We start from the raw sequence: 40,674 nt of genomic DNA, 5'->3' as shown, positions 1-40,674 counted from the left end.
TCCCTCACGTGGCGGCCTTGCTTGGCGGCTGGCGTTGGGCATTCCTGCTTTTGGTTCCTGGACCGTTGATCGGTGCCGCGGCGATGCTTGACCTGCGGCGACTACCTGTTTCCATAAGGATGGCCGGCGGAAAAAGGTGAACTTCATCCCTTCTAGACTAAATCCGTGAGGAGAGGTTGCTGCGTGAGGCATTTTCCGCGCGGCGAGAGGGTGTCGAATTGCCCTGACGCCGGATTTGTTGTCTAGATCGGTGGAGTTCACGACTGGTTGACAATCACCGGGCGCGCGGCTGCCAGCTTGCAAGAATAACCTCGGTTGCCAACTGTTGTCGCGGGCCGTTTGTGAGGACTGGTAGAGGGAGAGAAACCGACATCCAACCTTCTCCAGGAGAACATGCGTTCCGCCGGTAGCTCGACCCTTCGAACGCTTTCCGGCGTCTCCCTCAGCCAAAACCCACCGCCCGGGCGGATCATCGTTTCGGGAATGCGCAAACGTGAAATGACCAAAATCGCTAGCCCCACGGATTCATACCAGCTGAAGCACAGACTCTGCCTCTTGGAACGATTGGGATCGAGAAGTGTTCTAATGGCGACGGGACACGTCTCAAGGAATTCCAAAAACCATGAACTACAAACGACAGATAATCTCGGGGACCGCGCTTGGCTTGCTGATGGCGTCCTCGCCGATAGGCGCCTACCCGTTGCAAAAGAGCGCCGACCTTTCCAGGCAGGCGACACCGCTTATCCTAGCGCAGTCTGTTTGCCAGGAGGGTGAAAGCGCCGAGGCCTGTGCCGCTCGCCAAGCCAACGAGGCGCCAGCTTCCGAGCAGCCGGCACCACCGGCAGAATCCACTCCGGCACCCGCATTAGCGCCTGAGGCTGCACCCGCGCCTGCGCAGCAAGCCCCTGCCGAAGCTGCACCAGCGGCAGAGCCTACCCTCAGTCCGTCAGAACAGGCCCCAGCCCAGCCGGCTCCTCAGCCCCCAGAACAACCCAAAGCATCTACGACCGAGCAGCCTGCTACTACGCCTCCGGCTGCGACCGAGCCGGTTCCGCAGCCTCAAGCTCAACCGGAAGCGCCTGCTGCAACCGAGCAGCCTGCTACCACGCCTCCGCCCGCGAAGGAGCCAACTGCACCGCAAACCGAGGCTCCGGCAACGGGAGCTCCGGCTGCAACTGAGCAGCCCGCAAAGGCGGGTCAAGCACCCGCCGACGCGAGCGCCGCACCTGCGAACCCCGATGCAGCCCCTGTTTTGGATAGTCAGAAGGAATCTGCTCCGAGCAATGGACCAGCACCAGCAACGACGGGAGAGCAGACGGACCAACCGGCACCCTCAGATGCAGGTCCCCCTCCGACGTCGGACGCAGCAGCGACCGAGGCTGCCCAGCCTAAGAAGATTGAGTCCGTCAAGTCAGAAGAAGGCTCGCGGCGAGACCGCTCGCCCGAGGAGGAGGGGCGAAAGCGCGAGCGTCCGGAGGGAACCGACGTGGTCCGTGAGATCGGCGACCGGATTATTATCCAGTTCGGCGACCATATCACTGTTGAAAGTAACGACCGGCCGCGCATGACTCGCGGCGCCAAGGAGGTCTACTATGAAGACCTTCCCCGTGGCCGCACCCGCGAGACGATCGTGCGCGAGAACGGCAACCAAATTGTCACTGTGCGGGATCGATATGGCAACGTGATCCGGCGCTCCCGCATCACCGCGGATGGCCGCGAGTTCGTGATGGTCTATGTTGACGATGAATACTACCGCGACAACAACTGGCGGGATCCTGGCCTCGATCTGCCCCCAATCCGGCTCACGATTCCGGTGAATGAGTATGTCCTAGATGCGGCCGACGAAGACGACCCGCAGCGATACTACACGTTTCTGGACCAGCCTCCGGTCGAGCGCATCCAACGACTCTACTCCGTTGACGAAGTGAAGCGCTCGGCCCGTCTTCGTGACATTGTCCGCCGCGTGGACCTCGATACGCTGACTTTCGAGACCGGGTCAGCTGATATAGCTGAAGGCGAATTGGGAAAGCTGAAGGGTCTGGCCGAGGCCATGGAGAAACTATTGGGCGAGAATCCGGCTGAAACCTTTCTGATCGAAGGTCACACCGACGCTGTCGGCTCGGACGAAGCCAATCTCGCGCTATCGGACAGGCGCGCCGAATCCGTCGCGTCCGCCCTTACCAACAGCTTTGCAATTCCACCGGAAAACTTGGTAACGCAGGGTTACGGCGAGCAGTATCTGAAGGTGAAGACCGAAGAAGCCGCTCGTGAAAATCGGCGGGTTGGCATCCGCCGCATCACGCCACTAGTCGCGCCTGTAGCAAGCGCCAACTAACGCAATAACAGCCGGCGATTGGTCATCAATCGCCGGCTAGCGTCGGCTCCTACCTGCCAAGCGAAAGTTGTTGGAGATCAGTATTCGCCGAGAAAGAGAGCAAAGAGTGGCGATTCCTGCCTTTGAATCTAACGACACAATAAAGCTTCAGCAGCGTCGCGAAACGGGCTCTTTACCTGTGGAAGTCCGTCATTCAAAACCTCCCATTCGATTTTGTAGTTAGTCTGAGTGTGAACGACCTGTCCCCACAAGGCTTCTGCGGTCATCGGCCAATCCTCGGGATGGTCGAGGGAGCCAATCATTATCCACATGTCAGGAGCTTTGTCGTAGACGAACACGAGCGGGGAACCACATCCAGTACAAAATCCGCGTTGTGCCACTTCACTTGATCGAAAATAGGTGGGCGTTCCCTGTGTGAATTCTACGCCGTCGTCAAAACGAAGACCGGCCATATGCGGACCGCCATAGGCCTTTTGACAAATCCGACAATGGCAGAAGGCTCCTGCAGTAGGGGCCTTCATTGATCGGTATCGGATCGCCCCACAAAGACAGCCACCTTCGATCATACCGCCAATCCCATAGATCTGATGACACCGTTCGCTCAGTATACATCAAATCATACGACGAAGGTCTGCAATTAGCGCATCCCCTGCGTTCGCTGGTGCCAACGCCGGTCCGGCAGCCTTTGCCCGGAAGCAGTAGGTCAGCTTGTGGTGAGGGAACTACTAGCGGACCTTCAACCTCCGCGGTTGCTTCGGCAAGTTCAAGGCATCCTCAAGATCGACATCCAGAACCGTGTTCTATCGCCCGGTTAACTCGAAGGGAAACAATTAACGCAAGGCTTTCCAATCGAGCTTTCCTGTCGATGTACGGGGCAGAGATTTTCTATACTCGAAAATTCGTGGAATCTTGTACGACGATAAGTTCTCCTTGCACCATGCGGTCAATTTTGCAGAAGCATCCTCCTCAGGTCTGCCCGGCTTCAGCACGACCAGAGCCTTGACCGACTGTCCGCGCCGTTCGTCCTCGATGCCAATCACGCCCGCGTCGGCGACATCGGCATGCGACATCAGCACCTTCTCGATCTCGGCAGGCCAGACTTTGAACCCGGAGATGTTGATCATCCGTTTGCGGCGATCGGTGATGAAGAAGAAGCCGTCGGCATCCACATGGCCTATGTCGCCTGTCATAAAGAGCTTCTTCCCATTGCGATGCATATAGGTGGCCTCCGTTTCCGATGGCCGGCCGAAATATCCGCTGAACAGTTGCGGCGAGGCGATAGCAAGCTCTCCGTCGACGCCGGTCTTGCAAGGTTCTCCTGTGTCAAGTGAGACGATACTCGCTTCAACGCCCTCGAGCGGGAGGCCGATCGATCCCGGCTTCGGCGCAGCGCGCGGATTCATGTGCGTCGCCGCCATGGTTTCAGTCATGCCGAACCCCTCGATATAGTGCAGGCCGGTGACAGCATAGACCCGCTCGTGCAGGGAAACTGGCATGGCAGCGCCACCGCCACCCAGGAACTTCAGACTCGATAGGTCGAATCTTGCGATACTTGTCGCTTCGACAAAATCTTTCATCATGGTCGCGATGTTGCGCCAACACGTGACCTTGTGACGCTCGATCAACTTTGCGGCGATCTCCGGATCCCACCGCCCTGCAAGGACAAGCGCCGCGCCCGCTGCGATCGGCACGTTCATAGAGCTTTGCATGCCGGTGACGTGGTAAAGCGGAAGGCTTACCAGAGCGACATCATCCGACGTGATAGCGCTGGCCTTGCGTGTGCTTGCGATAGCGCGCTGGATCCCGCCATGCAGGTGTGCGCACCCTTTCGGATCGCCTGTGGTGCCCGAGGTATAGACGATCAGCGCAAGGTCATGACTTTGCACCCCTCGCTTTGCAGGCATCTCTCCGCAATCTGTGGCCCGCTCGAAGGATTCCCACTGCTGTCCGGCGGGGCCGACATTTAATCGGTTGGTTTCTGGGGCCCCAACAATCAATCCACCGCGCAGGCATTCAATCGGCCCCGCCACCAAGAGTGACGCCTGAGCGCCGTATGTGACCGCGAGTCCTGGCCTCGCATCAGCCAGGATCTGCTGCACTTCGCGCGCCGTCTTTCTCGGATTTATGGGAACGACGACGCCGCCGGCTCGCAGCACAGCATAATAGGAAACGATGAATTCCAGCTCGTTCTCGAGGATAAGCAGCACTAACTCGCCGCGCGCCAGCGACAATGTGGATTGCAGGAACGCGGCCACCGCATTTGCCAATTGATCGAGTTCTTCATAGGTAACGACACGATCGTCGATGAAGACGGCGGGCTTTGTGGGATATCGTTCGGCTGAAGCGCTGAGGTTGGTGTCAATGGGGTGGGCTGCGAAACTCATGAGGATCGACCCGTGCTCGTCTCTGTTCCACGTGACAGGTTGGCGGAGGATTCAGGAAATCAGTTCGCCTCCGTCCGCGATGATGACCTGCCCCGTTACATAGGCGCTGGCATCGGACGCCAGAAACAGAGCAACCCCGGCAATGTCTTCTGGCGTTCCTATCCGACGAAGTGGCGTGCGATTTTCGATTTTCTCCAGCCGTTCCGGATCTTCCCACAGTTCCCGCGCGAATTCCGTCTTGATGAGGCCGGGCGCTATGGAATTGACGCGAATACCTTTCGGACCCCACTCAACCGCCAAGTTGCGCGTCAGTTGGATCAGCGCAGCCTTCGAAACCCCATAGGCACCGATGCCCTCGGTACCGCGCAGGGCGGCAATGCTCGAAATCATTATCACCGATCCGCCTCCAGCGTTTGCGATATGAGGAAGCGCCGCCTTGCACAGCCAGAGATTGCCCTGCAGGTTGGTGGCAAAGATCTTTTCAAAAGCAGAGTCTTCAATGTCGGTGAGAGATCCGAAGAAGGGGTTGGAAGCCGCGCAGCCGACGACAATGTCCAGACGGCCGTACTGACTAATGGCTTTATTGACCAGTTGTTCGACCTGATCTCTTTTGCTCATGTTACAAGGTTGGGAAATCGCTTCGATCCCTTGCATCTTGAGGTGTCTGAGACCTGCCTCACAATTCTCCTTCTTGCGGCTTGAGATGACAATTTTGGCTCCGGCTTGCCCAAAAGCTTGGGCTATCGCCAAGCCGATGCCCCTTGTCGATCCGGTGATGATCGCCACCTTATTATTTGGAATCTCGAACATCGACCTTCCTGGTAAGCCGTCGAGCAGGATGCACGCGTGGAGGCATTCACGTCAAACATAAGCGGTCAATGTGATCGGCGAGATAGGCCGCGTCCTGGCCGACGAAGGGAAGAATGGCTGACCGCCACGTGTGCATCCAGTGCAGTCCGAGGAAATAGACTCCGGGGCAGGCGGTTATGCCGCGCTGTTGGATTGGAACGCCATTGGCATCGGTCACCGGCAGCTTCAACCAGTCGAAGCTATAGCCATACCCAGTTGCCCAAATGACGTTACCGATGTTTTCTTGGCGCAGGTTCAGTCTGCGGATGCCATCGACACGGGCAGGCGCCAGTGGCGCCGATGTCTCCTTTTGATGGAGTTCGGAAGTCATTGTGGCCGCCAGCGCATCCGCCACCTCGATGAAACCAGCATGGCTCTTGTCGGCTGCGGCCAGCAACTCGCCGGCGTCGCCAGCGAGCATCAGCATGCCATCGCTTATACCCAACACGCGTCCGACAAGCGTCGCACCCGCAAGGCCGAGGCTACGTGGGTCGAGGTCGTATCCCCCATCCACACCCGTTATGACGATGGGCGGAGGATATCTCCTGCCTGGAAAGGTGTCGATGTCCACATCGAAGCGGCCCAAGTTTTCGTACCACCAGATGACATCCTTGCCGCGATAACGCCGGGGCACGCGGGCATGGCGGCTGATCGCCAGAAATACCCGCCTGCCGCTGCGCAGAAGTTCGTCGGCAATCTGACAGCCGGAGTTGCCGCTGCCCACTACCAGTACGGGACCCGGCGGAAGACTTTCCGGACTGCGGTAGCGGATGGCGTCGATCTGATAAATGGATTTCGGCACAGCGCAGCTATAGTCTGGGATTAGGGGACGCTGGAACGGGCCGGTGGCGATGACAACATGCCGTGCCCGGACCTCGCCACATGAAGTTTCAAGGACATACTCGCCGGTGTTTTCATCAGGACTGAGTTTGGTAACGTCAACGCCAGTGCGGAGCGGGGCCGCGATTTCTGCCGCATAGTCGGCGACGAAGCGCAAGACTTCCGAATGATGAACAAACCCATCCGGGTCGGATCCCGCATAAGGCTTTCCTGGCAATCTTAGATATGAGTTCGGCAGTAGGTAGCGCAGCGAATCCCAGCGTTCGGTCCTCCATCGCTCGGCGATTCGCCGCCGCTCCAGCACGATGTGCTCGCGGCCACGTTGGCGTAAATGGTAGCTCATGGCTAACCCCGCCTGTCCGCCGCCGACGACGACAGTATCGTGTTTCTCCAGCATAGAGTTCGCTCACACGAATCGCAGCTTCTACTTTGGGCGCCGACCCCCCTTGGATTTGCCAGATGATCTCAGATTTCATGACGGAAGGTAATAGTTTTCCGCGCCGCTCTCAGTCACCGCCGATGTCTGCTTCGGTGAGCGCCGACATTGATCACACGAAGCTGTCACTCGAAGATGGACACGTTCGGGAAGCAGCGCTGCCAGGGGCCGGGCTGATGGGTAGTGGGCGAGCGCACCTGTTCCGGCTAGGCGCGTGGTAGCAGTTTCCGCATGATGAACGATGCATGGCCTTCTGCGCCGTGCGAGGCTGCCCTGCGATCGACTACTTCAAAACCATGCTTGCGGTAAAAGGCCATCGCGCGGTCGTTTCCCTCAAGTACTTCGAGGGCAATGCTGCGGATTCCCGATTGGGCGGCAATGACAGCGTGCAAAATATCAGAAGCCAGCCCAGTGCCATACTCGCTTTGATCGATGTGGAGCCGGCCAAGGATGACGTCGCCAGGTTCATCCGTCTCGGCCATCGCGTAGCCAGCGATTGAGCCGTCTGCCCGTTCTGCCACGAACGACATCTTGGTGGCGTCCGTCAGTTCCGCCGTGATCCGCTGTAGCGAGTGATATTCATCCGAAATCCGGGCCGTGGCTTCCGCGCCGATGATTGGCGAGTAGGTCCTGCGCCAAGACTCGCCCATGAGCCGCGATACCAACGGCACGTCCTGTACAGTCATGGCTCTGATTTGCGGCATAGACAACTTTCCAGGCCGGACCACTTATAGCCTAGCGTCAGCTACTGGCTGTGAGTGCGAGCCCACCGATCATTCACAATGCCTTCCTCATCCGCAACAGCGGCACGCCCGCTCCGCCTCTGTTGTCTACGACTTCTTCAACCGCCTCAAAGCCGCAGGCCCGATAGAGCGGTTCGCCGGCCATCGTTGCCATAAGCTCGACACTTGTGAAGCCCTCCCCGCGAGCGGCGTCCTCGCACAGCGTGAGAATTAGACGACCCACGCCTCGGCGGATGAAGCTGGGATGCGTATACATGGCACGCACACGCGCAGCGTCTTTCCTCGGGTCAAGCAGCGCTGCATCGCGCCCGGGTGAACGGTCGCCGCCGTAGAGGGTTGCGCGCCGACTCCATCCGCCGCACCCGGCCAAGACGCCATTTTGCTCCACAATGAAATATGTCCCATCATCAACGAGTTGCGTATCGAGCCCCATGATTGCTCGGCTCGAAGCGATCTGCTCCGCTGTGAGGAACGGCTTCTGAAGCTCGCCGATGGCTGCATTCATCAGTATACCCAGCGCCGGCATATCGGCACGTGTCGCCAACCGATGGTCTAGGCTGATCCTCGGCATTCTTCGGCAAGTCCCAGTGCAAACCGCTTTTGAAGTTAGCACACCATCGTCACAATGCTGGGAAAAACCTAAGGCATGGCCAGGGTCGATGCTTCGCCCTTCGCCGCCGCCTGATGCCCACATGAGTCCGCACCTTTTGACGGGATGCGACAGGCGACGGGGGCGCCGCGCCGGGGGAACTTGTGGTTCGGTATGATTGTGCCGAACTATTTCGACAATATCTGGCGACTTTCATCACTGTGATTGTTTCTACCCGAGAGGTGCAAGAGCAAGGCGCCGGAACCTGCGGAAAGAATTTCGGTCGCCATCAACTTTCATGCGGACAAGGGTTCCCTCGTAGCAATCGATAAGGAAGGCTGCGACATCGCTAGCATCAGGGTCCGGATCGACTTCGCCCGCGTCCTGGGCCTCTTCCAGCAATTCGCGCAGCTGTGCCTCCCAGCGGGAGAACACCCCTGCAAGCCTTGCCCTGAACTCCGGGCTGCGCGCCGCTGCGGTCTGGCTCAGGACCCCGAAAAGACATCCCCCGAGAGGCGCTTCGCTCATGTGGAGACGCTCGACCGCATCGAAATAGTTGCGAAGCCGTTGCAGGGGGCTATAGGAAGTGTCTTGGAAGATATCCGCGCGCATATTCACGTAATGACGCTCATAGGCGTCCAGAACCGAGCCGGCAAATTCTTCTTTACTCTTAAAGAAATAATAACCGCGCTGCGCGCTGTCATCCACTTCTTATCGGTGCTTGGCTTCTTCGTCGCGGCCGGACTCATGCCACTTGCGACCGTTACCACTCTTTACTCCACGTCGCCGCTGATCGGCGTGCTGCTCGCCGCTATCCTGCTTGGCGAACGCATCCGTAGGTTCCACTGGATTGCCATTCTGCTCGGTTTTGTAGGCGCGGTCATCGCTGCCAATCCTGCAGGCGATGTCAGTCCAGTTCCTTCTCTCATCGCTTTGGGAGCTGGCCTGCTGTGGGCGACTGCTGTGATCTTCACCCGGAAAGGTGGCGCGCGCGAAAGTTCGGACGTTCAACTTTTCGCCACTGGCATCGTCTTCATGCTGCTGAGCGCCCGGTTCACCAGATGGCAGATCCCTTCAACACTGTTCGACAGTGCACTCATGCTTGCTCTTGGCGTCCAAATCGATCTGGCGCAGCTGTGTTTCTTCGAAGCCTGCCGATTCGCGCCGGCATCGCTTGTGGGTCCGTTGGAATATTCTACTGTAATCTGGGCATGCCTTTTTGGCATCCTGATATTCTCAGAGTGGCCCTCACCGCCCATTGTCCTTGGCGGCCTTTTGGTCATCATCAGTGGCGTTGCTTTGGCCGTCAGCCTGCGAAAGGTCTCGGACGCAAAGTACGGGGCGGTGTCGACCGCCCAGACGAGCTTGCCGCCTCCGGTCCAAAGCCCATGAGGCGCCCATCACAGAAGCAGGGTTAAATGTTTGCCCACCGAACAGGCGCGCTGTCGGGATTTAGTGACGGAACCGGTAGACGCGTGCCAGTCTATTCGGCACGATCATCAACTCGTCCGCAGTTCGGAAACCCGCATCGCGGCCCATGCCAATCCAAGTAGCGGCCGTCTCGGCATAATCTGATGCGCGGCAGTGACTCTCAAAGGCGGCGAACTCCTCGTCAGAAACCTCCGCCCACTCCGGTCGTACCTGATGAAATCGCGCCAGCCAACCTTCGCGATCCTCGCCTTCAAGAAGCGTTGGCTCCCAGATCATGAAAAGACCGCCTGGTGACAGCAGGTCGCGGATTTTGCGCATAAGGGTGCCCTTATCCCGCGCAAGAAGATGGTGCAGTGACTGACCAATCCATACAACGTCAACCGGCCCTTCCCAGCGATCGATGGCCGCCACAAAATCTTCGCACCGCAGTTGGACCGGACAGGTGAGAGGAGCAAGCGCTGCCTTCGCAACATCAAGCGACTGCTGGGATATGTCGACGCCGATGTAGTGGGTGACCTTGCTGCCGGTGAGTGCGGCTGCTGAACCAGTGGCCGTGCCGCAGGCCAGATCGGCAAAGACGAAGCCGTCAGAAACCTCATCTAACAGAACTCGGCGTAGCGTTTCGTAGACCTCACTGTGAGCCATGTAGTTCGCCGCGACCACCTTTTGGTATGTTGCAAGGCCTTTTTCGAATAACGCCTGGTCGGACTTCATGGTCCCTCCTCACGACGAACAATTTCGCATATTGCGTCTAGGAAATTGGATCCGAGGTTGCTGTTATATTAGTGGCAGCTTAAGGATTGTCCGCCTTTTGCCAAGGGCCGTCAATCTTCCCCGTCGAGCGCCCAGATGGCTTCTCTGCATGGTCAAGCCGTGGTTGGTCAGGCGCCGAACAATGGAATGGCAGCCTAACAATTTCACGATCCCGGGAGTTTGCGTCTACCGACGAAATGGGAATGCATTCGGCCGGCGAAGGGAACTGTGTCTCACCAAGCCCGTTGTGAAATGGCAAACGGTGCCGCGTTCGGCCAACGGTTGCAATCAGTTAAGTCGAACGCGGCGTGCATCAACACTTTAACGCACGAAGGAAACATAACATGCTCCGCAAACTTTTGGCTACCACAGCAATAGCCACGCTCCTCACAGCCGGTGTGTGGGCCACGGGCGCCACAGCCGAAGATGCTACAAAGCCCGCCGCGACGACGACAAGAACCGCGGCGCCTGCGACAAAGGCGGATGGATCCCTTGTCTCCAAAATCATCGGCGCAGACGTCTACGACAGTGCCGCTGACGACGCCGCGAAGATCGGCGATGTGAAAGACATCGTCATCTCCAATGACGGCAAAGCCAAATATATTGTCATCGGCGTCGGTGGGTTCCTGGGCATTGGTGAAAAGAACGTCGCTTACGATTTCAGCAAGGCCGAATGGGTCGAGAAGAAGGGTGAACGCTGGCTGGTCGCCAAGACCAGCAAGGAAGACCTCACCGCGCAGCCCGACTTCGACCTGAAGGCTTACGACACGACGGCTTCGAATGCCGCCGCGTCGGCCAACAACGAACCTGCAGCTGCAACGACCGACAACACAGCAACAGCTGCCATCGACAAGGCGTCGCTGACCGAGCTGCCGGTGGACAAGATCAGCGCCAATGACTTTGTCGGCACCACCGTCTATGGCGCTGATGATGCGAAGGTCGGCGAGATTGGTGACGTGGTTCTTAGCACAGACAAGAAGGTTGATGCCGTGATTGTCGACGTCGGCGGCTTTCTCGGTATGGGAGAAAAACAGGTGGCCGTGGGCCTCGAGAAGCTGAAGTTCATGGCCGACAAGGACGGCAATCGCTATCTCTACACCAATTTCACTAAAGACCAGCTTGAGGCGCAGACCGCTTATGACAAGGGCACCTATGCCCAGAATCGTGACAAACAGCGTATCGTGATCAGTCAATAGTTGGAAATGGCCCGCGCACTAACCGGCGCGGGCCGTCCACCGAGTGGCACAGGACGACATCAATCGGTTCGACTTCAGACTGCGTTTGCAGGGGGCAAGAGAGTGCTCTTTAGACGCCGAAATCCTGATGGTCTCTTCGAGCGCTTCCGCACTTATATGTGGCCGCGCCGCTCGTTCTCGCGATCGCTTCAGTATTTTTCAAAGCGCATTCTCCGGCTGAACGCCAGTCCGCATGCCGTCGCGGCTGGGGTGGCGGCCGGCGTTTTCGCGTCGTTCTTTCCATTAGGGTCCCATTTCGCCATTGCCGCCATCGTGTGCTGGCTGATCGCAGGAAACATGGTGGCGGCAGGATTAGGAACATTTGTTTTTGGCAATCCGCTGACCCTCCCATTTGTTGTGGGAGCGTCCTGGGAGACCGGCAAGATCATGTTGCACGGCCACATGCAAAGTCACGAACGGCCAGTCCATTTGAGTGAGATGTTGCAGACCCTTTCAATTTCGCAATTGTGGTCACCGGTCTTAAAGCCCATGCTGTTTGGCGCGGTGCCACTCGGCCTGATTTTTGGCCTGTTGCTCTATGGCATCACCCGCTATGGGATGACTGCCTTCCGCGAACAGAGGCGCAAGCGACTGGCCGAAAAGGGGATCCTGCTCCATCACCAGGAAGACATCGCGTTATCACCCCCTCTGCCGGCTCGGCATCGCCGTTCTGGCGGGTGAATTGCGAGGGTCTTTTTTCTTTCGGTTGGACTTGGACGCAGCTACTCCCGCTGCTGTCAAAGACTCTCATTTCTTGGTCGGGCCGCGTTCTACGACCGTACGCTCCTCTTGAGCGCAAGGCGCGTGGGGGCACAAGCCTTTGTTTCAGCGCAGCCTTGAAAGGCGATGCTTGGTTTGAACGTGCCGCCAACGGCCCCAGCCGGTGAGACGGGCTGGGGCGTTCTTGTTTGGCCACTGCCCGTCAAGCGAAAGTCTCGTCTGGCTCGCCGCTCCATTGCAGCACAATTCCTGAGACGTGATCTACGCCCAATAATCGAGTTACATGCTATCTTTCTTGTTCGAAGAGAGGTGACGAACCAAATGCGGAAGATCGCAGCGATTCTGGTTGCGGATGTGGTTGGCTATAGCCGCCTCGCAGAAGCGGATGAGGATCGGACACTTGCACGGCTGCGGGTTCTACGGAACGACTTGCTCGATCCGACGATCGCCGCACACCATGGACGAGTGGTCAAGCGTACTGGAGACGGCGCTCTCGTGGAGTTCCGCAGCGTTGTCGAGGCCGTGCGTTGCGCTGCTGAGATGCAAGAAGGCATGCTCGAATGGAATACAGGACTGCCTCACGATGAGCGCGTTGAATTCCGCATCGGCATCCACGTCGGCGATGTCGTCGAGGAGAATGACGGAGACCTGATGGGCGACGGAATAAACATCGCCGCCCGCCTGGAAGGCTTGGCGAAGCCGAACGGAATCTGCCTGTCGGGTTCAGCATACGAGCAGGTACGTGAAAAGCTCAAGGAACAGTTTGTCGATCTGGGCGAGCAAACCCTGAAAAACATCGCCAGGCCAGTGCGCGCCTATCATATGCTGTCCGGCGCCGCATCGACGGAACCGGAAGTCGCACGAGGGAGACTAGTCCAGCAAGACAAGCCTTCGATCGCCGTCCTCCCGTTCCAAAACCTGAGTGGCGACGTCGAGCAGCAATACCTCTGCGACGGGCTTACAGAGGACCTGATCACGGAGCTTTCACGCTTCCGGCAGATGCAGGTTGCGTCGCGCAATTCGTCCTCCCGCTTCCGCGGAGCCGCCGTTGACATGATAGGAGCGGGACGGGAACTCAGCGTGCAGTACCTCGTCGAGGGCAGTGTCCGCCGTATGGGAACGCGCATCCGGATAACGGCCCAATTGATCGATGCCACGACCGGCAATCACGTCTGGGCAGAGCGTTATGACAGCGCGCAAGACCAGATATTCGATGTCCAGGATCGCGTCGTTCGCACTATCGTCGGAACACTTGTAGGACGAATGACAGCCGCGCGCACCGACTTGGTCCTGCGCAAGCCGCCTGCCAGCCTGGCTGCCTATGAATGTGTCCTGCGCGACGATGCGTTGCCAATAGGTACGCCGGAGATTGAGGCGGAGGCGCGGCGTTACTTCGAAAGGGCCATCGAACTCGACCCCAGTTACGCTCGTGCCTACGCATTATTGTCGTCGGCTATCGAGCGAGAGTGGCTTCTCGATATGAGTGATTCGAACCACTTGCGCGACGAGGCGTTCGAGATGGCGCAGAAAGCTGTCGCGCTCGATGAAAACGACCATCTTTGCCAACTAGTAATGGCTTGGGCACAGGTCGATCGCGGCGCCTACGAAGTGGGTGAACAGCATTTCGCCAAGGCCATTTCGCTAAATCCAAACCATCCGGTCAATCACACCGACTTGGCGATGTTCTATAACTATCGCGGCGAAACCGAGAGAGCCATTGAGGGGATGCTGGAGGCGAAGCGCCTCGACCCATTCTTCAACCCTTCTTGGTACTGGGGCGAGCTTGCCGCCGTCTACTTCAACGCGCGCCGCTATGACGACGCCATTGCCAACATGCGCCGATCAAGTTCTTTGTCGTTCTCGAAACAGGTTTGGTTCGCCGCAAGCTACGCAATGGCTGGCAAGCCCGATCTTGCGAGAGATTGCGTTGCTGGTTTGCTGCGCCGGATCCCAGAATTCTCCACTGCCAGATACGTGGCCAAGGAGCCGCTGTATCGCATCGAAGACCGCCAGCATTTAGTTGAAGGCATGCGCAAAGCGGGCTTGCCGGAATGACCGCTTTGGGGTCAGGCCAAGGCATCAGTCCTTCTGACAGTTGCATCCGCTATCGTTCTTCCGACGCCAAAAGCCGCCCTTCCGCTTGCGCGAAGAGTTTCGGGCGCCGGCAGGCGTACGAAAGTCCCCGAGGAAGGAACCCGCGGGCTACAGGCGACGGCTATGGAGATTTCGATCTGCGGCTGATGTCGGCGATGGCTGGGATGTCGCCAGGGAGGGCGGAGATGGATGCCGACAGGCCGCTTCGTTGCGCCTCCAGGCGATGTTGTCGGCCCGGCACGCTGCTGGGCGCGGCTCTGTCGGCGTTGATGATCACCTTGGACACGCGTGGATCCGGTGCCGGAGGCCGATAGCCTGCGGCTGAATGCTGGATGATACCATGCCGGGTCATGGGCGTTCTCCGGGTTCGGTGTCGATTTGTCCGGGGGCCCGCGCGGCTGCCTCCATCGGTCGAAGGTCTCGATGACGATCATGCGTCCGCCGCAGCAGGGGCATGGTGGGCGGAAGTCGTCCGGTCCTTCCGTGGTGTCGCCATCGGACGGTGCGGCGACGTTCAGGAGTTTGCGCGCAAGCGCGAGGCTGGCCTTGCGAGCGGAGCCGGCAAGCAGGCCGTAGTGTCGGATGCGATGGAAGCCACGGGGGAGGACATGGAGCAGGAAGCGGCGGATGAACTCGTCGGTGGCGAGCGTCATGACCTGCTGCCGCTCGGCGCCAGGGCGACGATAATCCTTGTAGCGGAAGGTGACGCTGTTCTTGTCGAAGGCGATCAGGCGGCTGTTCGAGATCGCGACCCGGTGCGTGTAGCGCGACAGGTAGGCGAGCACGGCTTCAGGTCCCGCGAATGGTGCCTTGGCGTAAACTACCCAGCGCTTCCTCCTGACGGGAGCGAGGTGGCGCAGGAATGCCAGCCGGTCGGTGAGGTGCGCCATTGATCCGAAGAAGCTGAGCCGGCCGGCGTCGTACAGGGCGACCAGACGGGTGAGGAACAGGCGGCGGAACAGCTTGCCGAGTACCCTCACCGGAAGCAGGAATGCCGGGCGCGACGATATCCAGCGGCTTCCGTCTGGCGCGATGCCGCCGCCCGGCACGATCATGTGCACGTGCGGATGGTGCGTCATCGCCGAACCCCAGGTGTGGAGCACGGCAGTGATGCCGATGCGCGCGCCGAGATGCTTCCGATCTGCCGCGATGGTCAGCATCGTCTCCGACGCTGCCTTGAACAGCAGGTCGTAGACCGCCGCCTTGTTGTGGAAGGCGATGTCGGCGACCTCGGCCGGCAGCGTGAACACAACGTGGAAGTAGCCGACCGGCAGTAGGTCGGCCTGGCGCTCGGCCAACCATGTCCGCGCCGCTGCGCCCTGACACTTCGGGCAGTGCCGGTTGCGGCAGGAGTTGTAGGCGATGCGCCACTGGCCGCAGTCCTCGCAGGCCTCGACGTGGCCGCCAAGGGCCGCGGTGCGGCAGTGCTCGATCGCCGACCTGGATGATCCGGATGTCGGTGCCGTCCTCCAGCAGGTGGGTGGCGAAGCTCTGACGCAGCGTGTGCGGCCCGACCCGCTTGGCGATGTCGGCGGCCTGTGCTGCCTCGACGACCACGCGATAGAGTTGGCGGGTGCTGATGGGCTTCATCGCATGCTGCCCCGGGAACAGCCAGCCGTCGCGATGCATCACGCCCTGCTGACGTCCGACCACCACTCACGCAGAAGCGTGAGCCGGTCCTCCGAGAGCATGGCGTTGCGATAGCGCCCGCCCTTGCCACGCTCGACGCGCAGCAGCATGCGCTCGCTGTCGATGTCGGCAACCTTCAGCATCGAAACCTCGGCGACACGCAGGCCCGCGCCATAGGCAACCGACAGTGCGGCCTGGTGCTTGAGGCAGGTGGTGGCGTTGAGCAGCCGGGCCACCTCGTCGCGACTGAGCACCACGGGCAGGTTGCGCGGATGCGACAGCCGGACAAGCCTGCGCGCCAGGTCCGGGCGGTCGAGCGTTTGGTGAAGAAGAAGCGCAGCGCCGACACGATGCTGTTCATCGTCGGCACGGGAACGCCGTCTTCCTGCTGCTCGATCTGGAACCGGCGCAGGTCATCGGCGGTAGCGGTGTCCGGTGAACGCCCAAGGAATGTCGCCAGGCGTCCGATGTCGCGGAGATAGTTGCGCTGCGTCTCGCGTGAGAAGCGCCGCATGTTCATGTCGTCGATCAGCCGCTGGCGCAGCGGGCTGACGGGTGCATCGAGAACGGGATGGTGCATGGTCAGGCTCCTTGTTGAAGAAGCCCGCCATGCTCTGCTCCAGCCGAACCCCGCTCAACGCGGGCGCAACGACCGGCTCTTGATCTCTACCTCAACCGCAGGCGCCCTCCCGCGCAGCGGGTTCGTTCTCCGGCCCAAAAGCAGCTAGGCCGCTTTGCGCCTCATGGCGGTCATAGAGGTCAACTTCGTCGCTGCCTGAAAGCAGACATCGCTGGGGACCATATTAGAGGTAACAGTCGCGTCATGTTCGGACCTACGCAGGGCCAAGCGTGAACGTCTCAATTCCGTTACATTCCAGTCCAAACGAACGCGCGTCTCGGGCGCGCAATGAGCCAAGCTCGCAAACAACGTTGTCGGAGCCCACGCAGATGGTGCGACCTCAACGGCTCAGGGCGTCCAGCGTCCTTTGTGCCGCGATGAGGTCGACGATTGGATACCTAGTGTTAAATGTGTGGACCACCGCTTGCAGACGCGTCGCGGCCTCATGGACACGACCTTGCCGTGCCAGAACTGGTGCCAGTTGCGTTGTGGCGCGAAGCTCGAAAAGCCTCGCTTGCTGACGACGGGCAGTGGCAATTGCTGTGTCGAACAGGTGCGCGGCACCCGTCAGGTCACCCCTATCCGCTGCGATCTGGCCACGAAGGCGGATACATTCTGCCAGATAGCTCGCCTCGTCCGTGTCGCAAATGAGGGTATCGACATCATCAAGCATTTGCGATGCATCTTCGATGCGACCGGCCTGCAGGAGAAGATCACAAAGTTCGCATACTTTCTCAGGGGTATGAAATACGACGTCCTGCCCACGCCAAAGAACCACACTCTCCCGGACGTCATCGATACCGGCATCCAGGTCACCTAGATGCGAGCGGGCATGGCCACGCCACCGGAGGCCACTGCTTCGACGCGCCGTGTAGCCATGCCGTTCGCAAATCTCGACGATCTTCGTAGCGTTATCGAGTAATTTATTGTATTGGCCGAGTAGCCCGCACAATTGGCACTGCACGAGAAGATGCCACGCGATGTCGAAGGGCTTATCGAGCTGGTCAAAATCTCGCATCAGGCGCTCTTTCTCTTCGACTGCGGCATCAAAGAGACCCAATATGATCAGCGATTCGCTAAAATATGCCTGGGCAGACACACGTTGATCCGCACCGGCGAACGAAATGCGACGACTTGGGTCAACACGATCAATCAGATCTAAGGCATTCCGCAAAGCCTCCGCTGCCAGTGGTTGTTCTCCTCGGTTGGAATGAGCAATTCCCTTCGTTGCCCAAAGACCACTCAGATAGGCCGGCGGAAGGAGATCGGCACCGTTTGCGAGCTGCTCTTCGGCCAGGGTCAGGTAATCGTGATTGCGCCCAGTGGCATAAAAAAATGCAGCGAGTGAAAGCGCAACGTCACATTGCAATTCGACCGATGCAGTGTTCGCGGCGCCAAGACGTGCATCCTCAAGCGTCTTCCCAAGGCGCTCAGAGCGATACCCTTCAGCCTGCATCAAGGCATTGGCCATCGCAAGGTGGAGATGTGTCATTCGTTCGGCGCCGCCGGACATATCGCCAAGTCTCGTGCTGCAATCAATAGCATTGGCAAAGTGTGACACGGCTTCCCGAGTGGCAGCTCTGGCCATGGCGGCCCTTCCCGCCTTTTGCCAGTGGTCGAGCGCGCCCGCCCAATCCCCAGCTTCTTGAAGGTGGTGCGCGAGGAGCTCGGGTTGCGCTTCAGTGATTTCGAGCCACTTTTCCTCCAAAACATCTGCGACACGCTTATGCAGCTCTTGGCGCTTGGCGCGCAGCAGCGTCCCATACGCTGCGTCCTGAACGAGCGCATGCTTGAAGAGGTAAGTGGCCAGGGGCCGTGTCCCGCGGCAGAACACCAGACCGGCGCCGACGAGTTGATCCAGTGCGCCATTTAGGTCAGCGGCATTTCGCTGTGCGACCGCAGCCAACAATTCGTAGGAGAACTCCCGACCGAAAACCGCGCCGACCTGTGCGACCTCCTTAACGGTTGAGCCGAGGCGATCGAGCCGCGCCATCAATGAGGCATGCAGCGTGGCGGGGACGTTCAAGGCCGTCGCAGCAGCTCTTGAGAGCACTGTCCTGGCGTTACCGCTCTCCAACACCGCTTTGGTCAGCTCCTCGACGAACAGTGGCACCCCATCCGTGCGTTCAATGATCTCGGCGACAACATCGCTCGGCAGCTCTCTGTTGCCGACGACCCGTTTTACCAGCGCGGCGCCTTCACGACGGTCGAGCCGATTGAGGACAAGAACCGTGACGTGCGCCTGCCCGGTCCACGGCGGTTGAAACTCAGGACGGAACGTAAGGAGAAGCAGCACTGGTAGGCGCGCCACCCGCTCGATGACCAGGTCGAGCAGCTCGCGCGAGCTGGGGTCGATCCAGTGCACATCCTCGAAGAGCATCAGAACCGGACCTTGTCGCGCCAGGTCTTCGAGCTGCCGGAGCAGCGCATCGAAGGTTTTCGCTTTCTTACGCTGGGGCGTCAGCTGGAGAGCCGGGAAGCGGCCTTCGGTCGGCAACGACAGCAGCTCGGCCAGCAGTGCCATGTCCTCCGGCGAGGCCGGGGCAAGCAGGGCCGCAAGCTTATCCAGCTTTCTCTCAGACGGGTCGTCGCGCTCCAACCCAGCGGCGCGTTCTAGCTGCGCTATGGTCGGATGGAGCGCGCTGTCTTGATGATGCGGCGAACAGAAATATCGCAAGTGGCTGTGTGGCTCATTCTCGATCCGCTCCTGCAAGGTGACGGTGAGGCGCGACTTGCCGATGCCGGGCTCGCCTGAGAGCAGCACCGCACGACCTTCACCACTTTTCGCGCGATGCCAGTGTCGCTGTAGTAGGTCGACCTCCTCCTCACGCCCGACCAGCGGCGTGGGCGTCGTCCCATGCAGCGCCTCGAACCGGCTTTCGACAGCGCTCTCGCGAACCACCTGATAGGGATGGATCGGCACCGGAAAGCCTTTCACCTCGACGGCGCCTAGATCTCGGTATTCGAAAAGATCGCCGACCAGCTGCCGCGTTTGCGGCCCGATCACGACCGCGTCGGGTTCGGCAAGAGCTTGCAGGCGGGCGGCGAGGTTCGGCGTCTCTCCCACGACGCCGCGCTCTTGCCCTTCGCCGGCGGTGATCAGATCGCCAACGACGACCTGTCCGGTGCCGATGCCAATACGAACCTGCAATGGCTCGGGCTCTGGGAGTCGCCTAACGGCATTGACGAGAGCAAGGCCAGCGCGCACCGCCTGCTCGGCGGCGTCCTCGTGCGCCTGCGGGTAGCCGAAATACACCAAAACTCCGTCGCCCATATACTTGGCGACAAAGCCGCCGAAGTGGGCGACCGTATCGGCGACACAACGGTGATACGCTCCGATGATCTCACGCAGGTCCTCGGGATCCAGACGCGTCGCCAGCGCCGTCGAGCCGACGAGGTCGACGAACATAACAGTGAGTTGCCGCCGCTCTGCGCGAGATTCCGAGGGTGGAGGCGGCGGCCGACCCGTCGTGGGCCGGATCTGATCTTCGGCCAGGGCCGCAATGCCGCTGAGCAACTTACGCCGATGCCCAATCGACGTGATCCCGAGCGCCGTCAGATCGTCGGCGGTCAGGCTTGGAAGCACCTTTTCATCGATGTCGTGGCTACCGAAGGCGTCGGCATACTCGCCGAGGCCGAGGCTCACCAGCCATGCCCGAACATCCACGTGCCTACCTCCAGGCGGTGGAGGCTTTGCCCGACCACTGTATCGCAAACACTAAGCCTGGTCGCGTCTCTCGCGATGAGCAATGCCCCTTTGGCCGTGCGTTATCCTATCAGTGAATGGTGCCACCAGTCCCGAATTTTTACTGATGGGTAGCCTCCATTCAGATGGCATATGGTATCTAGAAACCGAAACGCGGGAGGATGAAATGACTTTGAAGCACTGTCTGCTAGCCGTCGTTTTCACGTCACTGTGCATGGGTTCTGCCCAGGCCCAGTCTGCGAAGGAAGCCATCGAAGCCGCTAATGCCGAGTTCGTGAAGGCTTATAACAGCAAGGACGCGGCCGGAGTTGCGCCGAAGTACGCGGATGACGCGGCCGCATTCCCGCCGGATATGGCGCGTGTCGACGGCCGCCAGAATATCCAGAAGCTATGGCAGGGCGCGATGGATATGGGCATATCGGGGCTCACGCTTTCGACGCTTGATGTCCAAGAAAGTGGAGATTTTGCGTTCGAATCCGGGAGTTTCTCTCTCAAGGCACCCGGCAAGGATTCGAAGCTGGTCGATGCGACCGGGAAATATGTGGTGGTCTGGAAGAAAGGCCAGGACCGCACCTGGAAGCTCTACCGGGATATATGGAACTCCGACTCGGGGAAATGAAAGGCACCTACGACGCTATGAGTGGCGCCATCTCGCCGAGAACTTCTTCTGCGACCTCAGGCAATTCAGGCGTGTCGCCGCTCGATATGAAAAGAACGAGAGCTTCCGCGCCATGATCTATGCCGCAAGCTCAGATGCGCTCGCGCCCGGCAACGAGCCGCTCCATGTCGGGGCCACGAAAGTTGAAAAAGCCGTGTAGCAGGATGACGGCAGGCCGCCCCTTTCCGCCGACTCGGACAGTAAGGCTCGTTCGTGGCGCTCCCATGGAGATCTGACCCATAGCGCATCCTTTGATTCGGACGACAATGATGCCCCATCAAAGCCCGGGCGGCGCTGTGGTAGATCTGTTCAAAGCCGATCAAAAGATCGCGCATGTGACCTTCCCCGAATCCGGGGTCGCCTCGATCGTTGCCGATACGGGGGAAGGACGATTCGAGGTTGGCATGGTCGGATCGGAGGGTCTGGTGGGCGTACGCTCATGATGATGCTCCTGTCGCGACGGGGCTCTCCAAACTGCGACCGGATCAGGATGTTCCAATCGGCGGGATCGGGAAAAAGCGACCATCTCAATCCTGCGTGCGCATCCGTCGGGTCGGCCGGCCGCACAGTTTTTTTCATCCCGCTGGAACATTGGCGAAGGAATGCAGTTGGTGTCGCTGCAGATGCCGCCGCGTGGTGCCTGTGGGCGATCGGTGGCAACACCTGATCGGCCGCCGCTCCTTTACGAAGCGGCTTTGCGCGTGTGCCAATCCTGCAGCAAAGGCCTAGGGATTGGAACGACCAACAGGAGGCAGTCATGAAGCACCAGACACTCGATCAACTCCAGTCAGTCGCGGACATCAGTCCGCTATCGCCGGCTCTGCTGGCTACAAGGACGCAGCGAATAGAGCGGTGGGCGGAACTGCTCGACCGAAATCCGACGCGCTCCCTTGTGGCTCTCACCGGAACTGAGCATCTGCATCCCTCTGTCCGCGGAGAAGCGCGCGCGGTCGGATCGGCGATCAGTGTCGCCTTTGACGATCCGCTGCTGCGTGCATCGGGCATGCAATCGGATACCTACGGGGAAGCCAGACGCTTCTTCGAACTCTCCGATTGGCAGTTGCATGAGATCGTCTGCAGTTGCCACACCGGCGCCACCATGCAGGCTGGCTGGGCCGCCGGGCGTGTCCGCAGGGTTCTCAATGGGAGCAAGATATTGGCTTGGCTGAGAAAAGGATTCATGCCGTACTGAAACACAGCGCTTGCGCCTGAAGAAGCATGCAGGCTCCAGTCAGAGATTGCGTCGGCTCCGCGAAGGCATGGCTGACCTCAATGGAGCAGGGCGGCCGAGTTGCTTGCGACCCGTTTCAAGAAATGACGTTCACCATTGCTTAGTGGACCTCGTCAGGGTCGCGAATAGCGAGTACCAGCGCCAGTTTCGACCAACCGGACGGCAGCGCCCGCGTGACCAGGCGGGGTTACTTATCCTCGGTGCGTCACATGTGGCGCTTCGTCAGCGGTATAGCCGCCAACCCCTCCACAGCCGTTTTGACGCTGCGAAAAGCTCGAGGCGTGAGGGGGCAATTTGGCCCAGGAATCCCGAAAACGGACCTTCCGCTTTCGGCCCAAAAGCTGTCGGTCAGCAATGCGCCTTTAGTGCGCCATTGGCCCCCACCAACGCATAGCGTTAGACTAGTTGATCGGGCTACGACGACCGAGACTGTTAGCAACGGGGACGGCACATGTCGGTGACTGCTTTTGCATTGACTGGATTCATCTCGTGGGCATTGGGGCTGCTGATCGTGATGGAAGTGATCCGGACGTATCTGGTGATTTCTGGACAGGTCGCAGCAAACGGCTTTACGCCAGACAACGCAGCTCTTTCTCCCTTTATGCAGAGGTTAGCCCGTGCCCACGCCAACTGCATAGAAGGGCTTCCAATCTTCGGAGGCCTGCTCGGAGTCGCGATCATTATTTCAAAGACAGATGTCACTGATCCACTGGCCTCTACACTGTTGGGCGCGCGGATAGTGCAGTCGATAATTCACCTCGTCTCCACGACCCAGATCGCGGTCAGTCTCAGGTTCTCTGCGTTCGCCGTGCAAATGGTGATTGGTGCGTATTGGGCCTGGGCGCTGTTCAGGTAAAGAGTGCTGCCGCTTCAGAGCCCCGCCGCGGCGGCCAGGGAAAAGAAAACGAGGGCCGTAGATCGTCAATCCTTGCGCTTCAGGTTCGGACTGGGCGCTGGCTTCACTTTGGATCACACGGGTGAGCGCGGCCAAGGGCCGATGCTGCTCTTAGCCAGGAGGGCAGCCAATGCCGCTGAGCTTCCCGGGTAGCTCTATTCGACCAGCGATGTGATTAAGGGATTCGTCCCGACCTGAAGCCGTTGCCCGCCACTCCAGCAATGACAGCTTTGAGCGTACCGATGTTGGCCGGGTTTCTTGAAGAATCCGGCGCCGGACGCATCTCCCGACCGCCTGCCGACCGAGTCCAACCGTAGCCACCAGCTGCTGATCACTCGTATAACGCAGCCTCTATAGTAGGCGCTATACAGGCGAGCATCCGCTCGGAGGCCGCAACCTCAGTATCGTTCAAGAAAGCGGGACGATCCCTTCGAGTGCCGCATAGACCGACGGTCGCAGCCAACGGTTGATGCTGCGGGCAAGGCCGGGGTCGCCGCTCAGGAAAAGGCCGCCCCTTTCTTTCTCGCGCTCGATGCTTGAGCGGCCCTCCAGTATGGCCCCCAGCGAAACAACGCCTGTCTCGACGTAAAGGTCGACGTCCCGGCGCGGGTCGGCCGAGCATAGCTCGGGCACATTCGCGCCCGGCTCGACCACAAGCCAGTAATGAGGGTACTTCGGCGGGGGATCGTCGCGGAAATGGAAGCGGATGACGGCACGTCGCCTCGGCAGCTCAGCGAGGTCGATCTTTCGCCGCACCAACCACATCAGGGTGGAAACATCCACGTCGGCAAGCGCGACCTCAGCCTCGATGTTGCATTGCGCCCATTCCGCCAGCGCGTTCATCGCGGGCTCGAGCTTGATCGACTTCTCGGTGCGGAAATAGGCGATGGTGCCCGACGCTTCGTCCTCGATGCGCTCGACTAGGCCCAACGCTTCCATCTCCTTGAGCCGCCTCGACAAGAGGGCGGACGAGATGTTGCCTACTCCCTTGCGAATGTCGTTGAAGCGGGTCGAGCCGTTCCAAAGCTCTGTCAGGATTTGGATCGTCCAGCGGGGCTCCAGGAACTCGCAGGCACGCGAGATCGGGCAGAGCAATCCGTAAGGCCGTCGCGTCATGGCTGAACGCTCCTCAGCCGCAAGTTAGGCCTTCAGGAGGGCAAAGGCCAGTTCACAATCTGAAGCTGAACGCTTCCGAAGCTGCGCTGGCGACTTACCCTCTTCTGCCGTCATGTTGATCTTCTTTCGCGCAACCTCGACCAACGGAGGATACCATGACCAGGCATAACGCGGCACAAGCGACACTAACCCAGACCGCACGGCGCGTGCCGGGGACTTCTCTTCATCCGTTCGAACGCCTGCTTGCCCTTGTCCATGAGTGGCGGACCCGCCGCGAGATAGAGCGCTCGCTTGGCCGGCTGTCCCATTTCCACTTGCGCGACGTTGGCTTGATAAAATTTGACATCGAAGCGGCCTGCTCCGACAGCTTCGATCGATCCGCCTCTCGCGCGCTCATGAGCGTAGCGCAGAAGCGATCAGGCAATTGGTAAAGGCCGCCAACGGACCTCTGCGGTGACTGATGCGACCTCCAGCCTGAAGATTAGCAATCTCTAATGTGATATGCCGGCTGCGAGGGGATTTCCCTGGAGACCAGATGGTCCGCGTTCCCCCCTCATGTAAAGTCTTCGATGGCCAATGACCTGGAAAGAGGAAAACCCATCGAGGTTGCTTGGCTTTCCGGTCGTATGCATCAACTGGGCATGAAATTGGGGGTGGCCCACACCCGGCCACACGGCGGTGTTCCGAGCGCTCCATCTCCATGCAGCCGGGACCCAACGCAAGAACTCCATCCCGTGAATCATTGTCTATGCGCTTTTGTGGAAGGACGTAGTGGACAAAACTTGGAGCACCGCTCAGTTCAGCCAGGAATTGGTCGCCCTTTGGCGCACGGGAGATCAGGCCGAACCGTTCTCCCGACGCTTCGCGCATTTCGATCTTTCCGCCGCCTACGATGTCGTGGCGGAAGTCGCACGACTGAAACGAGAGCTTGGAGACCGACCGTTGGACGCAAGAGCGGTTTCACGAATCGGTCAATTTGGGGCCAGCTTGGCATCGCCGCTCCGATCTGGAATTTCATTTATGACACGACCGTAAGTGACACTGTCGCGGAGCCGTCCATCAATCTTTACCGAATGCCAGAACCTCGGATCGAGCCGGAAATGGTCCTTCACCTCACGTCGGCTCCAGTTCCAGGTATGTCGACAGCTGATCTTTTGGAATGTATCGATTGGGTGGCGCCAGCCTTCGAGATCGTCTTTTCAATCTTCGCGAACTGGAAGTTTACAGTAGCGGACGCGGCAGCCGCATATGGAGTTCATGGAGCTCTCATTTTGGGCGAACGCTTTCATCTGACGGGCTCCCAACCTGAGCGAGACGAACAGCTTCATTCCTTCACAGTCGAGTTGCAAAGCGAGGCCGGCGACCTAAGACAAGGACGCGCAACTGATGTCCTTGGCGGTCCCTTGGAGGCTTTGAAATTTCTAACAGAGGAAATCGCGCATCGACCAGAATGCGAACCGCTGCAGCCGCGAGAACTTATCACCACGGGAACGCTGACCGAGGCAATGCCGGTCAAGGCAGGGGACGTATGGAGCGCAAGGTTTGGCGGAATTCCGGTGTCGCCCATAACGTTGAAAATCGAATAGCCCGGACCGAGCACTCCGGGCTACTTCTACGTTAGATCTTTTCGCCAGTCCGTTGTCTGATACGCGAGACCTGCTCGATTTGCGGCGTTGCGGGCCCAAGACAGGCTGTCGCTTCGGGCGCCATTTCAGACTACTAGTCCGAGGAATTGCAGAGCAGCACGAGCTTGCCCCTGACGCCGCCCCGACCGAGCAGTTCCTGGGCGCGAAGAGCCTCGGTCAATGGCATCCGCTCGGCCACCATCGGCTTGATCTTCCCGTTGCGAAGCAACTCGAGCAAGGTGCCGAGATCTTTGCGGAACCAAGCGGGCTTCCACCGCTTCAAATATTGTATGCTGTAGGGGAGTATGCGTCGTCGGCCAGGTGAAACGAAAGCGCGGACCGCGTACCACGCCGGTCGCAATATCCCGCGAAGACGATAGCGCAAGCCTCCTGCCAGTTGGCCCTTCTGCAGAAATGAAGTGAAGCCGTAGGCTATGACGCGACCACCAGGCGTCAGAGCCCGAAACGACCGCCAGACATTGGCTTCGCCGACCCCGTCAAAGACGACATCCACGCCGTCGTCTGTCAGGCGATGGATCTCTTTGACGAAGTCGGCCCGCTCGTAGTCGATCGGCGTGGCACCGGAATGGGATACGATCTGATGAACTGCCTGAGATGCAGTCCCATACATCTCCAGACCTGCCAGGCGGCCAAGTTGCAGCAGAGCCGTGCCGACTCCGCCGGCCGCGCCATGAATGAGGACCCGTTGACCCGGTGAGACATGCCCAAGTCGATGCATCATCTGATAGGCCGTAACATAGTTCAGCACGAGGCTAACTGCCTCGGCCGGATCAACACCAGTTGGGACCGGAGTGAGTTCATCTTCCGGCAGGCAGATGAATTGCGCGTAGCCACCATGAATGGGCAGCGCCGCAACCATTTTGCCAACCATCGCATGGGACGCTCCGTCTCCGGCCTCGTCCACGATGCCTACAATGTCCCATCCTGGCGTGAACGGCAGGGTCGTCTTTTCCGGATGAATCCCCTCCCGCATCAATAGCTCCGCGAACGAGACGCCAGCGGTGATCGTTCGCACCCGCAGCTCACCCGATGCCGGATGGGGCGCCTCTTCCTCCACGATCTCCAGAACTTCAGGTCCGCCATAGTGGCGAACAACGACGCGAAGAGACTTCATGGCGGGCTCAGTCCAGATCGGACTCCTCTCAGGCAACTCAGACGAAAAGGTAGCGCGCGCGGGTATGAAGCGATTTGCTCCAGATCAAACCCACCAGAAATCGGTCGCCGCCCGCGAATAGCTGCTATTGCGCACGTGCTACGCAGCCTCGACAGGAGCAGGTCAGACGCCATTGGGCGCGAGTGGAAACAAGTACCGTTTGGGCTCACAGGTTAAACCTCCGATGTCCTCGTTTGTCCTCGTTGTGAAGCCGGAGGCCGTCATTCCGCTTCCGGCCCCTTAACGCCCTTTCCGCGCCTCCCTGCATGCTGACCCCAAGCCCCATTGAGCCAGACTGACCACGGATTCGTAGTAGCGGCTCCACGGTCTGGTTTGGAAACCTCGCCATAAGCCGGAACCAGCCCGACAACACCGCGAGAATCGTGGTGACCGCCAGCCACAGCGATACAAAGAATAGCGGGAAGAAATCCGCAAATTGCTCGATCAAGCTGTTCAACTGATTCGGCCTTCAGCGCCTGCCCTGCCGACAAGGCGGTAGCTGGAAATAGCCTCGGTGGGCAACAGGCGGGTTGTGATGTTGGTAAACGATCCGCCCGCGGCAGTGCCGGGCCCCCCATTGCCGCTACACCTGCCGCCTTAAGCAGGTCCTAGCGCAAACTATTCCGCCAGTCCGCGCCGGAATCCCTGTAGGCCTCAATTAATGTAGGACACTATCAGCATGACTAATCCGCCGGGCGGCGATCCGAGGCGTATACAAATCCGGTCTTGGGAGTGCAGTGCCTCGTGCTCCCATGGTCAGGCCTCGACCATCGACGTCTCGTGCTGCGACATGTCAATTGAACAAGCCGAGTTTACAGTTATTGCTCCCGGAACGCCTGTCTTCGGTTTCCCACTTCCTCACCAACTTGACCCTTTCGGCGCGCGTCAGCTTGGAAAGGTCCTCCGAGCTCTCCGGCGTAGGTCTGACGCACGCGCCGGCGATCTCATATCTCCCCGAAATAGCGGGCACGCGCCTGGTCGTCTGACGGCGCCTCTGGCCCTAACCCTATTGCATCCGGAACGCGCGTCGGATCGCGGGCAAAAAGCGTGAAGGCATGCTCTCGTCGTTTATCGGCTACCTCTCCGCGTTCGAACAGCAAGGTTGTCTGCATGGCCTCTAGGCCTCGCATCCGGCCGTAGAAATCATCATGGTCCTGGGCATAGGCCTCTGCCGCCGAACGCCAGTCGGAGCTCTCCAGCAATCGGTCCTTCAGCAGCCGGACGTCCCGAAGGGTCCGTGACAGGCCCCTGCCCCAGGCGGGGTCTGAGGCGGCGGCGGTATCGCCAACCAGAACGGCCCCGTCGCGAAAAGGGCTATCGACCCAGCGATGCGACCCGTCGAAGCTCGCGAACGGGCCTGCCTGCTGTGCCTGGTCGAACCAATGGCTGGGAGCGCCCGCCGCCTTAAGCTGCCGTATCATTTCATCCACCGAACGGGTGCCGGACAGACGCTTCGGCAGCACGTCTTTGTGATAGATGAGATATATGCGGTTGCGCTTGGGCGCGATGCGCATGGCGATCACCATCCGCCCGCCCTTGGGATCATAGAAGAGGTTGATCGTATTTGCCGATGGTTTCGCCTCGCCGGCGAGGAACTCCGAGCAGTTGACATCGCCTTCCAGGATCATGCCCGCCGTAACGAGTTGCTCCGGGTCGTTCCTTACCTTGAAGCCGAGAAGCGACCGCATTCGCGAATCCCGACCGTCCGCCAACACGACCAGGCGAGCAGAGAGACCTTTGGCGTCGTCACCCAAGTGAACTCGTGGCCCATCTGCAAATGTCACGGCGGATGCCCGGTTCCCCCGCCTGACCTCGGCTCCCAGCACTTCGGCATGTCTGAGGAGAACAGTTTGCATCTCCGGGTGAGGAAATGTCACGCAGCACGTCGCAGCGGGGGTCGTTGCAAGCAGATCCCGCGTCACGGGCGAGGAGCCATTAATTGAAAAGTAGCCCGCCTCGATAGCGCAGCTTTCAAGAAGCAAATCGTAGATCCCCAAGCGTTTCGCCTCGAGACTTCCCCATGGCATCAGAACCTCGCCGCGGATGCGGTCCCTGAACTCCTCCTGCTGTTCGACGATGAGAATCCTGATTCTGCGGCCGGCAAGGGCGATGGCAAGCGAAGAACCCGCCAGACCGCCGCCGACAATGATCAGGTCGTAGTCAACCATGGCGCCATTGGGCAAAGGAGTTTCGCCGTTTGTTCCCGCCGACATTGCACGCACCGACCAATATTTGATTATGCTAATATGATGTGCCCGCGCGGTTCCCGTGTCAAATTCCGGCGGCCTGCAGTCCTGTTTGGACGTTGCGCGAGTTCCTTTCGTGACCTGGAAGATTCAGCGATGGATGAGCCGCAGGAGCACCTACGATAGCCATGATTTGCCGAGCAGCCCATGTCAGAACCTGGGCGCTCGAAGTTTCGATCACTGCGCGCCGTTCAACAGGCCAACCCGCACCGTCGATCATCTTGGGTTGCTCTCTACCGCCCAGGGACCTCTCCGATCGTGGCGCAATCGACGACGGGTCGTGAATGTATAACCAGGTAACGGCGGGCCCCGGAAAATCGCCTCTGGACGATCTGACGGATCGACCCGGTCGTGTTGACCACGGCCGAACCCGTCGGATTGGTCATGAAACTGGCAAGCGGCTCCACAGTGCCGCTCCGTCGGGGTTTGCCGATAGCACCAGCTGGTAGGGATGCTTCGTTGCTCATCATAGCGCTCCTCCATCTCTGATCCCGCGAACATACCGCAGGGAGGGAGGAGAGCCGTCCACCGCATCAGAAGCGGACTGGCGGGTTCTGATTTCCCGATCTGGCAGGGCGGACATTGATTCCGCACGACCACTGTCGTGGACCCGACTTTTGCAGTCCTCGTGTGATTGCCTTCGCTGCTCGGGCCGCAGTGTGTTACGAACGAAGTCAAGTACAAGCGGGGATTTGGGTTCGCAATTCACGGCATGGGGGGAACTGAATGCTACTGGCGCGGATTTCCAAGGAATTTGAGACTGCCGAGCCGAACTGCACCGTCATTGGCCCTCATCAACCCGAATACGAACTGCTGCGTAAGGTATGGAACGGCACGGTAGATCGGCGACCTGCCGTGATTGTCCGCCCCGCAACGGTCGCCCACGTGGCAAAGGCCGTGCAGATTGCGGCTGAATATGGTGCTCTGGTGGCAATCAGGTGCGGTGGCCATAGCTTCCCCGGCTTGTCGACCTGTGATGGCGGAATCGTCCTCGATCTGTCGGCAATGAACCATGTCGTCGTCGACCCCGTGTCCCGCACCGCCGAAGTCGAAGGCGGTGCATTGCTTGGGCATCTGGATATCGCAGGCGCCGCTGCCGGACTCGTAACCCCGGCTGGGGTCGTTTCGCATACAGGGGTTGCAGGGCTCACGTTGGGCGGCGGCATGGGATGGTTGAGCCGGCGCTTTGGTCTGACGATCGACAATCTGCTGAGCGTGGACCTCGTCACTGCCGAGGGTGGCGCATTGCATACGAGTCAGGACATTGAGCCTGATCTTTTCTGGGGCATTCGCGGGGGCGGCGGCAATTTCGGAGTGGTAACGAAGTTCCGCTTCAAGATGCACCCTCTTGGACCGGTCCTGGTCGGCCGCTGGAGCTATCCGCGTCAGGCGTTCGACACCGTTCTGCGAGGCTATCGTGATCTTGCGGCCGAAGCACCGCGTGAACTGACGACAGCCTTCACAATGACATCGACAACCATCTCCGTGAGCGCTTTCTGGTCCGGATCGTCGGACAACTCCAGCGTAGCCATTCAACCCTATGGATCATTGGCACGGGCCGATGCCAGCATGGTCGGCGGTCAGACATATCTCGAATTGCAAACCCGCAACGACTCGCACTTTGCGTGGGGCCGGCGCTACTACGCCAAGGGCGGATTCCTGGGTGACATCGACGATCAGGTCATCAACTGCCTCCTGGATTCAATCGCGACTGCGCCAACGCCGGATTCGGAATTCTACGTGCTGCAACTTGGCGGCGCGATAAGTGACGTCGACGAAGCTGCCACTGCCTATTCGGGGCGGGCTGCGAAGTTTTACTGGATTGCCGAGCCAGTTTGGGACAACCCCATCGACGACTCCCGTTGCATCGCATGGGGACGAAAGGCAGGCGGCCGTCTGGCGGCGATGTCTCAAGCCGGCAATTATCTGAATGAGCAGGCGGATACCGGCATAGATGTCTCGTATAATGCCTACGGCGCAGAAAAATACAACCGCCTTGCGGCGCTCAAAGCTCGCTTCGATCCCTCAAATCTCTTCCGGCTAAACCAGAATATTGAACCGAAGCCTTCACTCGTTGCGCTTCAGTAAGTCTGCTCGCCATTCGTTCGAGACATTCGACCGCCTTGCCGTCGTTCATTCCCGTCCCCTCACAACCAGCAACCCCTGCCAGGGGCTGGTCGATCAGTTCCGGGCCACGCACCTCCACCAGTCGGCGCCAAGAGATATCGCGCGGGCAGAAGGTGTCGAAATGGGCAGCACGCAGCGCCTTTGCATCGGGATGATCGCGGCCTTCGAAGCGCAGCCAACGGTCGATCAGATCGCCGCGGAAGATCTGATAGTCGTCGATCGCCGAACGACTGCATGACTTAAAGGAAGTCCATATTCCCCTTAGGAGAGCCTCCCGCGGGCGCCATAGGATGCGTCCGATGCCTCGCAAATCAAAATCCGTCGGGAGGAGCAAAGAAGCAGTTTGCGTGATCTTCGGCTGGGTGCAAGCAAATGTGAAAATGGCTGTCTCCGGACGGAAGGGTGTCGCCATACGGAATTCGGAAAAAATGTTGCCTTGTGACGAGGTGATGGTCGCCCGGATTGAGCAGCACTCTGAAACCATCAGGGCCGGTGCTCACACTGGTATTCGGAATTTCCTGGCAATCGCCTCTCTCTTGGTCGCCTCGGCAGCAAGCGGGTGGATAGGTCCATCCCGATTCGGTGTCGTGGGCGCCAGCGCCATTCCAGCAAGACAGCATCGCTAGGATAGCTGAGAAACACCAAGCGCGATTCATCAGTCGTGTTCCGGCGGACAGCAGGTGGCAAATCCGCCGGCAAGTGTGAGCGAAGTCCTGCCGGATGTAACGAAAGGACTCCGATCAAAGGGCGATATTTCCCCGATCGGCATCTTAGCAGGGCTCGGAACTCAGGTTAACAAAATGGCATTGAAAGGCCCCGCTCGTAGCCCAAGCGAAGGAGAGGCTCCCTTCCATCTCCCGGAAAGCGTTTCCGATGCGCGTCATGCGAGTCGTCGCCTTGCCGCGTTCAACCCCACGTCGCAATAAGAACGCACCGAGGAGGCTGGAGAGAACCGGCGGCTTGTGACAGCGCTGCACCTGCGCGCGGTTCGGTCCGCGCTGGGCTGGCTCATTCAGGAAGCCCTGCCGTTCGCAAGGCTGTTGCCAGCGCGTCCATCAAGTAGGGCCGAAACAGGTTCGTTCGCACGTAGCCGCCGACCGAGAAATTCGGCGCCACCTCGATCAGTCGTCGTGCCGCAGAGTGCGCGGCTTCGACATTGCCAAGGCCGACATGGCTGGCCGCGAGATAGGCGTAAGGGATGCTGAAGCCGGGATTGGCCCGGACCGCCAGAGCGGCGTATCTGGCCGCGTCGGCAAAGGCTTCGGCAAAGAGATGGGTCAGGGCGAGTGCGCAGTAGGGATGGTAGCTCAGCGGATCGTCGAGCGGGCTCAGGCGCAGCGCCTTGTGCGCATGTTCCACCGACCGCTGGTGTCGCTCGCTGTGGGCACTGACCAAAGCGCTGAAGCCAAAGGCCAAGGCCGAATTGTGGTTCAATGCGAGGGCCCGGTCGAGCACCTCGAGGGCCATGTCGTAGTCCTGGGTGAGGTTCGCGCGGACGAACGCGCCGATGCTCATCGCCTGCGGGTCGTCGCTGTTAATGCCTAACGCAATGTCGGCGTGGTTGAGTGCGGCCGCCTTGTCTGCGGGATCCAAACCGTTGCGGAGGTAGCGCTGCTCGTAACACCATGCGGCGTAGCCATGCGCAGCGACATAGTCCGGCTGAAGCTCGATCGAGCGCGCCAGCAGTTGCAGGGCCTTGTCCGTCTCGACCGGCGTGTTCGCATGCGCGTGCGGCAGGGCCCGAAGGTAGAGATCGTACGCGTCCAGATTTTCGGGCCGCTTGCGGCGCGCGCGCTCGATCTCCGCACGACGGACACTCGGTTCGATCGAGCCCACGATCTGCTCGGTCAACCGATCCTGGAGTTCGAACACGTCCGTTGCCGCGCCCTCGAACCTGTCGGCCCAGACATGCGTGGCCGTTGCACCGTCGACAAGCTGGGCATTCATCCTAAGTCTCCCCCCGGACTGCCGCAAGCTGCCCTGCAGCAGGTAGCGAACGCGTAGTTCAGCGGCGATTGTGCGCGGATCGGCCTTCTCGCCCCTGAAGCCGAAGGAGGAATTGCGTGCGATGACGAACAGGCCCGGGATCTTCGAGAGGTTGGTGATGATGTCCTCGACCAGGCCATCGGCGAAGTAATCATGCGGCTCGTCGCCGCTCATGGTGGCGAACGGCAGCACGGCGATCGAAGCGCCGCCGAGCGCACTCTCGTCGCCACCCTCCAGCGACAGGCGGTAGCCCCGCCGCGAGACGGTAGCCAAGACCGCATGCCGTTGGTCGCCGAGCGCTCGCCGGATCTCGTGGATGCATTGAACGAGACTGTCGTCGGTAACGGCGGCGCCTCCCCAGACGGCTTCAAGCAGCTCGGCCTTGCTGACCAGCCTGTTCGCGTTCTGGACGAGGTGGCGAAGGACCGCAAAGGCCTGCGGCCTCAGGGCGATTGCGTCGCCATTGCCAAGACGGAGCGTCTCGCCTTCAAGGTCAACGACAACCTTGTCGTTGAGGACAAGGGTGGCAGTTGTTGGCGAACCGACCATGACGATCCCCCGTGTGACGGATTCCGTCGCCTAGTATACACTAGGACTTCGCCGACGGCTCTCCATCCTTTCAGGGCTCTGGCCGGCGCAATTTCGGCAAACGATCGGAACTCGCCCGTTACTCGGACGAGGGTCGTCGCAACGAAGCACGACCGCGCAAGAGGGGATAAACGATGTCTGCCACCCGATCTTGTCCGGTCGCTCCGCGATCGCTGCGCGACGCTACTGGTAGCCGCCAGTTGCGGTTCGGTGCTTCCCGGGTCGACCGCGGCGGGTGAGTGTGACTTTTATGGAATGAGGGGCCCCGTTTTGGAGTGCGCCCCTGAAACCCTCGATAAGACCGCCTCTCGCCCCAGTCGCTAGCAAGATTCATTTGGCACGGCAGCTTTGGAGAAGTTTCAATGGCGCACTGAATGACCGATATAAGGCGGTGGGTTCAATAGGTCATTGCAACACCTTCTGTAGCCTATCGGCGGGCGTTTCGAAGTCCAGGATTTTTCGGGGGCGCTGATTGAGCCGCAAGGCGACGGCGTTGAGTTGGTCCTGCGAGACATGGGAGAAGTTGGTAGCTCTGGGGAAATACTGCCTGAGCAGACCGTTGGTATTTTAGTTGCTGCCGCGCTGCCAGGGACTGCGCGGATCGCAGAAGTAGACCTGTAGTTCGGTGGCAACGGTGAAGCTCTTGTGACGAGCCATCTCCTTACCCTGGACCCATGTTAACGAGCGCCGCAACTCTTCGGGCAATGTGCCGATCTTCTCGGCGAGGGCCCCCACGACGGTCGCCGAGTCCCTTCTCGCCAACTTCACAAGCATCGTGAATCGGCTGTGTCGCTCGACGAGGGTGGCGATGTTCGTGTCGTTAGCACCGGTGAGCAGATCACCCTCCCAATGACCTGGGATGGCACGATCCTCCGCCTCGGCGGGGCGGTCGCGGATGGAGATCATATCGAGTATTTGTCCTTGCCCCGTCCGGCTCTGTGCGCCTTTGGCGAGGCGCATCTGTCGTTTGGTACGCAGGTGCGCTGTCAGTCCCTTCTTGAGCACCCCTCGCGACTGGATGAATAGACTGCGATAAATCGCTTCATGAGATATCCGCATGCTTGGATCGCCCGGGTACTCTCGCCTCAACCAGCCCGCTATCTGCTCCGGCGACCATTCCAGCGCCAGCTTTTGCGCTACCCGCCACCGTAGCCGTCCAGAGCATGCCAGGCGACTCTGCTTCGGGCGCAGCGCTCGCTCCCAAGCATGCTTGTCAGCCCGGGTTGCACGATACGTTTGTGCACCGCCATTGCGCGAGATCTCGCGACATATTGTCGATGGGGATCGCCCGAGACTTTGTGCAATAGCGCGGATTGCGAGACCCGCCGCGATCCCGCGAGAGATCTCTTCGCGCTCCGCCAGCCCGAGCGCCGAGGCCGCTCTACGCCTTGCTGACGGAGCAATGCCGCCGTGTAAGGATACGATCCGCTGAACGCCGGTCTTGTTCCGGCGGTCCAGTGCCCGCGAGATCGACGAAATGCTCTGACCTTGCTTCCATCGCTCCCAAAGCTCGGCCTTCTGCGCTGACGTAAACCAGATCCGTGACGTCACCATGCAACACCTCCTCATCCTCTCAGATTACAACACCTCCTCATCCTCTCAGATTAAGAGTGTTGCGGCGACCTATTGAACCCACCGGCGCAAAGCTGCCGCTCACACCGGGGCAGTCCCGTCAGACTATGCCGAGCAACTGGTAGGCGATCCATGCTGATGATGTGGCCAATTAAACGGCGCACAATGATCGTGGGCCGGCAGGATCGCTATCCTAGCCAAGGGCGCAGGGGCGATCATGTCATCCAGCTTGAAACCAAGGATGGGCCGAAGATAGTCAGCGCTCGGGCAATCCCGCCAGCTTCAAGGCTTCGACCACCTGGTCCGCCCATACCGGCGTGTTCCGGAAGATAGGCAGCGACCGGAATCGCTCGATCGTGAAACTCGGCTGGGCGGCCATGAGCTTTTGCGCGGCCCAGCGGGCGGTCTCCAGGTCGCCGCCCATCGCCGACCAGGCGGCGAGATAGCGATAGGACGTGATGATGTCGGGGTGGGCGGCGATGACCTCACGGGCGATCGCGACGGCCTGGGAAAGGGAGCCCGTCTTGGCCAAGGCGTAGCCCATTCCCAGTCTCACGGCGAACGCGAACGGATCCATTGGGCTCAGCGCCATCGCTCGCTGGAACCGGTCCGGGGCCAGGGCGGCTTCGCCTCTGTAGATTGCGATCCAGCCATGGCGTGCCCATGCCCAAGCATTGTTCGGATCAAGCGTGAGCGCCTTTTCGATGAAGGTGGCGGCGCGCTCCTGGTCACCGCCCATGCTCAATGCCGCGCCGGCGGCGGTCAACGCGGTTGGATCGTCGCCGATCGAGCCTGCTGCCTCGACCGCCGCGACCGCCTTTTCCAGCTCGCTTTCCGGCTGCTCGGCCCACAGAAACACGGCGTTCGAGGCGTGGCACCAGGCCAGAAGCGCATGCGCGCGGCCATAGGCCGGATCGACCGCGATCGCTTTCTTGAGCAGCTCTATTGCCAGATCGTTGGTGTCCTTGCGGCGGCCCCAAATGTTCGGATAGGCGCGCATGACGAAATCATATGCCCTTAGGCTGGTCGGCGGCTTGCGTCTGGCCAGCTCGATCTCGGCGCCGCGGATGGCCGGATGGATGGCGCCCGCCACCTGCGCCGCGATCCTGTCCTGGAACTCGAAAACGTCCTCGGTCGCACCCTCATAGCGCTCGGACCATAGTTGCGCCCGCGTCTCGGCATCGACCAGCTGCACGGAAATGCGCAGCCGATTGCCACCCCGCCGAACGGTGCCTTCGACCACGTAGGCGACGCTGAGTTCCCGGCCGACCTCGCGCACGTCGGCGAAGCGGCCCTTGTAGGTGAAGGCGGACTGGCGCGCGATGACGAAGAAGTTCCGGATGCGGGAAAGCGCGGCAGTGATCTCCTCGACAACGCCGTCGGCAAAATACTCGTCCTCCGCCCCGCCGAGATTGTCGAAAGGCATCACCGCCACCGACGGCTGGTCATGCGGTCTCGCCGGCGTGGCGATAGGGTGAGGCGGCTGGGCGGTGTCGTGCGCCGACGCGGTCTGGCGATTTCCGCCCCGCGTCTGCAGCGACGCCGCCAGTGACAGCGTCTGTGCCTCGGGTTCCACGCCCAGGTGCTTCCTCAGCAGCGCGCGGCAGGTCTCGAACTGGCGCAAGGCCGCGTTTTCGTGGCCCCTCGCGGCGTGGATGCGCATCAATGCCCGATGCGCCGGCTCCGCGGTCGGATCCGAGGCAAGCAGCCTGTCCGCCAGTCCTTCGCACGCCGCTTCATCCGCGGATCCGGCTTCGGGCGGTGCGAGGCTCAGGCGTTCCACCAGCTGCAGCGCTTTCTGCCGGTACCTGGCCCGATGCGGGCTGAACCATTCATCCAAGCCGTCGGGAATGACTTCGCCCGCAAGGACATCACCACGGTAAAGCTCGGCGGCAAAGGCAAGGTCCGCCGTCCCGCTCTCGGCGAGCTTGCGCTCGAAGAGCCAGATATCGGCTTCGTCCGGGCCGGCCGTCAGCGCGACCGTTTCCTGATCCCCGTCGATGGAAATGGCCGCATTGCCGTCGGCGGGAAACCATCGCCTGATGTCGGCCAGCGCCTGGCGCAGGCTGTTGCGCGACTGCGCATCGCCTCGTCCTGGCCAAAACCCTTCGCAAAGCCGTTCGCGAGTGGCGCCGCGGCGACCCGCCAGGACCAGGGCGGCAAAGAGCAGCGCCGACTTGCGCGTTGCGAAGCGGACGGGCTTGCCCTCTCCGGACATCACCTCGAGACCGCCAAGCAACCGGATGCGCACGCCGCCTCTCCAAATTCGAACGCGCCGAGAGAATAGCATCTTCGCCGGTCGATTTAACGCGGATTTAACGGCGGTCCATCGGACTTCCCGCAATGGTTCACGCCCGGCTGAACAATCGCAAATCGCGCGTGTGACAAGCTGCGACCGTAATCTTGAACGGGAGAGCAAAATGGCTCACACGGAAGCTCACGCGGAGACCCGCGCATCGGAACACCGGCTGCTTAAGGTAGCGTCGAACAGCATGGCGACAGTAGTCGCTGCCTTCACGGCCTGGCGGAGGGCCGTTGCAGGGCGCAGGGCGTTAGCAGACCTGACGCCCGATCAGTTGAAGGACATCGGCTGTCAGGAGGTCCTCAGACCTACGTTCTTCGTCAGGGTCGGGGTCGGCCTCATGACGGACCTGATGTCGATGAGATGAGGCTGAACCAGACGGCAAAGGCGCTGCGAGCGCCGCCGGAAGCCGGAGCAGAATTCAGCAAAAAAATCAGCAACCGTTCAGGACGAGAGGCAGCTTTGGCGGCCATGCTTGCGGAACAGCCGGCGAGCTGTCGGTACCCTGCTGCCGCCGTCAACAATGGAGGTCGATCATGCATGCGAGGACCGATGAGCCGGTTGCACCCACCACGCTGACGCGAGGGGAAGCACTTAGCATCCTTTCTGCGGGCATTGCCGGCCCCTGCTGCGGCGAGGCCCATGAGATGTTGGCCTGGCTCTACCTGCTGACACCTTGCGAGGTGGGCGCGGAACCGCCCGCCGAACGCCCCCACCCATGGCTTCGCCTGCGCAGCCTTTTTCAGACTTGACCTCGCCCTCAGCGTCGAGTCCCGATGCGCCGTGCAGTCTTCCACGCTCTGCCACGGGGTGTTTGGGCTGCACGAATGCAGCGATCGAGCCGTCGTGGCGCAATTTGCCATCGGTCTGACGTAGCAGCGTCACAGGCCGCCCCGTCTGCAAGCGGAATGTTTTGAGTGGAACAATCGGTCACCAATGTATCCCGCCTCGGCACTTTAGGCGCCCTGCCAAGATGGAGATTCGCGCCCTCACCCGCCGCCATATCGCCGACATAGAACCTGCCGTCGCTTCACGTGGCGTGTATGAACACCACCAGATTGCTGCCACAGCGACACAGGCCTTGCGATGACAGGAGCGTTTGGGATCTCCCGGCCCCAGCTCTTGACCTTGTCCCTGCCTTTGGAGCGCGTCATTAGTCCCGACGCTGCCCACGGAGAGCGCGCGCCGCATGTCCGCATCGCCAGCCTTCGAGATACGCAATCTGGATGCGGAAAAATACTGCCTTCGGCACGATCTTTCGATTACGATATTTGGGCTGTAGGCGCCCCTCCCGCGAAGCGGGTCGTCCAATCGCTCGACCGTCAAGGAGTGCAAGGCCGTCGTCCTTTCTCTGTCGATTCTCGTTCGTCCGCATGCCGGCTAGAGGTTCGAACATCGCCGCCACGTCTCGCCGCCGACAATAGAATGTGGCGCCGCCGGCAGAGAGAAGCGCGTAGGAGGAAAGCCCGCCAATTGAATTGTGATGCGAAGGACGGCCGATCTTCGCCCCAGCCGTTGCGCCTGACACTGGTTTCGCAACATTGTTGCAATGCCCTGATGGTGGACTCAGGGGAATGGTGGCATCATCCTACTTCAGCTTGAGGAATACTCCGTGAAAGAAACCACTCTTTCTTCTGCGCCTGACGCAAAATCTCCGGCGGGGGCAGATATCCGTTTCATTATGGACGGCGATACTGGGAATATGATCCACAGCACCGTGCCGCCCCGTCAGATTAATAGAGCAACGATTCACGCGACGGTCAGTGAGTTCTGGTATGTGTTGGAGGGAATGGGAGAAATCTGGCGAAGGGACGAGACAGAAGAGCGCGTGACGGCGCTCGTGCCCGGAGTGTCTGTCGACATACCAGTTGGCACCGCCTTTCAATACAGAAACGTTGGTGACACCCCCTTCAAGTTCATCTGCATCTCAATGCCTCCGTGGCCGGGGGATCACGAAGCGTCGCATCTGATTGGTGCGTGGGAGCCTTCCATCTGACTAGAGATGCAAGTGAGTCCGCTTGGTTGCCTGGACCTATGCCCACGGCGTCCAGCCCTTGCAAGACCGTTCTGTAAGCTTGCTGTCGGCGCATTAGCAACCCTTGACGAACCGCCGGTTCGCGCCCGAATCCATTTGTGGCGCGGGAAATCAATATCGTGATGTGATGGCGATCGTTGCGACAGGCGAGGAAGACAGCACCTGCGGAATCCGCGATCGCGGCTTCCTGATGTTCAGCGCGGAAGCTCTTGGAGATGTATTCGGCCAGATCGGCCGGCGTCAGATCGGCGCTGTAGGTTTCACGGAACAATCGTGACGCAAAGATTGACAATGATGGGATATGGTTTCGATCAGCTAGGCCCAGCAGGCGGATAGTCAAAGGCAGCTTTGGGCTTTCGTGCAGGCCTCATCGGAATCGACACGCTCATCATTTCCAGAACGCTGTCCCAGGTTTGCTGCGAAGCGACGGCAAGGGATGCAATGATGAGCAACACTGACCGACGCGGAACATAGTGAACGCTTACCGCGATGGCACCGGTATTTGCGACGTGCGAGATACGCAGTTCGTGCGGGGCCTGATTGCGGCCGCATAGCTGGCAACCTGCACCTTTTCGGGAGAGAGCCTGATGCAACAGCCTGTTGTCACGGATGAAGTTCACCTTTTTCCGCCGGCCATCCTTATGGAAACAGGTAGTCGCCGCAGGTCAAGCATCGCCGCGGCACCGATCAACGGTCCAGGAACCAAAAGCAGGAATGCCCAACGCCAGCCGCCAAGCAAGGCCGCCACGTGAGGGA

General features: G+C 60.1%; 29 protein-coding genes and 4 pseudogenes. 14 read left to right on the top strand and 19 right to left on the bottom strand.

What is annotated here, in order from left to right; genetic code table 11:
• Positions 1–1,486 precede the first annotated feature (1,486 nt).
• Complete coding sequence (locus AC04SH_RS32310; protein ID WP_488577821.1) at positions 1,487–2,335, top strand: OmpA family protein; 849 nt, start codon at positions 1,487–1,489, stop codon at positions 2,333–2,335.
• A 128-nt stretch (positions 2,336–2,463) separates the two neighbouring features.
• Here AC04SH_RS32310 and AC04SH_RS32305 read toward each other — a convergent pair whose 3' ends face one another.
• From AC04SH_RS32305 to AC04SH_RS32275, 7 genes are all read right to left on the bottom strand, one after another.
• Complete coding sequence (locus AC04SH_RS32305; protein WP_477353164.1) at positions 2,464–2,901, bottom strand: GFA family protein; 438 nt, start codon at positions 2,899–2,901, stop codon at positions 2,464–2,466.
• Positions 2,902–3,165: 264 nt separating this feature from the next.
• Positions 3,166–4,719 carry an AMP-binding protein gene (locus AC04SH_RS32300; protein WP_488577820.1) on the bottom strand — a complete coding sequence of 518 codons (1,554 nt, stop codon included), beginning with the start codon at positions 4,717–4,719 and terminating at the stop codon, positions 3,166–3,168.
• Between the two features lie 51 nt (positions 4,720–4,770).
• The gene (locus AC04SH_RS32295; protein ID WP_488577819.1) at positions 4,771–5,529 is read right to left on the bottom strand and encodes an SDR family NAD(P)-dependent oxidoreductase; all 759 of its coding nucleotides are present in this window, start codon (positions 5,527–5,529) and stop codon (positions 4,771–4,773) included.
• A 46-nt stretch (positions 5,530–5,575) separates the two neighbouring features.
• Positions 5,576–6,805, bottom strand: a complete 1,230-nt coding sequence (locus AC04SH_RS32290; RefSeq protein WP_488577818.1) for a flavin-containing monooxygenase — start codon at positions 6,803–6,805, stop codon at positions 5,576–5,578.
• Between the two features lie 245 nt (positions 6,806–7,050).
• Positions 7,051–7,548 (bottom strand): GNAT family N-acetyltransferase, encoded by a 498-nt coding sequence (locus AC04SH_RS32285; RefSeq protein WP_488577817.1) that lies wholly within the window; start codon positions 7,546–7,548, stop codon positions 7,051–7,053.
• A gap of 73 nt (positions 7,549–7,621) precedes the next feature.
• Positions 7,622–8,092 (bottom strand): GNAT family N-acetyltransferase, encoded by a 471-nt coding sequence (locus AC04SH_RS32280; protein WP_488577816.1) that lies wholly within the window; start codon positions 8,090–8,092, stop codon positions 7,622–7,624.
• 315 nt (positions 8,093–8,407) lie between these two features.
• Positions 8,408–8,884 carry a TetR family transcriptional regulator C-terminal domain-containing protein gene (locus AC04SH_RS32275; RefSeq protein ID WP_488577815.1) on the bottom strand — a complete coding sequence of 159 codons (477 nt, stop codon included), beginning with the start codon at positions 8,882–8,884 and terminating at the stop codon, positions 8,408–8,410.
• On the opposite strand from AC04SH_RS32275, the gene AC04SH_RS32270 reads away from it, so the two are divergent.
• Positions 8,798–9,568: a DMT family transporter gene (locus tag AC04SH_RS32270; RefSeq protein WP_488577814.1), complete on the top strand. Its 771-nt coding sequence runs from the start codon at positions 8,798–8,800 to the stop codon at positions 9,566–9,568. The genes AC04SH_RS32275 and AC04SH_RS32270 overlap by 87 nt on opposite strands.
• A 60-nt stretch (positions 9,569–9,628) precedes the next feature.
• On the opposite strand, the gene AC04SH_RS32265 is transcribed toward AC04SH_RS32270, so the two are convergent.
• Positions 9,629–10,321 (bottom strand): class I SAM-dependent methyltransferase, encoded by a 693-nt coding sequence (locus AC04SH_RS32265; RefSeq protein ID WP_488577813.1) that lies wholly within the window; start codon positions 10,319–10,321, stop codon positions 9,629–9,631.
• A gap of 383 nt (positions 10,322–10,704) precedes the next feature.
• On the opposite strand from AC04SH_RS32265, the gene AC04SH_RS32260 reads away from it, so the two are divergent.
• The 3 genes from AC04SH_RS32260 to AC04SH_RS32250 all read left to right on the top strand — a co-directional run bounded on the left by AC04SH_RS32260 (position 10,705) and on the right by AC04SH_RS32250 (position 14,370).
• Entirely contained in the window at positions 10,705–11,556 is an 852-nt protein-coding gene (locus tag AC04SH_RS32260; protein WP_488577812.1) for a PRC-barrel domain-containing protein, read from the top strand.
• 102 nt (positions 11,557–11,658) lie between these two features.
• Positions 11,659–12,276, top strand: coding sequence for a DUF2062 domain-containing protein (locus tag AC04SH_RS32255; protein WP_477345789.1), 618 nt, complete (start codon positions 11,659–11,661; stop codon positions 12,274–12,276).
• 360 nt (positions 12,277–12,636) lie between these two features.
• A complete protein-coding gene (locus AC04SH_RS32250) occupies positions 12,637–14,370 on the top strand; it encodes an adenylate/guanylate cyclase domain-containing protein (protein ID WP_488577811.1) in 1,734 nt (577 codons plus the stop codon).
• A gap of 422 nt (positions 14,371–14,792) precedes the next feature.
• Here the strand turns inward: AC04SH_RS32250 and AC04SH_RS32245 are convergent.
• The 3 genes and pseudogenes from AC04SH_RS32245 to AC04SH_RS32235 all read right to left on the bottom strand — a co-directional run.
• Positions 14,793–15,848: pseudogene (locus AC04SH_RS32245) on the bottom strand (IS91 family transposase); the annotation flags it as partial.
• Positions 15,847–16,618, bottom strand: a pseudogene (locus AC04SH_RS32240) (tyrosine-type recombinase/integrase); the annotation flags it as partial. The pseudogenes AC04SH_RS32245 and AC04SH_RS32240, both read right to left, overlap by 2 nt.
• A 379-nt stretch (positions 16,619–16,997) precedes the next feature.
• The gene (locus tag AC04SH_RS32235) at positions 16,998–20,324 is read right to left on the bottom strand and encodes an AAA family ATPase (protein ID WP_488577810.1); all 3,327 of its coding nucleotides are present in this window, start codon (positions 20,322–20,324) and stop codon (positions 16,998–17,000) included.
• A gap of 205 nt (positions 20,325–20,529) precedes the next feature.
• On the opposite strand from AC04SH_RS32235, the gene AC04SH_RS32230 reads away from it, so the two are divergent.
• The 4 genes and pseudogenes from AC04SH_RS32230 (at position 20,530) to AC04SH_RS32215 (ending at position 23,108) form a co-directional block, all read left to right on the top strand.
• A complete protein-coding gene (locus AC04SH_RS32230) occupies positions 20,530–20,982 on the top strand; it encodes a YybH family protein (RefSeq protein WP_488577809.1) in 453 nt (150 codons plus the stop codon).
• 16 nt (positions 20,983–20,998) lie between these two features.
• A pseudogene (locus AC04SH_RS32225) lies at positions 20,999–21,181 on the top strand (hypothetical protein); the annotation flags it as partial.
• Between the two features lie 597 nt (positions 21,182–21,778).
• Positions 21,779–22,213: a hypothetical protein gene (locus AC04SH_RS32220; protein WP_477345564.1), complete on the top strand. Its 435-nt coding sequence runs from the start codon at positions 21,779–21,781 to the stop codon at positions 22,211–22,213.
• 490 nt (positions 22,214–22,703) lie between these two features.
• Entirely contained in the window at positions 22,704–23,108 is a 405-nt protein-coding gene (locus AC04SH_RS32215; RefSeq protein WP_477345509.1) for an MAPEG family protein, read from the top strand.
• Positions 23,109–23,555: 447 nt separating this feature from the next.
• Here the strand turns inward: AC04SH_RS32215 and AC04SH_RS32210 are convergent, their stop codons facing one another.
• Positions 23,556–24,263, bottom strand: a complete 708-nt coding sequence (locus AC04SH_RS32210) for a winged helix-turn-helix transcriptional regulator (protein WP_477345511.1) — start codon at positions 24,261–24,263, stop codon at positions 23,556–23,558.
• Between the two features lie 569 nt (positions 24,264–24,832).
• Between AC04SH_RS32210 and AC04SH_RS32205 the strand changes: the two genes are divergently transcribed.
• Positions 24,833–25,849 (top strand): 2-keto-4-pentenoate hydratase, encoded by a 1,017-nt coding sequence (locus AC04SH_RS32205; protein WP_488577808.1) that lies wholly within the window; start codon positions 24,833–24,835, stop codon positions 25,847–25,849.
• A 133-nt stretch (positions 25,850–25,982) separates the two neighbouring features.
• Here the strand turns inward: AC04SH_RS32205 and AC04SH_RS32200 are convergent, their stop codons facing one another.
• Together AC04SH_RS32200 and AC04SH_RS32195 are read right to left on the bottom strand one after the other, a co-directional pair.
• The gene (locus AC04SH_RS32200) at positions 25,983–27,023 is read right to left on the bottom strand and encodes a medium chain dehydrogenase/reductase family protein (RefSeq protein WP_488577807.1); all 1,041 of its coding nucleotides are present in this window, start codon (positions 27,021–27,023) and stop codon (positions 25,983–25,985) included.
• A gap of 983 nt (positions 27,024–28,006) precedes the next feature.
• Positions 28,007–29,230: an FAD-dependent oxidoreductase gene (locus AC04SH_RS32195; protein WP_488577806.1), complete on the bottom strand. Its 1,224-nt coding sequence runs from the start codon at positions 29,228–29,230 to the stop codon at positions 28,007–28,009.
• Between the two features lie 804 nt (positions 29,231–30,034).
• On the opposite strand from AC04SH_RS32195, the gene AC04SH_RS32190 reads away from it, so the two are divergent.
• The gene (locus AC04SH_RS32190; RefSeq protein WP_477345519.1) at positions 30,035–31,396 is read left to right on the top strand and encodes an FAD-binding oxidoreductase; all 1,362 of its coding nucleotides are present in this window, start codon (positions 30,035–30,037) and stop codon (positions 31,394–31,396) included.
• On the opposite strand, the gene AC04SH_RS32185 is transcribed toward AC04SH_RS32190, so the two are convergent.
• The 5 genes and pseudogenes from AC04SH_RS32185 to AC04SH_RS32165 all read right to left on the bottom strand — a co-directional run bounded on the left by AC04SH_RS32185 (position 31,314) and on the right by AC04SH_RS32165 (position 37,832).
• On the bottom strand, positions 31,314–31,847 hold the full coding sequence (locus AC04SH_RS32185; protein WP_488577822.1) for a hypothetical protein: 534 nt from the start codon (positions 31,845–31,847) through the stop codon (positions 31,314–31,316). The genes AC04SH_RS32190 and AC04SH_RS32185 overlap by 83 nt on opposite strands.
• Positions 31,747–32,091 (bottom strand): hypothetical protein, encoded by a 345-nt coding sequence (locus AC04SH_RS32180; RefSeq protein WP_477345520.1) that lies wholly within the window; start codon positions 32,089–32,091, stop codon positions 31,747–31,749. The genes AC04SH_RS32185 and AC04SH_RS32180 overlap by 101 nt, the downstream gene beginning before the upstream one ends.
• A 352-nt stretch (positions 32,092–32,443) precedes the next feature.
• Positions 32,444–33,970 carry a winged helix-turn-helix domain-containing tetratricopeptide repeat protein gene (locus tag AC04SH_RS32175; RefSeq protein WP_477345522.1) on the bottom strand — a complete coding sequence of 509 codons (1,527 nt, stop codon included), beginning with the start codon at positions 33,968–33,970 and terminating at the stop codon, positions 32,444–32,446.
• Positions 33,971–34,414: 444 nt separating this feature from the next.
• Positions 34,415–35,563 (bottom strand): annotated as a pseudogene (locus AC04SH_RS32170) (IS30 family transposase).
• A gap of 274 nt (positions 35,564–35,837) precedes the next feature.
• Positions 35,838–37,832 (bottom strand): BTAD domain-containing putative transcriptional regulator, encoded by a 1,995-nt coding sequence (locus tag AC04SH_RS32165; protein WP_488577805.1) that lies wholly within the window; start codon positions 37,830–37,832, stop codon positions 35,838–35,840.
• Between AC04SH_RS32165 and AC04SH_RS32160 the strand changes: the two genes are divergently transcribed.
• The 3 genes from AC04SH_RS32160 to AC04SH_RS32150 all read left to right on the top strand — a co-directional run bounded on the left by AC04SH_RS32160 (position 37,825) and on the right by AC04SH_RS32150 (position 40,195).
• Complete coding sequence (locus AC04SH_RS32160; protein WP_488577804.1) at positions 37,825–38,250, top strand: YjiS-like domain-containing protein; 426 nt, start codon at positions 37,825–37,827, stop codon at positions 38,248–38,250. The genes AC04SH_RS32165 and AC04SH_RS32160 overlap by 8 nt on opposite strands.
• Positions 38,251–39,495: 1,245 nt before the next feature.
• Entirely contained in the window at positions 39,496–39,879 is a 384-nt protein-coding gene (locus tag AC04SH_RS32155; protein WP_488577803.1) for a cupin domain-containing protein, read from the top strand.
• 103 nt (positions 39,880–39,982) lie between these two features.
• Positions 39,983–40,195, top strand: a complete 213-nt coding sequence (locus AC04SH_RS32150; RefSeq protein ID WP_488577802.1) for a hypothetical protein — start codon at positions 39,983–39,985, stop codon at positions 40,193–40,195.
• Positions 40,196–40,674: the final 479 nt, after the last annotated feature.

It is taken from the genome of Mesorhizobium sp. CNPSo 4688, from assembly GCF_057784295.1.
Note: the sequence above shows the minus strand (reverse complement) of the source record. Positions and strands in the feature narration are given on the sequence as shown.

Coding starts and splice junctions, on each gene's coding strand:
- AC04SH_RS32195 (WP_488577806.1), bottom strand. CDS start 29,230: ATGGTTGACTACGACCTGATCATTGTCGGCGGCGGTCTGGCGGGTTCT.
- AC04SH_RS32160 (WP_488577804.1), top strand. CDS start 37,825: ATGCGCACGCCGCCTCTCCAAATTCGAACGCGCCGAGAGAATAGCATC.
- AC04SH_RS32220 (WP_477345564.1), top strand. CDS start 21,779: ATGAAGCACCAGACACTCGATCAACTCCAGTCAGTCGCGGACATCAGT.
- AC04SH_RS32230 (WP_488577809.1), top strand. CDS start 20,530: ATGACTTTGAAGCACTGTCTGCTAGCCGTCGTTTTCACGTCACTGTGC.
- AC04SH_RS32285 (WP_488577817.1), bottom strand. CDS start 7,548: ATGCCGCAAATCAGAGCCATGACTGTACAGGACGTGCCGTTGGTATCG.
- AC04SH_RS32250 (WP_488577811.1), top strand. CDS start 12,637: ATGCGGAAGATCGCAGCGATTCTGGTTGCGGATGTGGTTGGCTATAGC.
- AC04SH_RS32200 (WP_488577807.1), bottom strand. CDS start 27,023: ATGAAGTCTCTTCGCGTCGTTGTTCGCCACTATGGCGGACCTGAAGTT.
- AC04SH_RS32265 (WP_488577813.1), bottom strand. CDS start 10,321: ATGAAGTCCGACCAGGCGTTATTCGAAAAAGGCCTTGCAACATACCAA.
- AC04SH_RS32210 (WP_477345511.1), bottom strand. CDS start 24,263: ATGACGCGACGGCCTTACGGATTGCTCTGCCCGATCTCGCGTGCCTGC.
- AC04SH_RS32175 (WP_477345522.1), bottom strand. CDS start 33,970: ATGGTCGGTTCGCCAACAACTGCCACCCTTGTCCTCAACGACAAGGTT.
- AC04SH_RS32270 (WP_488577814.1), top strand. CDS start 8,798: ATGACGCTCATAGGCGTCCAGAACCGAGCCGGCAAATTCTTCTTTACT.
- AC04SH_RS32295 (WP_488577819.1), bottom strand. CDS start 5,529: ATGTTCGAGATTCCAAATAATAAGGTGGCGATCATCACCGGATCGACA.
- AC04SH_RS32185 (WP_488577822.1), bottom strand. CDS start 31,847: ATGGCGACACCCTTCCGTCCGGAGACAGCCATTTTCACATTTGCTTGC.
- AC04SH_RS32215 (WP_477345509.1), top strand. CDS start 22,704: ATGTCGGTGACTGCTTTTGCATTGACTGGATTCATCTCGTGGGCATTG.
- AC04SH_RS32305 (WP_477353164.1), bottom strand. CDS start 2,901: ATGATCGAAGGTGGCTGTCTTTGTGGGGCGATCCGATACCGATCAATG.
- AC04SH_RS32290 (WP_488577818.1), bottom strand. CDS start 6,805: ATGCTGGAGAAACACGATACTGTCGTCGTCGGCGGCGGACAGGCGGGG.
- AC04SH_RS32180 (WP_477345520.1), bottom strand. CDS start 32,091: ATGAATCGCGCTTGGTGTTTCTCAGCTATCCTAGCGATGCTGTCTTGC.
- AC04SH_RS32190 (WP_477345519.1), top strand. CDS start 30,035: ATGCTACTGGCGCGGATTTCCAAGGAATTTGAGACTGCCGAGCCGAAC.
- AC04SH_RS32205 (WP_488577808.1), top strand. CDS start 24,833: ATGGCCAATGACCTGGAAAGAGGAAAACCCATCGAGGTTGCTTGGCTT.
- AC04SH_RS32280 (WP_488577816.1), bottom strand. CDS start 8,092: ATGAATGCAGCCATCGGCGAGCTTCAGAAGCCGTTCCTCACAGCGGAG.
- AC04SH_RS32300 (WP_488577820.1), bottom strand. CDS start 4,719: ATGAGTTTCGCAGCCCACCCCATTGACACCAACCTCAGCGCTTCAGCC.
- AC04SH_RS32260 (WP_488577812.1), top strand. CDS start 10,705: ATGCTCCGCAAACTTTTGGCTACCACAGCAATAGCCACGCTCCTCACA.